52 protein-coding genes, 2 tRNA genes and 1 pseudogene (1 of these 55 only partly in view) are annotated in these 55,893 nt (G+C 59.6%); 20 read left to right on the top strand and 35 right to left on the bottom strand.

From position 1 onward, the window contains the following. Window positions 1–62: 62 nt before the first annotated feature. From BKD70_RS14245 to BKD70_RS14235, 3 genes are all read right to left on the bottom strand, one after another. The gene (locus tag BKD70_RS14245) at window positions 63–2,411 is read right to left on the bottom strand and encodes an FdhF/YdeP family oxidoreductase (protein ID WP_047272849.1); all 2,349 of its coding nucleotides are present in this window, start codon (window positions 2,409–2,411) and stop codon (window positions 63–65) included. After that, a complete protein-coding gene (fdhD, locus tag BKD70_RS14240; protein WP_047272850.1) occupies window positions 2,408–3,247 on the bottom strand; it encodes a formate dehydrogenase accessory sulfurtransferase FdhD in 840 nt (279 codons plus the stop codon). Before fdhD ends, BKD70_RS14245 begins: the two co-directional genes overlap by 4 nt. 94 nt (window positions 3,248–3,341) lie before the next feature. Next, window positions 3,342–4,229, bottom strand: a complete 888-nt coding sequence (locus BKD70_RS14235; RefSeq protein ID WP_047272851.1) for a LysR family transcriptional regulator — start codon at window positions 4,227–4,229, stop codon at window positions 3,342–3,344. Between the two features lie 114 nt (window positions 4,230–4,343). On the opposite strand from BKD70_RS14235, the gene lysM reads away from it, so the two are divergent. Beyond that, window positions 4,344–4,784: a peptidoglycan-binding protein LysM gene (lysM, locus tag BKD70_RS14230; protein ID WP_047272852.1), complete on the top strand. Its 441-nt coding sequence runs from the start codon at window positions 4,344–4,346 to the stop codon at window positions 4,782–4,784. A 98-nt stretch (window positions 4,785–4,882) separates the two neighbouring features. Here lysM and yrfG read toward each other — a convergent pair whose 3' ends face one another. Further along, on the bottom strand, window positions 4,883–5,545 hold the full coding sequence (yrfG, locus tag BKD70_RS14225; RefSeq protein WP_047272853.1) for a GMP/IMP nucleotidase: 663 nt from the start codon (window positions 5,543–5,545) through the stop codon (window positions 4,883–4,885). Between the two features lie 88 nt (window positions 5,546–5,633). Here yrfG and nudE point away from each other — a divergent pair, with 88 nt between their 5' ends. Continuing rightward, complete coding sequence (gene nudE, locus BKD70_RS14220; RefSeq protein ID WP_047272854.1) at window positions 5,634–6,200, top strand: ADP compounds hydrolase NudE; 567 nt, start codon at window positions 5,634–5,636, stop codon at window positions 6,198–6,200. After that, window positions 6,197–7,024, top strand: a complete 828-nt coding sequence (gene cysQ, locus BKD70_RS14215) for a 3'(2'),5'-bisphosphate nucleotidase CysQ (protein ID WP_047272855.1) — start codon at window positions 6,197–6,199, stop codon at window positions 7,022–7,024. The genes nudE and cysQ overlap by 4 nt, the downstream gene beginning before the upstream one ends. A gap of 23 nt (window positions 7,025–7,047) precedes the next feature. Here cysQ and BKD70_RS14210 read toward each other — a convergent pair whose 3' ends face one another. From BKD70_RS14210 to rfbB, 5 genes are all read right to left on the bottom strand, one after another. Next, on the bottom strand, window positions 7,048–7,503 hold the full coding sequence (locus tag BKD70_RS14210; protein ID WP_047272856.1) for a thioesterase domain-containing protein: 456 nt from the start codon (window positions 7,501–7,503) through the stop codon (window positions 7,048–7,050). A 19-nt stretch (window positions 7,504–7,522) separates the two neighbouring features. Beyond that, window positions 7,523–8,917: a sigma-54 dependent transcriptional regulator gene (locus BKD70_RS14205; protein ID WP_047272857.1), complete on the bottom strand. Its 1,395-nt coding sequence runs from the start codon at window positions 8,915–8,917 to the stop codon at window positions 7,523–7,525. Beyond that, window positions 8,914–10,728, bottom strand: a complete 1,815-nt coding sequence (locus BKD70_RS14200) for a cache domain-containing protein (protein ID WP_047272858.1) — start codon at window positions 10,726–10,728, stop codon at window positions 8,914–8,916. Before BKD70_RS14200 ends, BKD70_RS14205 begins: the two co-directional genes overlap by 4 nt. A gap of 66 nt (window positions 10,729–10,794) precedes the next feature. Next, on the bottom strand, window positions 10,795–11,679 hold the full coding sequence (gene rfbD / locus BKD70_RS14195) for a dTDP-4-dehydrorhamnose reductase (protein WP_047272950.1): 885 nt from the start codon (window positions 11,677–11,679) through the stop codon (window positions 10,795–10,797). Between the two features lie 2 nt (window positions 11,680–11,681). Beyond that, a complete protein-coding gene (gene rfbB, locus BKD70_RS14190; protein ID WP_047272859.1) occupies window positions 11,682–12,764 on the bottom strand; it encodes a dTDP-glucose 4,6-dehydratase in 1,083 nt (360 codons plus the stop codon). A gap of 324 nt (window positions 12,765–13,088) precedes the next feature. On the opposite strand from rfbB, the gene aguA reads away from it, so the two are divergent. Next, a complete protein-coding gene (gene aguA, locus BKD70_RS14185) occupies window positions 13,089–14,198 on the top strand; it encodes an agmatine deiminase (RefSeq protein ID WP_047272860.1) in 1,110 nt (369 codons plus the stop codon). 233 nt (window positions 14,199–14,431) lie between these two features. Further along, window positions 14,432–14,632 carry a hypothetical protein gene (locus BKD70_RS14180; protein ID WP_047272861.1) on the top strand — a complete coding sequence of 67 codons (201 nt, stop codon included), beginning with the start codon at window positions 14,432–14,434 and terminating at the stop codon, window positions 14,630–14,632. A 92-nt stretch (window positions 14,633–14,724) separates the two neighbouring features. Here BKD70_RS14180 and BKD70_RS14175 read toward each other — a convergent pair whose 3' ends face one another. Beyond that, entirely contained in the window at window positions 14,725–16,797 is a 2,073-nt protein-coding gene (locus BKD70_RS14175) for a TonB-dependent siderophore receptor (RefSeq protein WP_047272862.1), read from the bottom strand. A 320-nt stretch (window positions 16,798–17,117) separates the two neighbouring features. Here BKD70_RS14175 and BKD70_RS14170 point away from each other — a divergent pair, with 320 nt between their 5' ends. Both BKD70_RS14170 and BKD70_RS14165 read left to right on the top strand, forming a co-directional pair. Beyond that, the gene (locus BKD70_RS14170; RefSeq protein ID WP_047272863.1) at window positions 17,118–17,819 is read left to right on the top strand and encodes a DsbA family protein; all 702 of its coding nucleotides are present in this window, start codon (window positions 17,118–17,120) and stop codon (window positions 17,817–17,819) included. Window positions 17,820–18,062: 243 nt separating this feature from the next. Next, window positions 18,063–19,346: an OprD family porin gene (locus BKD70_RS14165; protein ID WP_047272864.1), complete on the top strand. Its 1,284-nt coding sequence runs from the start codon at window positions 18,063–18,065 to the stop codon at window positions 19,344–19,346. 80 nt (window positions 19,347–19,426) lie between these two features. On the opposite strand, the gene BKD70_RS14160 is transcribed toward BKD70_RS14165, so the two are convergent. Continuing rightward, window positions 19,427–20,278, bottom strand: coding sequence for an alpha/beta hydrolase (locus BKD70_RS14160; protein WP_070415370.1), 852 nt, complete (start codon window positions 20,276–20,278; stop codon window positions 19,427–19,429). Next, complete coding sequence (locus tag BKD70_RS14155) at window positions 20,278–22,878, bottom strand: autotransporter outer membrane beta-barrel domain-containing protein (RefSeq protein WP_052892130.1); 2,601 nt, start codon at window positions 22,876–22,878, stop codon at window positions 20,278–20,280. The genes BKD70_RS14160 and BKD70_RS14155 overlap by 1 nt, the downstream gene beginning before the upstream one ends. 669 nt (window positions 22,879–23,547) lie before the next feature. Between BKD70_RS14155 and BKD70_RS14150 the strand changes: the two genes are divergently transcribed. Then, window positions 23,548–24,861, top strand: coding sequence for a hypothetical protein (locus BKD70_RS14150; RefSeq protein WP_047272866.1), 1,314 nt, complete (start codon window positions 23,548–23,550; stop codon window positions 24,859–24,861). Window positions 24,862–24,985: 124 nt separating this feature from the next. Here BKD70_RS14150 and BKD70_RS14145 read toward each other — a convergent pair whose 3' ends face one another. From BKD70_RS14145 to BKD70_RS14095, 10 genes and pseudogenes are all read right to left on the bottom strand, one after another. After that, window positions 24,986–26,602, bottom strand: coding sequence for a hypothetical protein (locus BKD70_RS14145; RefSeq protein WP_047272867.1), 1,617 nt, complete (start codon window positions 26,600–26,602; stop codon window positions 24,986–24,988). A 666-nt stretch (window positions 26,603–27,268) separates the two neighbouring features. Further along, complete coding sequence (locus BKD70_RS14140; protein WP_047272868.1) at window positions 27,269–27,553, bottom strand: hypothetical protein; 285 nt, start codon at window positions 27,551–27,553, stop codon at window positions 27,269–27,271. Further along, window positions 27,550–28,530, bottom strand: a complete 981-nt coding sequence (locus BKD70_RS14135) for an integrase domain-containing protein (RefSeq protein ID WP_047272869.1) — start codon at window positions 28,528–28,530, stop codon at window positions 27,550–27,552. Before BKD70_RS14135 ends, BKD70_RS14140 begins: the two co-directional genes overlap by 4 nt. A gap of 929 nt (window positions 28,531–29,459) precedes the next feature. Then, window positions 29,460–29,916 (bottom strand): annotated as a pseudogene (locus BKD70_RS14125) (tyrosine-type recombinase/integrase); the annotation flags it as partial. Between the two features lie 182 nt (window positions 29,917–30,098). Beyond that, window positions 30,099–30,782: a hypothetical protein gene (locus BKD70_RS14120; protein ID WP_047272871.1), complete on the bottom strand. Its 684-nt coding sequence runs from the start codon at window positions 30,780–30,782 to the stop codon at window positions 30,099–30,101. Next, the gene (locus BKD70_RS14115; protein WP_047272872.1) at window positions 30,779–31,762 is read right to left on the bottom strand and encodes a hypothetical protein; all 984 of its coding nucleotides are present in this window, start codon (window positions 31,760–31,762) and stop codon (window positions 30,779–30,781) included. The genes BKD70_RS14120 and BKD70_RS14115 overlap by 4 nt, the downstream gene beginning before the upstream one ends. A 779-nt stretch (window positions 31,763–32,541) precedes the next feature. Continuing rightward, a complete protein-coding gene (locus BKD70_RS14110) occupies window positions 32,542–33,861 on the bottom strand; it encodes an integrase arm-type DNA-binding domain-containing protein (RefSeq protein ID WP_047272873.1) in 1,320 nt (439 codons plus the stop codon). 161 nt (window positions 33,862–34,022) lie between these two features. Then, a tRNA-Thr gene (locus BKD70_RS14105) sits at window positions 34,023–34,098 on the bottom strand. A 151-nt stretch (window positions 34,099–34,249) separates the two neighbouring features. Further along, complete coding sequence (locus BKD70_RS14100; protein ID WP_047272874.1) at window positions 34,250–35,617, bottom strand: heavy metal sensor histidine kinase; 1,368 nt, start codon at window positions 35,615–35,617, stop codon at window positions 34,250–34,252. Beyond that, entirely contained in the window at window positions 35,610–36,284 is a 675-nt protein-coding gene (locus BKD70_RS14095; RefSeq protein WP_047272875.1) for a heavy metal response regulator transcription factor, read from the bottom strand. The genes BKD70_RS14100 and BKD70_RS14095 overlap by 8 nt, the downstream gene beginning before the upstream one ends. A 241-nt stretch (window positions 36,285–36,525) precedes the next feature. Between BKD70_RS14095 and BKD70_RS14090 the strand changes: the two genes are divergently transcribed. Next, window positions 36,526–37,005: a heme-binding protein gene (locus BKD70_RS14090; RefSeq protein ID WP_047272876.1), complete on the top strand. Its 480-nt coding sequence runs from the start codon at window positions 36,526–36,528 to the stop codon at window positions 37,003–37,005. 24 nt (window positions 37,006–37,029) lie between these two features. Then, a complete protein-coding gene (gene uraH, locus BKD70_RS14085) occupies window positions 37,030–37,440 on the top strand; it encodes a hydroxyisourate hydrolase (protein WP_047272877.1) in 411 nt (136 codons plus the stop codon). Between the two features lie 30 nt (window positions 37,441–37,470). Here the strand turns inward: uraH and BKD70_RS14080 are convergent, their stop codons facing one another. From BKD70_RS14080 to BKD70_RS14060, 5 genes are read right to left on the bottom strand one after another with little or no spacing between them, the layout of a single operon-like run. Continuing rightward, window positions 37,471–38,703, bottom strand: a complete 1,233-nt coding sequence (locus BKD70_RS14080; protein ID WP_047272878.1) for a methyltransferase — start codon at window positions 38,701–38,703, stop codon at window positions 37,471–37,473. Continuing rightward, complete coding sequence (locus BKD70_RS14075) at window positions 38,684–39,373, bottom strand: ABC transporter permease (RefSeq protein WP_047272879.1); 690 nt, start codon at window positions 39,371–39,373, stop codon at window positions 38,684–38,686. The genes BKD70_RS14080 and BKD70_RS14075 overlap by 20 nt, the downstream gene beginning before the upstream one ends. Next, complete coding sequence (locus BKD70_RS14070) at window positions 39,373–40,065, bottom strand: ABC transporter permease (protein WP_047272880.1); 693 nt, start codon at window positions 40,063–40,065, stop codon at window positions 39,373–39,375. Before BKD70_RS14070 ends, BKD70_RS14075 begins: the two co-directional genes overlap by 1 nt. 57 nt (window positions 40,066–40,122) lie before the next feature. Continuing rightward, entirely contained in the window at window positions 40,123–40,872 is a 750-nt protein-coding gene (locus tag BKD70_RS14065; RefSeq protein ID WP_047272881.1) for a transporter substrate-binding domain-containing protein, read from the bottom strand. A gap of 13 nt (window positions 40,873–40,885) precedes the next feature. After that, window positions 40,886–41,659, bottom strand: coding sequence for an ABC transporter ATP-binding protein (locus tag BKD70_RS14060; RefSeq protein WP_047272882.1), 774 nt, complete (start codon window positions 41,657–41,659; stop codon window positions 40,886–40,888). Window positions 41,660–42,204: 545 nt separating this feature from the next. On the opposite strand from BKD70_RS14060, the gene gabP reads away from it, so the two are divergent. The 4 genes from gabP (at window position 42,205) to gltS (ending at window position 46,740) form a co-directional block, all read left to right on the top strand. Beyond that, a complete protein-coding gene (gene gabP / locus BKD70_RS14055) occupies window positions 42,205–43,596 on the top strand; it encodes a GABA permease (RefSeq protein ID WP_047272883.1) in 1,392 nt (463 codons plus the stop codon). 194 nt (window positions 43,597–43,790) lie between these two features. Next, window positions 43,791–44,516 carry an IclR family transcriptional regulator gene (locus BKD70_RS14050; protein ID WP_047272884.1) on the top strand — a complete coding sequence of 242 codons (726 nt, stop codon included), beginning with the start codon at window positions 43,791–43,793 and terminating at the stop codon, window positions 44,514–44,516. Window positions 44,517–44,535: 19 nt separating this feature from the next. Then, window positions 44,536–45,474 (top strand): formimidoylglutamase, encoded by a 939-nt coding sequence (gene hutG / locus BKD70_RS14045; RefSeq protein WP_047272885.1) that lies wholly within the window; start codon window positions 44,536–44,538, stop codon window positions 45,472–45,474. 57 nt (window positions 45,475–45,531) lie between these two features. Beyond that, complete coding sequence (gene gltS / locus BKD70_RS14040; RefSeq protein ID WP_047272886.1) at window positions 45,532–46,740, top strand: sodium/glutamate symporter; 1,209 nt, start codon at window positions 45,532–45,534, stop codon at window positions 46,738–46,740. 67 nt (window positions 46,741–46,807) lie between these two features. Here gltS and BKD70_RS14035 read toward each other — a convergent pair whose 3' ends face one another. After that, window positions 46,808–49,045, bottom strand: a complete 2,238-nt coding sequence (locus BKD70_RS14035; RefSeq protein WP_047272887.1) for an ATP-binding protein — start codon at window positions 49,043–49,045, stop codon at window positions 46,808–46,810. After that, window positions 49,042–49,647: a biliverdin-producing heme oxygenase gene (locus tag BKD70_RS14030; protein WP_047272952.1), complete on the bottom strand. Its 606-nt coding sequence runs from the start codon at window positions 49,645–49,647 to the stop codon at window positions 49,042–49,044. The genes BKD70_RS14035 and BKD70_RS14030 overlap by 4 nt, the downstream gene beginning before the upstream one ends. A 210-nt stretch (window positions 49,648–49,857) precedes the next feature. Here BKD70_RS14030 and BKD70_RS14025 point away from each other — a divergent pair, with 210 nt between their 5' ends. From BKD70_RS14025 to BKD70_RS14015, 3 genes are all read left to right on the top strand, one after another. Beyond that, on the top strand, window positions 49,858–50,106 hold the full coding sequence (locus BKD70_RS14025) for a DUF1272 domain-containing protein (RefSeq protein ID WP_047272888.1): 249 nt from the start codon (window positions 49,858–49,860) through the stop codon (window positions 50,104–50,106). 64 nt (window positions 50,107–50,170) lie between these two features. Continuing rightward, window positions 50,171–50,524: a metalloregulator ArsR/SmtB family transcription factor gene (locus tag BKD70_RS14020; protein ID WP_047272889.1), complete on the top strand. Its 354-nt coding sequence runs from the start codon at window positions 50,171–50,173 to the stop codon at window positions 50,522–50,524. Between the two features lie 17 nt (window positions 50,525–50,541). Continuing rightward, the gene (locus BKD70_RS14015; RefSeq protein ID WP_047272890.1) at window positions 50,542–51,825 is read left to right on the top strand and encodes an arsenic transporter; all 1,284 of its coding nucleotides are present in this window, start codon (window positions 50,542–50,544) and stop codon (window positions 51,823–51,825) included. Window positions 51,826–51,831: 6 nt separating this feature from the next. Here the strand turns inward: BKD70_RS14015 and BKD70_RS14010 are convergent, their stop codons facing one another. Together BKD70_RS14010 and BKD70_RS14005 are read right to left on the bottom strand one after the other, a co-directional pair. Continuing rightward, entirely contained in the window at window positions 51,832–52,128 is a 297-nt protein-coding gene (locus BKD70_RS14010; protein ID WP_230683743.1) for a DUF3077 domain-containing protein, read from the bottom strand. 274 nt (window positions 52,129–52,402) lie between these two features. Beyond that, on the bottom strand, window positions 52,403–52,873 hold the full coding sequence (locus BKD70_RS14005) for a hypothetical protein (RefSeq protein ID WP_047272892.1): 471 nt from the start codon (window positions 52,871–52,873) through the stop codon (window positions 52,403–52,405). A gap of 324 nt (window positions 52,874–53,197) precedes the next feature. Here BKD70_RS14005 and BKD70_RS25675 point away from each other — a divergent pair, with 324 nt between their 5' ends. From BKD70_RS25675 to BKD70_RS24765, 3 genes are read left to right on the top strand one after another with little or no spacing between them, the layout of a single operon-like run. Continuing rightward, window positions 53,198–53,410 carry an HNH endonuclease signature motif containing protein gene (locus tag BKD70_RS25675; RefSeq protein WP_367834140.1) on the top strand — a complete coding sequence of 71 codons (213 nt, stop codon included), beginning with the start codon at window positions 53,198–53,200 and terminating at the stop codon, window positions 53,408–53,410. Beyond that, window positions 53,407–53,664, top strand: coding sequence for a bacteriocin immunity protein (locus BKD70_RS14000; protein ID WP_047272893.1), 258 nt, complete (start codon window positions 53,407–53,409; stop codon window positions 53,662–53,664). The genes BKD70_RS25675 and BKD70_RS14000 overlap by 4 nt, the downstream gene beginning before the upstream one ends. Next, window positions 53,579–53,866: a bacteriocin immunity protein gene (locus tag BKD70_RS24765; protein WP_139047482.1), complete on the top strand. Its 288-nt coding sequence runs from the start codon at window positions 53,579–53,581 to the stop codon at window positions 53,864–53,866. Before BKD70_RS14000 ends, BKD70_RS24765 begins: the two co-directional genes overlap by 86 nt. Window positions 53,867–54,165: 299 nt before the next feature. Here the strand turns inward: BKD70_RS24765 and BKD70_RS13995 are convergent. From BKD70_RS13995 to BKD70_RS13980, 4 genes are all read right to left on the bottom strand, one after another. Beyond that, window positions 54,166–54,241, bottom strand: a tRNA-Phe gene (locus BKD70_RS13995). A 104-nt stretch (window positions 54,242–54,345) separates the two neighbouring features. After that, complete coding sequence (locus tag BKD70_RS13990) at window positions 54,346–54,618, bottom strand: oxidative damage protection protein (RefSeq protein WP_047272894.1); 273 nt, start codon at window positions 54,616–54,618, stop codon at window positions 54,346–54,348. Next, window positions 54,615–55,682 (bottom strand): A/G-specific adenine glycosylase, encoded by a 1,068-nt coding sequence (gene mutY, locus BKD70_RS13985; RefSeq protein ID WP_047272895.1) that lies wholly within the window; start codon window positions 55,680–55,682, stop codon window positions 54,615–54,617. Before mutY ends, BKD70_RS13990 begins: the two co-directional genes overlap by 4 nt. Then, a protein-coding gene (locus tag BKD70_RS13980) for an AsmA family protein (RefSeq protein ID WP_047272896.1) crosses the window boundary here: on the bottom strand, window positions 55,679–55,893 show its 3' end. Its footprint extends 2,005 nt past the window's final position; the window shows 215 of its 2,220 coding nt (coding positions 2,006–2,220); its start codon lies beyond the right edge, outside the window; the stop codon is at window positions 55,679–55,681. The genes mutY and BKD70_RS13980 overlap by 4 nt, the downstream gene beginning before the upstream one ends.

Below are 55,893 nucleotides of genomic sequence, written 5' to 3'. Positions count from 1 at the left end.
ACTTGGCGGGTTTTGATCGCATTGGGTGACGCGGTGGATTCAGAGATTGCAGACGTTCTGCCTCAGCTCGCCTTGGCCATGATCAGTGTCGACGGTGTGGCTGCCTCAAGGCGAATCGCCACGAACTTGGACGTCGGCGTATGGCTGCCATCCCCGGTGCTTTCCAGCGGCACCAATGGGTTGACTTCCGGGTAGTACGCCGCTGCTTGTCCGGCCGGAATATCAAACGCCAGCAAGGTGAAATTTTTAACCCGACGCTCGTGCTCGTCATCCCAGATAGACACGATGTCCACCCTTTGGCCCGGCTTGAAGCCCAGGCGAATAATGTCGGCTTCGTTCACAAACAGCACGTTGCGTTGGCCCTTGACCCCGCGGTAACGGTCGTCCAGCCCATAAATGGTGGTGTTGTACTGATCGTGGGAACGCATCGATTGCAGGATCAGGTCCGGCAGGCGGCCTGTCGCACGTGTGCGTTCGTCGACCAGATCCCGTGGCAGCACGTTGGGTTTGAAGGTGGCGCGGCCCGCAGGTGTATTCCACTGGCGGGCACCTGCGGCGTTACCCAAATAGAACCCGCCGGGGTGCTGTACGCGGGTGTTGAAGTCTTTGAAGCCGGGGATGGTGTCAGCGATCAGCTCGCGAATGCGGCTGTAATCTTCGACGACCCCGTTCCAGTCAATCGGGTGCGTTCCCAAGGTTGCCGCTGCGATGCCGGCAACGATGGCCGGTTCCGAACGCATCTGATTCGACAAGGGCTGCAACTGGCCATTGGAGGCGTGAACCATGCTGAACGAATCCTCCACCGTGACCGCTTGCGGGCCTTGCACCTGGATATCGATGTCGGTTCGGCCAAGGCAAGGCAGGATCAGCGCTTCCTTGCCGTGCATCAAATGGCTGCGGTTGAGCTTGGTGCTGATTTGTACGGTCAGGTCGCAATTGCGCAGGGCCTGGGCCGTGCGCGGACTGTCGGGCGTGGCCTGGGCAAAGTTGCCGCCCAGTCCGATAAAGACCTTGGCGCGCCCTTCGAGCATGGCGTGGATGGCTTCCACCACGTTGTGCCCGTTTTCACGCGGCACATTGAATTTGAAACGACGCTCCAGTGCATCAAGGAATGCCACGGGCGGGCGCTCGTTAATGCCCATGGTGCGGTCGCCTTGCACGTTACTGTGGCCGCGCACCGGGCACAGACCCGCACCGGGACGGCCAATGTTGCCGCGCAACAGCATCAGGTTGGCGATTTCCTGAATGGTCTGTACCGAGTGGCGATGCTGGGTGATGCCCATGGCCCAGCACATGATGACGTTTTTGCCTTTCAGGTACATGCGCGCGGCACGTTCGATGTCCGCCAGCGTCAAGCCCGATTGCTCGACCAGAGGGTCCCACGGGGTGTCATCCAGGCTGGCGATGTAATCCAGCACGCCGGCGGTGTGTTCATTCAAGAACGCATGGTCGAAGACTGCCGGCTCCCCAGCCGCCTGGGCATCGCGTTCCCATTGCAGCAGGAACTTGGCCATGCCCCGCAACAGCGCCATATCGCCGCCCAAAGCAGGGCGCAGGTAAGCAGTGTTGGTCGGGCGGTCACCGTTGGTGAGCATTTCCAGGGGGTGTTGCGGGTGCTGGAAGCGTTCCAGACCGCGCTCTTTGAGCGGGTTGACACACACCACTTGGGCGCCGCGCTTCACGGCTTCGCGCAGCGGTTCAAGCATGCGCGGGTGGTTAGTGCCGGGGTTTTGCCCAAGCACGAAGATTGCGTCGGCATGTTCGAAGTCATCGAACGTGACCGTGCCCTTGCCGACCCCCACGCTTTGCGCAAGGGCAACGCCGCTGGCTTCGTGGCACATGTTCGAGCAATCGGGGAAGTTATTGGTGCCGAAGGCGCGCACGAACAATTGGTACAAATACGCCGCTTCGTTGCTGGCGCGGCCCGAGGTGTAGAACTCCGCCTGATGGGGGCTCGTCAGGTTCAGCAGGTGCTTGGCAACCAGCGCGAAAGCGCCATCCCACGTGATGGGCACATAGCGGTCGGTGGACGCGTCGTAACGCATGGGCTCGGTCAGGCGGCCCTGATATTCGAGCCAGTAATCGCTTTGCTCCAGCAGCGCGCTGACGCTGTGTTTGGCGAAGAACGTGGCATCGACCCGGCGCTTGGTGGCTTCCCAGTTAACCGCCTTGGCGCCGTTCTCGCAGAATTTGACCAGCCCGCTTTCCGGCGAGTCGCCCCAGGCACAACCGGGGCAGTCGAAACCGCCGTTCTGGTTGGTCTTGAGCATCATGCGCAGGTTTTTCAGGGCGTTGTCGCTGGTCAACCAGGCTTGCGCCACACTGATCAGCGCGCCCCAGCCACCTGCCGGGCCTTTATAGGGCTTGTAGCGAGGGGTTGGGGTTTGGTCGGCTTGATGATGAGTGCTCACGCGGGATTCTCCTGCACCGGGCTGTATACACGCGGTGCGCTTTTTTGCGGCAGATGAATAAGGTTGAGGTTGTGGCGGCGGGCCCATTGCAGCGCCAGGCCCGTAGGCGAGGACAGGCTGATCAGGGTCTGGATGCCTGCGCGCAACACTTTTTGAATCAGCTCAAGGCTGCAACGGCTGGTGACAATCGCCGCGCCGCCGTTCAGGTCGATGCGTTGGCGCACCAATGCACCGATCAACTTGTCGAGCGCGTTATGCCGGCCAATGTCTTCGCGACCCATCAGCAGGTGGCCGTTGGCGTCCATGTAAACGGCCGCATGCACCGCGCCGCAGTGCTGGCCCAGCGGTTGAAACGCGCTGATGCGCTGGCGCAGGCCGTCAAGCCACTGTGCGGGCGGCAAGGGCGCACCGGGCAGGACGTTCAGCTCGGGCAACGCTTGCTCGACGGCTTCGACGCCGCACAGGCCGCAACCGCTGGTGCCTGCCAGTTGGCGACGTTGCTGTTTGAGGTTCCAGAACGCACGGCTGGCGATTTCGACGTGGGCATACTGCGCCGAGCCCGCGCCACTGAGCTTGAGGTCATAAATATCGCTGGGGTCTTGAATGATGCCGCTGCCCAGGCTGAAACCGACGATGAAATCCTCAAGGTCAGTGGGCGTCACCAGCATCACCGCTTGGTTGATGCCATTGAAGGCAATCGCCAGGGCGACTTCTTCGGCGAGGGCAGTTTCAGCGCCGCTGCTGTGGTCCAGCGTGACGTAGTGATAGTTCTGGCTGGCAGCGGGCGCGGGCGAATCCTGGGCGGGCGCCGCGCACGTGGGGCGCTGGGCGTTCATAAGGCTGTACCGACGGAATATTCAGCAGTAAGGGTAGGCGCGACACTGTGTCGCGTCTAATCGCTAGTGCTGATCTATTGATAGATGCCGTCGATCAACAAGCAGTTGATGATTTTTGAAACAGCGCGAAGCAGGCTTCAGCCAGTGCCGACCGTGGCGCTTCGCGGCGCATGATCAAACCCAGCGTGGCGAGGGTTTGCGCATCGGCAATCGGGTGCAGGCGCAGGTCGTCAGTCAGGGCTTCAAGGCCGCCTTCGAGCGGCATGACCGCGCAACACAACCCGCCATGCACGGCTTGCAACAGTTGATGAACCGCATCGGTTTGCAGCATGGGCTGCGGGGTCAGCCCGCGACTGTGGAAGTTGTGATCGATGGACTGGCGAAAATGCATGCCGCCACTGAGCAGCGCCAACGGCAATTCGATCAGCGCTTCCCAGCTCAACGGTTGCTCACCGAAGGCGAAGTGCCGTTGGTCGTATAAAAGCCCCATGCGGGTGTCGCCCAGGGTGAGCGAGTCGAAACGCTCATGGTCTAGCCGGTCGAGGTAGGAGACGCCCACATCCAGCTGATTGCGGGCCAATTGCTCCAGGATCTGTTCGGAACTCAGTGCGGACAACTCAAAGCGCAGTTCGGGGTGCGCCTTGTGCATTTGTTGCAATAACGGCAGCGGGTCAAAACTCGACAACGGCACCACGCCCAAACGCAACGTACCGATCAGGTTGCCGCGGCACGCAGCCGCTTCGGCCTGCAAACCGTCGTAGGCGGACAACACGGTTCTGGCCCATGCCAGCACGCGCTCGCCGGGGGCGGTAAAGCTTTCAAAGCGCTGGCCGCGATTGACCAGCTGCAACCCCAGCTCCTGCTCAAGGCTGCGCAGGCGCATGGAGAGCGTGGGTTGGGTGATATGGCAGCGGGCCGCCGCCTGACCGAAATGACGGGTTTCATCGAGGGCGATCAGGAATTTCAGTTGTTTGATGTCCATGCTCGCTCCACGTGCAAATCGTCGGGGGATTCTAACGTGCCCGCCCCGGAACCTGCCTGTCCAATGTTGGTCTACGCTGTGTGTCTGGATATTCCAACCCTAGGAGCGTGAACGATGAGTATTTTTAGCTTTATCAAGGAAGCGGGCGAAAAAGTAATCGACTTGCTGACACCGGGCAAAGCCAACGCCTCGGAAGAACTCAAGAAGCACGTAGAAAAAGTAGGTTTGGGCAATCCGAACATCACCGCCACCGTTGAGGGCGACAAGGTGATCGTGACCGGCGAGGTCGCGAGTCAGGAAGAGAAAGAAAAAATCATTCTGGCGGCGGGCAATATCGAAGGTGTTGCCAGTGTTGACGACCAAATCACGGTGACCGGACCGGTGGTTGCCGCTTCGCGTTTTGTGGTGGTGAAAAAGGGCGACACCCTCAGCGCCATCTCACTCACGGTATACGGCGACGCGAACAAGTATCAAAAAATCTTTGAAGCCAACAAACCGATGCTCAAAGACCCGAACAAAATCTACCCGGGCCAGACACTGCGTATCCCTGAGTAAACCCGCGCGGTTTTCGGCAGCGACAGCAGGTGTGCATGCACGTGTGTCGCTGCCCAGGTATGCGGTGGTGATCCCTCACGCACTTCAGTGGGCCTGACTCAAAGCCCTTCCAGCAAGTCGCGGTAATCCCCCAACGCCGCAAATTCCTCAGTGTCTTTCGGGCCTTTTTTGCTGTCGGGCTGTTTTACGGCCAGCAAATGCCTCACGCCATAATCCCGTGCACTGCGCAGAATCGGCAGGGTGTCGTCGATAAACAGGCTGCGTGCCGGATCAAACCCGGTATCAGCGTGCAAGGCATCCCAGAACTGTGGGCTTTCCTTCGGGAAACCGTAGTCGTGCGAGCTGATCAGCCTTTCGAAGTAAGGCGCAAGTTCGATGCGTTCCAATTTCAAAGACAGCGAATCGCGGTGTGCGTTGGTGATCAAAATCACCCGCTTGCCGGCGTTTTTGATGGCGGCTAAAAATGTATCGGCATCAGGACGCAGGGCAATCAGGTCCGCGGTTTCGAGTTTCAACTCGCGCACCGGGATCTTCAGCTCGGCGCTCCAGAAATCCAGGCAATACCATTTCAATTGGCCGGCATTGCGTTCAAACAGCGGCATTAGCTCCAGTTCAGCCATGGCCCGGCTGATACCGTGCAGTTCGGCGTAGCGTTGGGGCAAATGTTCAAGCCAAAAGTGGTTGTCGTAATGCAGGTCGAGCAGCGTGCCGTCCATGTCCAGCAGAACGGTATCAATGTCGCGCCAAGGTAACGCTGTCATGCAAAACTTCTCCCGCAGTTGAAAAACATCCGACCAAGACAATCGGAAAAGCCGGGGTATAGTAACCCGTTCATATTGAGGAGCCGCTATGCGCCAAAAACCCACCGTACTCGCCCGTGAAATTGTTGCCAGTAGCCGATTGTTTCGTGTTGAAGAAGTGCAGTTGCGCTTTTCCAACGGCGTTGAGCGCACGTATGAACGGCTGGTGGGGCGCGGCAATGGTTATGGCGCGGTGATGATCGTGGCGATGATCGATGCCGAGCATGCCCTGTTAGTTGAAGAATATTGTGGCGGCACCGACGAATACGAAGTGTCGCTGCCCAAAGGGCTGATCGAGCCGGGCGAAGACGTACTGGCAGCGGCCGAGCGCGAGTTGAAAGAAGAAGCGGGCTATGGCGCCCGTCAGTTGGTGCACCTGACCGAGCTGTCACTGTCGCCGGGTTACATGAGTCAGAAAATCCAAGTGGTGCTGGCCACCGACCTGTATGAGTCGCGTCTGGAAGGCGATGAGCCGGAGCCCATGCGGGTCGAGACAGTGAACTTGCGCGAGCTATCGACGCTGGTACAAAACCCGCAATTCACCGAGGGCCGTGCCTTGGCGGCGCTGTATCTGGCGCGGGATCTGCTGACCCAGCGCGGGGAATTTACGCTGTGAGCCTGCCTGTCCCTCAACTGCTTCAGGGTGTGATTCAACTGGTGCATCAGGCGGGTGACGCCATCTTGCCGTTCTGGCGCGCTGATGTGGCGGTCACCGCCAAGTCCGATGATTCGCCGGTGACAGCGGCTGATCTGGCGGCCCATCACGTGCTGCTCGACGGCCTGACTGCACTCGATCCTGACATCCCTGTCTTGTCCGAAGAAGACGCCAACATCGCCCAAGACGTGCGTGCCGAATGGTCCCGCTGGTGGCTGGTCGACCCGTTGGACGGCACCAAGGAATTCATTGCCGGCACTGAAGAGTTCACTGTGAATGTCGCCTTGATCGAGCACGGCCGTGTGGTGTTTGGCGTGGTGTCGATGCCTACCAGCGGCCGCTGTTATTACGGCGGCGCAGAATTGGGGGCGTGGCGCGCAGATGGCGACACGATCGAACCCATCACTGTGCGCACCACCCCGCCTGTGGGCGAGCCGCTGACAGTGGTCGCCAGCCGTCGTCACTCCAGCCCGGAGCAAGAGAAACTGTTGGCCGGGTTGAGTGAACATTTGGGTGAATTGACCCTGACCAGCGTCGGCAGCTCGCTCAAGTTTTGTTTGCTGGCCGAGGGCGCGGCCGATTGCTACCCGCGTTTGGCCCCGACCTCACAGTGGGACACCGCCGCCGCCCAGGGCGTGCTCGAAGGCGCGGGCGGTGTGGTGCTGCACCTGGACGGCCAGCCGTTCACTTACCCGGCGCGGGCATCGCTGCTCAATGATTCGTTTTTGGCGTTACCGGCAAAAGCGCCTTGGCGCGAGACGCTGCTCAAGCTCGCCCGCGCATAACCGGGATCGACCCTCGCGCCGCCTTAACGGTGCAACACATACTGGCCGCTGAAACGGACGGCGTCTTCTTCGCCGTCCGCATTGATGACCCGGGTTTCCAGGGTCAGGCGCGCCCGGCCATGGCGTGTGTACATGCTCACAAACTTGGTCCAGGCCGCCTCGGCCGGTGCATCGCACAACACGATCGCGTCCTGCGTGACCGGCAGCGGGTAGCTGATGTGGCCTTCCTGAATCACGATGTGCCCGTCTTCGATGCCCGCTTCACGTAGCCTCAAGTGCAACCAGCCCCAGCCCGCCAGCACCGCGCCGCAGTACAAGCTGCCACCGAACATGGTGCTCTTGTGGTTGATGTTGGCCGTCAGCGGCAACTGCAGGCGCAGTTGCCGGTCATGCCAGCCGAGGACTTTGAGGCCCATTTCGCGGGTCAGCGGGATGTCGTGGTGGAGGATGGATTCCAGGTAACGACTGTCGCGGTTCATGCAGGCCTCTTTGGTCAAATCACTCAAGTTCATCGGGGTGGGCGTGGCTGCCGCTTTCGAAATGCAAGCCGTACTTGCGCAGCTTGTCGTGCAAGGTTTTGCGCGGCACGCCCAAGGCTTCGGCCAGGCTGCGCATGGAGCTGTGAGAGCGTTCGAGTTCGGCCATGATCAGGCTTTTTTCGAAGTGCTCAACCTGTTCGCTCAGCTTGCCCGAACCCTCAAGGCTAGACGATGGCGGCGCCTCGGCCGTTTCATTGTCCAGGGCCAGCTCAAGGCCCAGCGCAAAGCGTTCCGCGACGTTTTGCAGTTCACGCACGTTGCCCGGCCAAGTGTGACGCAGCAGCAAACTGCGCTGGGCCGGTTGCAGCACGTTGTGGGTCAGGCCGTGGCGGGCGCTGGCTTCGTCGGCAAAGTACTTGAACAGCATCAGCACGTCTTCGCCGCGCTCGCGCAACGGGGCAATGCGCAGCGGGGCAACGTTGAGCCGGTAATACAAGTCGGCACGAAAACGGCCCTGATCGGCGGCCTGACGCAAGTCTTCCTTGGTGGCTGCGATGACGCGGATGTCCAGCGGGATCAATTGATTGCCGCCCAGACGCTCAACGACACGCTCTTGCAGCAGGCGCAACAACTTGACCTGCACATCGAGGCTCATGCTTTCGATTTCGTCGAGAAACAGCGTGCCGCCGTTGGCAAATTCGAATTTACCGATGCGGCGCTTTTGCGCGCCGGTGAACGCGCCGGGCTCGTGGCCGAAGAGTTCGCTTTCGACCACAGACTCGGCCAGCGCCCCGGCATTGATTGCCACGAACGGGCCGTCGCGGCGGCTCGACAAGTCGTGCAATGCCCTTGCGACCACTTCTTTGCCGGAGCCGGTCTCACCCAGAATCAGCACATCGGCCTTGGTGGCGGCCAGTGCGCCGATCTGTTCGCGCAGTCTGAGCATCGGGGGCGAGAGGCCGACCAGCCGCGTGCTCAGTTGCTGGCGGTCGCTCAGGGCCATGCGCAGGCTGCGGTTGTCCAGCACCAGCGCGCGCAAGGCCAGGGCGCGACGCACGCCTTCCAGCAGCGCGTCGCTGGCAAAGGGTTTTTCCAGAAAATCGTAGGCCCCGGCGCGCATGGCCTGGACTGCGAGGGGCACGTCACCATGACCGGTAATCAGCAGCACCGGCAGTTCCGGGTCCTGGGCGTGAAGTTCGGCCAACAGCTCAAGGCCGTCCATGCCGGGCATGCGGATGTCGCTGACCACCACGCCGGGCCAGTTGCGCTCGATGCGCGCGGCAATGCCGGTGGCCTCCGCCAGCGGCAGGACGTGAAGGCCAGCGAGGTCCAGGGTTTGATACAGCGCCTGGCGCAGATGCGGGTCATCGTCGATCAGGATGACCTGTACGTTTGAGTCGATGAATGAGCTCATGACCTGGAATCCTCTGAAGCTTGCAGGCTGACGCCCGGTGCGCCAGCGCGCAGTCGAAGGGTGATTAAGGCGCCGCCTTCCTTGTGGTTGGCAAACAGCAGTTCGCCGCCAAATGCACGAATCAGGGTGTCGCAAATGGCCAGGCCCAGGCCCAGCCCCTGCGTGCGGGTCTTGGTCGTGTAAAACGGTTCGCCCGCGCGGCCCAGCGCCTCCATGCAGAACCCCGGCCCGTTGTCGCGGATGCACACCGTGACGCCTTCCGGGGTGGACTCGGCACTCAGCCACAAACGCCTCGGCGGGCCTTTTTCGGTCAGCGCGTCGAGGGCATTGGCCAACAGGTTGCCCAGCACTTGGCGCAGGCGCGTTTCACCGGCTTCAACCCAGAGCGTGGCGGCAGGCAAGTCGCGAATCAACTCGACTTCCATGCTGCGCCGACGTTTGGCCAGCAAAGCCAGGGCGTCATCCAGCGCAGGTTGCAGGGCGACGCTTTCCGGCGCGTGCCGATCGCGCCGCGCAAACGCGCGCAGGTGAGCGATGATCGAGGCCATGCGCCCGGTCAGCTCATTGATCAGCTTGAGGTTGCCGCGCGCGTCGTCGATGCGCTGATGGTCCAGCAAGACTTCGGCATTTTCGGCATAACTGCGGATGGCGGCCAGAGGCTGATTCAATTCATGGCTGATGCTCGCTGACATGGTGCCCAGCGCAGACAGCTTGCCGGCCTGCACCAGGTCGTCCTGCGCGCGCACCAGTTCTTGTTGCGCATGCTCGCGCTCCAGCACTTCTTCACGCAGGCGCCGGTTCAATCCTTCCAGGTCGCTGGTGCGCTCTGCCACGCGCATTTCCAGCTCGCGGCGGGCCTTGGCTTCAAAGGCGATACGCTCCAGATAATGTCGGCGCCGTTGCATCATCAAACCGATCAGCAGCATGACCACCAGCAGCGTGGCGCCCCCAATGGCCAGCACGGTGCGTACGGGGCGGTCGATCAAGGTGCGCGGCGCGAGGATGTTGACGCTCCAGCCGGTTTCGTCGATGGCCTGGGTTTGTACCAGCCAGTTGCTGAGGTTCAGGTTCAGCGGCTTCGGGTCGCGGGTCGGGTAGGGCAGGATGGCAAAGATCGACTGCTGTTCCTGCTGTGACAGTTCGCGGGTGGCCCTGAACCGCCATTCCGGGCGCGAGGTGAGAATGACCACGCCATTGGGGTCGGTGACCATCAATTGTTCCGGGGTCTGGCCCCACAGGCGCTCGGTGTGATCGAGGTCGACCTTGACCACCAGCACGCCGATTTTCTTGTCACCGTCGAGCACGGGTGCGGCAAAGAAATACCCGCGTTTGCCCGAGGTGGTGCCCAGCCCGAAGAAGCGCCCCAGCTTGCCGTCCATCGCTTCGCTGAAATACGGGCGAAAGGCGAAGTTGCGGCCGATAAAGCTGTCCTGTTTGTCCCAGTTGGAGGCGGCGAGGGTGTCGCCGTGGGCATCCATCAGGTACATCACCTCGGCGCCCGTCTGGGTGCTGATGTCATTGAGCAACTGGTTGGCGTGGCTGAGGATTTGCGGGTTTTCCGGGTCTGCCAGCAACGCGCGCAGGGCTGGCAGTTCGCCGAGGATCTGCGGCAGCACTTCATAGCGATGCAGTGTGCCCAGCAGGTTGGCGACGTAGAGATCCAGGGTCTGGCGATTTTGCCCGGCCAGCTCGCTGCGGTAATAGCGCTCGGCCAGATGCTGCAACGGCCACAACAAGGGCGCCAGGCACAAGGCCAGCAAGGCGAGGCTGCGCCAGCGGGGTCTGCGAGGCACGGGAGGGGTTTTGATCATGTTGAAACTACGCCGCAAAAGTACGGCGCAGTATACCTGCGGATTTTAGCCATCCGCGCCAGATGTTTAGCCTTGCTCGGCCATGCATTCGCGCAGCGCCGTGTGCCAGTCGGGCTGAGTGACGCCCCAGTCGGCCGCTAGCCGACTGCAATCCAGTCGTGAATTAAGCGGGCGTTTGGCGGGGGTTGGGTAGTCGCTCGAAGGGATGGCTTCGAGTACGGCGCACGGTTTGCCCAAGGCAATCAGCTGTTCGCCGATGGCCTGGGCAAACCCGAACCATGAGGTTTGGCCATGGGCCGTGAGGTGATAAACGCCCCAAGGGCCGGGATGGCCTGCTTGCCAGCGCTCAATCAACGCGCGCGTGCTCTGGGCAATGGTGCCCGCCCACGTGGGCGCGCCGATCTGGTCGGCCACGATGCGCAGTTCCGGCTTTTCTTGCAGCAAGCGCTGCATGGTCAGCAGGAAGTTTTTACCGTGGGAGGAATACACCCAACTGGTGCGCAGTATCAGGTGCTGGCAGCCCGTCGCCGCGATGGCTTTTTCGCCCAACTCTTTACTGTGGCCGTAGACGCTCAGCGGGTGGGTGATGTCGTCTTCGGTGTAGGGCGTTTCTTTACTGCCATCGAACACGTAGTCGGTGGAGTAATGAATCAGCGGGATGCCCAGTGCCTTGGCTTCTTCAGCGAAGATGCCGGGCGCAGTGGCGTTGATCGCATTGGCGGCATCGACGTCGCTTTCGGCCTGATCCACGGCCGTGTAGGCGGCCGCGTTGATGATCAGGTCGGGCGCGTGGGCCCGCACCTGCGCACGTATTTGCTCGGGCTGGCTCAGGTCCAGCTCATCGCGGCCCAGCACAACCAGCTCGCCCATATCAGCCAGACGTTTTTGCAGTTCCATGGCCACTTGGCCGGTTTTACCGCTAATCAGTATTTTCAATTCAGGCGAGCCCATGGTCATGCAATCAGGTCTTTGGGTTCTGTAGAGCCTAGACGCTCGCCCTGATAACTGCCGTCCTGAACGCGCTGGCACCACTCAAGGTTGTCCAGGTACCACTGCACGGTTTTGCGCAGGCCGGTCTCGAAGGTTTCTTCCGGCACCCAGCCCAGCTCGCGTTCGATCTTGCTGGCGTCGATGGCGTAGCGCTGGTCGTGGCCCGGGCGGTCTTTGACAAACGTAATCAGGTCTGCGAATTGCGCCACGCCCGCCGGGCGCTGTGGCGCCAGTTCTTCAAGCAGGGCGCAGATGCCGCGCACCACGTCGATGTTCTTTTGCTCGTTGTGGCCGCCGATGTTGTAGGTCTCGCCCACCACGCCTTCGGTCACGACTTTAAGCAGGGCGCGGGCATGGTCTTCCACGAACAGCCAGTCACGCACTTGCAGGCCATTGCCGTAGACCGGCAGCGGTTTGCCCGCCAGGGCATTGAGGATCACCAGCGGGATCAGTTTTTCCGGGAAGTGGAACGGGCCGTAGTTGTTCGAGCAGTTGGTCAGCAGCACCGGCAAGCCGTAAGTGCGGTTCCAGGCGCGGACCAGGTGGTCCGAAGCGGCCTTGCTGGCCGAGTACGGCGAGCTGGGGGCGTACGGGGTGGTTTCAGTGAACAGGTCATCGACGCCATGCAGGTCGCCATACACTTCGTCAGTGGAAATGTGGTGGAAACGGAACGCGCTCTTCGCCGGTTCTGCCAGCGTGAGCCAATAGGCGCGGGTGGCTTCCAGCAGGCTGTAGGTGCCGACGATGTTGGTCTGGATGAAGTCCGACGGGCCGTCGATGGAGCGGTCAACGTGGGACTCGGCCGCCAGGTGCATGATCGCGTCTGGCTGGAAGCGCTCGATCACGGCGCTGACGGTGGCCTGGTCGACGATGTCGGCCTGTACGAACTCGTAGCGGGTGTTGGTGGCGATGCTTTGCAGCGATTCAAGGTTACCGGCGTAGGTCAGTTTGTCGAGGTTAAGCACCTCGTGCCCGGTGTTCTGGATCAGGTGACGGATCAGAGCTGAACCAATAAACCCGGCGCCGCCGGTGACTAAAATGCGCATGTGGATATCCCTTATTCCCTGACGGTGTACAAACAATTGGCGCATAGCTTGTGGGGATGTGCAGGGCGGTGCAAGTGCTACGGTGCGGCCACATGGGCGCAGGTGACAGGCGGGGCAAGCTTTTCAGGGGTATTTATCGATATATATCGGTTAAACAACCAAAAAAATCCTGCCGATCCTCTGAAAGCGTTTTAAAAATGGATATTTGTCGGCTATAAGTGGGCGGCGTGTTGACGTGCCCCTGAGCGGCGTCCACTGTTCTTTGATGGCGGGCCGTGCGCTGGCTCAATCCAACCTCGACGGATTTTCGGAGTCCTGATTTCAATGACCACTCTTTTGCACAGTTCGCCCCGCGCAGACGGTTTCTACATGCCGGCCGAATGGGCGCCGCACACCCAAACCTGGATGATCTGGCCCGAGCGCCCGGATAACTGGCGTTTGGGTGGCAAGCCAGCGCAGGCCGCGCACGCGGCGGTGGCCAAGGCCATCGCGCGCTTCGAGCCGGTGACGGTCTGCGTGTCTGCCGGCCAGTACGAAAATGCCCGTGCCCGCCTGAATGTGCCGAATATTCGTGTGGTCGAGATGTCCAGCGATGACGCGTGGGTGCGTGACAGCGGCCCGACGTTCGTCATTAACGACCACGGTGAAGTCCGCGGTGTGAACTGGGATTTCAACGCATGGGGCGGTTTTGAAGGCGGCCTGTATGCGCCGTGGAACCGCGACCAGCAGGTGGGCAGCAAGGTGCTGGAAATCGAGCGGTGCCCGCGTTACTACACCGAACGTTTCGTGCTCGAAGGGGGCTCGATCCATGTGGATGGCGAGGGCACGCTGATTACCACGGCCGAGTGCTTGCTCAATCGCAACCGCAACCCGCATTTGTCCCGCGAAGAAATCGAAGACGTGCTGCGTTCCAACCTGGCGGTGAGCAAGATCATCTGGCTGCCGGACGGTCTGTTCAACGACGAAACCGACGGCCATGTGGATAACTTCTGCTGCTACGTGCGCCCCGGCGAAGTGCTGCTGGCCTGGACCGACGACGAGCGCGACCCGAACTACGTGCGCTGTCACGCGGCCATGAAGGTCTTGTTGACCAGCACCGACGCCAAAGGCCGCCCGTTTGTCGTGCATAAAATGCCGATTCCGGGGCCGCTGCACGCCACCCAGGAAGAGTGCGATGGCGTCGACAAAGTGGTGGGCAGCCAGGACCGCAATCCTTCGGAGCGGCTGGCCGGTTCTTACGTGAACTTCCTGATCGTCAACGGCGGCATCATCGCCCCAAGCTTTGATGACCCGATGGATGCGCAAGCCAAGGCCATCCTGCAAGACCTCTTCCCGCAGCACGAAGTGGTGATGGTGCCGGGCCGCGAACTGTTGCTGGGCGGTGGCAACATCCACTGCCTGACGCAACAACAGCCAGCCCCCCACAAGGCTTGATCCAGACGCTTCGTCGCCTTGTTGGAAGCATAAATAACCCGCCGCTCGCCAGAACGGCGGGTTTTTTGTTTCAGGTCAAAAGGTGCGTCCGTAATGACGCGTATAAAAGGGTGAAAAGAGTTTGTTAAAAATCTTGAAAGGGAGCCATGTCTGGGCATGTCGCGCTGCTCGCGGCGATGTTCTGTCACACACCTTGAGTACATTTGCCGCTCAAGTACCTGGAGAGCGCTGTCATGAACGTATTGTGCGAGCGAGGTTCGCGACCACAACCTGTGAGTCACGAGTCGCTGATCGTTCTGGCCAATTGGTTTAAACGCAAAGGACCTTGCAATACGCCAGGCCAGTCTGCCTATCAACTTCTTCGCGAACGCTACCCGGCCGGGTTGTTCAGCGAGGCAGAACTGGAGGCCCTGTCGGGAGTATTGATGAGTTGAACGGTTGACGGTCACCGTTGGCGAGGCACGAGGCCGTGAAGACGGTGCCCCAGGCAACCCCGCGTTGCTCGCCACGGTGACAGGTTCAACGGTTAGAAGCTGTATTTGCCGGTTACTACCAGGCTACGAGGTTCGCCGGGCATGATTTGCGAGCCGCTGGTGGCGGACGCGTAATAGTCGCGGTCAGTGAGATTGGTCAGCGCGCCGCTGACTTCCCAGTCTTTTTCCCGATACCCCGCCAATGCATCCCAACGGCCATAACCCGGTAACACCACCGTGTTCTGGTTATCAGCAAAGCGTTGCCCCACCAACGTCAGACCCGTTTCGGCGTACCAGCCCATTTCCGGTTTCCAGGTCAGGAACAAGCTGCCGTTGTGCTTGGCCACACCATTGATGCGCTTGCCTTCAAAGCCGTTGTTGTCCTTGACCACGGTGGCGTCCTGCACGCCGACGCCCCCGCGCATGTACCAGTTGCCGCCCAATTTGCCGCTGGCCGTCAGCTCGATGCCGCGCGAACGCTGCAAGCCCGACAGCAATGTGATTTCCGGGTTTTCCGGGTCTTTGGTGCGCCGGTTGTAAAGCTCCAGTTCATAGACCGCCAGCGTGGTGCTCAGGCGCTCGTTCAGCCAGTCGCTTTTCACGCCGATTTCTTTTTGCTTGGTCAGCTCGGGGCTCAGGTCGTTGGCGTTGCCCGCGGCGCCCGGCGTAATGCCGATCAAACCGCCGCCCACCGGGGAGAAGGTTTTGGTCCACGAGGCATAAAACGAGTGGTTTTCCAGCGGCGTCCAGACCACCCCCAGACGCGGGCTGGTGCCGTGACTGTTGCGGGTTTCCGAGAGGTTTTTCAGGTTGCTGGTGGTGTCGACTTCAAACCGGTCATGGCGCAAACCGGCCAGCACCTGCCATTGATCGTTGAGGCGGATCTGGTCTTGGACATACAGGCCCTGACTGTCGACTTCGGTGTGGTTGTCGCTGGACAGCACCAACGGGCCGGTTGGGCGAAGGCGGCGATCCGGGTTGTACAGGTCAACGCCCGGCACGCCCTTGGCGCTGTACAGTTTGGGGTCACGGCGTTGGCTGCCCAGCTCCAGGCCGGTCAGCACGCGGTGTTCCAGCCCGAACGTATCAAACACGCCTTCGATTTCGAGGTTGTTGAAGACATTGCGGGTGGTCATGTCCTGCTGCCAGCTCTGGCGGTTCACCTTGCGGGTCTTGGCGTCGTAGCCGGTCAGGTAGGTGTTTTCGAACTGGCTGTCGAGTTTGAAAATGCCCAGGGTGTGGCGCAGTTGCCAGTTCTCGTTCACGTCATAGCTGAGCCGTGAACGCAGATTTTGGGTCTTATCGTCGATGAAATCGTTTTGCCCGCCATACGTGGTGCCACGGCTGACATCGGCAGGCCGTCCGCCAACGCTCGGGATGCCACGGTCCGGGGTGCGGTTGTAGCGGCTGTATTCGTACTGCACCAACCAATTGAGGTCCGGGGTGATTTGCCAGCTCATCGACGGCGCAAACAGTTGGCGGTTGCCGCTGACGTGATCGCGGAAGCTGTTTTTGTCTTCGTTGCCCATGTTCAGGCGCAGGCTGAGGGTGTCACTCGGGTCGGCGCTGAGGTCGGCGTACAGGCTGCGCAAATCGTCCGTGCCCCCTTGCGCCTGAATGCTGGACGGGCGCCCGTATTGAGGGGTTTTACTGACGCGGTTGATGATCCCGCCCTGACTGCCGCGGCCATACAGCACGGCGGCCGGGCCTTTGAGCACTTCGATGCGTTCAATGTTGTGCAGGTCGCGCACGTACTGGCTGTCGTCGCGAATGCCGTCGAGGTAGAAATCGTTGCTGGCGTCGAAGCCGCGAATGCGCAGGCTGTCGAAGCGTGTGTCCGCCGTGCTGCTGACGTTGGGAATGCCGCTCAAGGCCTGGCCCAGCGTGTTGATGCCGTACACCATCACGTGACTGGTTTTGACCGAATCAATGGCCTGCGGCACATAGCGCGCAGGCGTCGCGGTACGGGTCGCGGTCGTGACTTCTTTGACCCGCGGGTCATCGAGTTCGGCTTCGGCGGCATTGACCGAGGTTTCGGGAAGGGTGGTGGCAGCGGAACTGAATCCGACGTACAGGCATGCACACAGCCCCCATGTGAAGGGCGTAAAGCAGCAGAGGGAACGCATGGTTGAGAAACTTCCGTGAAGGTTAAAGCGGGTTCTATTTTTTAGGGTGCGAATGGTAATGGTTCTTGTTGGTAGCTGTTTATCATTACCAGTCGCTTCAACGGAAAGTTTGTTTCTGAATGTTGCTGTAACGATTAACCCGTAGTAAACAAACGATCTGAACGATTCACGAAACACACTAAACACCCATTCAGCGTTTTTCGGGGCAGGTCTCGGCGCTAGGATCTGTTCCCGTTTCAAGGCAAGCCGCGTCGCGGCTGCCATAAAACGCAGACAGCCCCAGGCTTGCCGCCTGATTTTCACTTCGCTTGAGACCGTTCATGACCGCTGCTACAACCTTGCATTACATCTACGACCCCCTGTGCGGATGGTGCTACGGCGCCAAGCCGTTGATTGACGCTGCCCGCGAGATTGTGCCGGTGGTCGCCCACAGCGGCGGCATGATGGCTGGCAGTCATCGCCGCCCGGTGTCCGCACAGTTGCGTGACTATGTAATGCCCCATGACAAACGCATTGCCGAGTACACCGGGCAGGCGTTTGGCGACGCGTATTTCGAAGGTTTGTTGCGTGACACCCGCGCGGTCTTCGACTCGGCGCCGCCGACCACTGCGATTTTGGCCGCCGAGCAATTGGCCGGGCGCGGCCTTGAACTGCTGGGGCGTTTGCAGACGGCCCACTATGTAGAAGGGCGCCGGATTGCAGACGAAGACGTACTGATGGCCGTGGCGGCGGAAATGGGCCTGGAAGTGGACGCGTTTCTAACGGCCTATGACGCGTGCAATGGCGAAGTGACGCACGCGCACTTCAAGGCCAGTCGCCGGTTATTGGCCGATGTCGGCGGGCAGGGTTTCCCGACCCTGGTGCTAGAGCGGGCGGGGCAGTATCACGTCGTGGATGTGAGCCCCTGGCTGGGCAAGCCGCAGGCCTTTGCCCACTGGCTGCGACAACAAGACGCTACAGGCGCCAAAGACCCCTCCAACCCTGCGCCAGCCTGCGGCCTGAACGGGTGTGCAGAGCCCTGAACGCGTTGAGCCCCATTGATCGCGCGACATTCGAAGGCCGTAGAAGTTTCATCAAATTGACACCCGGATGTAACGACGGCTAGGATTCCTGCCAACGCCTGTGGCTATAAGCCATACACCAACTCTTCGAAAGGCCTGCATTGCGTCTTCGTGCGGGCCTTTTTGTTTTTGTGAAGCAACCACCACTCAATGTTTCAGCTTGAAACCCACAGCGCGCCTTTATCCAGCAATAAGGAAAATAATATGTTGAACAAACGGATAGGTCTTCTCGCGTTGGGCGTACTCAGTGCTACCCAGGCCATGGCTAACGATCAAGCTGACGCAAAAGGTTTTGTAGAAGACAGCCATCTGAATGTGCTGGCGCGTAACGCCTACATCAGCCGTGACTACAAAAACGGTGTAGACCGCAAAGCCGAGTGGGGCCAAGGCTTCCTGGGCACGTTCACCTCCGGCTTCACCCAGGGCACCGTGGGTGTGGGTGTGGACGCTTTCGGCATTTACGCCCTTCGTCTGGGCAGCGAGGGTAACCTCAGCGGCGCGGGCGGTATCGACTTCTTCAAGGTGGGCGATAGCGGCAAAGCGGCCAAAGACATCGCCAAAGCGGGCGCTGCGGTGAAATTCCGTGTGTCCAACACCGTGCTCAAGTACGGCGACCAAATGCCTGCTCTGCCGGTGCTGATGTACGACAACTCGCGACTGATGCCAGAAAGCTTCACCGGCACCTTGCTGACGTCCAAAGAAATCGACGGTCTGGAAATCAACGTCGGTCGCTTCACTGCCGAGTCGCGTAAAAGCGCTGATGCCCGTGACAGCGGCGACCTGAAAAGCATCAACGTGTTCGGTGGCAGCTACAAGTTCACCGACAACTTCTCCGCCTCGTTGTACGCCTCCGACATGGAAGACGTGCTGCGCAAGCAATACCTGGGCATGACGTACGTGCTGCCGCTGCAAGACAAACAGTCGCTGACATTTGACTTCAACGGCTACCGCACGCACGTCAACTCCGATTACGCGCGCGATGTGCTGGAAGTCGACGGTCAGGACAACAAAATCTGGAGCCTGGCGACCACCTACGCATTTGGCGCTCACTCGTTGATCCTGGCGTACCAGCAAAGCACCGGTGAAATCGGCTACCCGTACGGCGGCTACCGCAATGCGGGCGGCGTGGGCGACGGCGGCAACACCATCTTGCTGGCCAACTCCTACTGGTCCGACTTCAACGCCAAGGACGAACGTTCGTGGCAAGCGGGTTATGGCTTCGACTTCGGCGCCGTGGGCATACCGGGTCTGACCTACAACATCGCTTACGTTCGCGGCAGCAACATCGATGACGGTTCCGACCGTGGCCGTGGCACCGAGCGCGAAATTTACAACCAGGCCAAGTACGTTGTACAAAGCGGCCCGGTCAAAGACCTGAGCGTGCGTGTACGCGGTTCGTGGTTGCGCGTGTCGAACAACGCCGACAAGTACAACAAAGAAGGTAACGAGCTGCGCGTCTTCGTTGATTACCCGATCAACGTGTTCTGATGCCGTCGGCCTGACCAACAGGCGCAACAGCTGAACGAAAAACGCCCCGAGCCGGATCACCGGTCGGGGCGTTTTGCTGTTCAGGGCTGGCAGGTAATCGGTTGATCGCGCCACCGGCGCCAGGCCTGTTCCAGGCCACTGCCGTGGCGGGCGCCAGGTACGACAACCGCTTGCAGGCAGCGCGCAGTGCCCAAGGCGTCACGGTAACGGGCGAGCAATTGCGGCGGCACGATGCGGTCATCGCTGCCCACAAAATGCCGCTGCACGATCTGCGTCAAGCGCTGGCGCCTGTCCAGGGGGTCCAGCGATCCGGTCAGCGGGCTGAGCTGTTGCAGCGCCACCCACTGACGCGGGCTGAGATTGCCGGCCAGGGTCTGCACTTGCGCAACATCCTCGCGCTGGCTGGCCAGCAGCAATGCCAGCGCGGCGCCGCCTGAATAGCCCACCAACTCAAACGCCTGATTGCCCAGCCGTGCCTTGATCTGATCCAGCGCCTGATCGAGGCTCGACAGCACCTCGGGGCTGAAACGGCGGTCCGTCCACATCACCGGCGTGCAGGCGCGGGCGCTGACAAACTGACACGGCCGGGCCAGATACACACTCGGCACGGGATCGCTGAACGCAAGGCGAGCCATCATCAGGTCGTGAGGGCTGGGGTCCAGGCTGGGCTGACGTGACGTTGCCCAGGCATGGCCGTCACCTTCCAGGTACACGCGAATGCGCGACGAAACGGGGGCTGACGAAGGCAAGGCCACCATCAGCGGGAAATGTGGGGTGTGGATAACTTCAAGCCGTTGCTGATGGCGTGAAGCCTGTTCCTGCAACGTCTGAAGTGGCGTCTGACAACCGCCGAGCAGGGCGCTGATACACAGCGCCATGCCCCACGGCCAGACACCGACCCGCGAGCGCGGGTTGGGGCCTGAAGGCTTCATCAGAAGTCGTAACGCACTTTGGCCGAGAACGTATCGGCGTCGAAACCTGATTTGCCGACATAGTCGTAATTCAGGCCCAGCGTCACGGCACCCAGACGGTAATCGGCACCGATACCGGCTTCGTAGCTGTTACGCACAGCGCCAGCGCCGCTGGTGACGAACGGCGTGTTGCCGAGGGTGAAGGTCGACGTGCTGCTGGCTTCGTCAGCGGCAAAATCGTGGAACGCCATCAACTTGGCCTGTGGCGTGAGGGTGCCCTGACCCAGCGGATAGCTGGCCGCGACCCGGAACCCTGCGCCCAGCTCGGCCACTTCGTAGCGCTGATCCTTGACCTTCAAGGCAGCCGACGAACCTTTTTCGCGGTAGCCATCGATGTCCACCAGGCTGTAGCGCGCAGCGATGCGTGGCTCGATCAGCAGGTCGGGCGTGATGTGGTAGGTGTAACCGCCCACCAGGTTCACGCCGAACAGGTTGCTGTCGTAGTCGGCCTTGGCTTTGGTGTTACCGATGTTGCGCTGGCTGTCGTTGTCGTTCATGCCGTACGTCAGCGCAGCGTCAACGAAGTAATTGCCTTGCTCAAAACCGCCGTACAGCGTGAAAGCGTGGCTGTCGACTTCAGTCTTGCTGCCTGCCTTGCCATTCACATCGGTGTTCAGGTAGCTGTACGCCAGACCCAGCGTCAGTTGATCGTTGAGCTTGCCGTCCGCACCGACCGCGATCCCGCGGCTGTACGCATTAAACCCGGCCACGCCATCGCGCATGTCCTGGTTGGCATCGCTGTACAGGGTTTGCACCCAAACGCCGGTTTCCTTGAGCGTGTCACCTGAAGACAGGCCGCGTCCGCCGCCGGTACGGTTGCCCGTCACGTTGCTGATCAGGGTCTGGCTGGTGGTCGCCGCTTGGGTTGCGCCGCCGTTCACGTCAGGCGCCAGTTGTTCCGCCAGTTTTTTCAGCGCTTCAGGGTTATTGGACGCGTTGACATAGTGCTGGAACAGCGGGTCTTGCGGGCTCAGCATGGCCAATTGGCGAGTGACTTCGGTGAACGCGGCGCCCGCTTGTTGCGCATTGTGCGAGCCGCCGATGTCAGCGATGACATTGCCCACTTCCGCCGCGCCTTTGGCAGTGACCTTGCTCACAATCTGGTTGTTCTCGACCACGTAGCTGTCGACATTCAGCAGCGACGAACTGCTGGTGACGGTCAACCCGTTGTCTTGCAGGTCATTGGCTTGCACCAGCGTGTAGGTGGTGCCATCGGTGCGGAAATCATTGCCTTTGGCGGCCAGCTGGATCTGCGAACCTTTGCCGAATTCAGCCGTACCACTGACCGCCAGTACTGGGCGGCGGGCATCGGTGGCAGCGCTCAGGTTCAGCCCCAGCGACGAATTGCCAGCAACGTACAGGTTGCCGTCCAGCGTGGTGTGAGGCAGGCCGAGGTCCAGGTGCGCGGGCGACGACGCGCTGCCGACATCCACCCAGCCATTATTTTTCATGCGGATGTTGGCGCCGTCAGCCGTGGTGTCGGTGCCCGTGAACGCAGCGTTGCCGGTCACTTCGATCATGCTCAGATCGATCAGGTTGCCGGTGGTCTTGCTGCCGTCAGCCAGTGTCAGGTACACGCGGCCATCGCTTTCCGACGCATCTACCGCTTCGTCCTGGGACAAGAGGGTGCCGTTGTTGACAACCTTCAGCGCGCCGCCCTGATTGATGCCATCGATATCAAAACCGCCGATCACAATGGCGGCGTCTTGGGTCTGAATCAGGCCGTTGTTAACGATGTGCGCTTGCTCGCTGGCGAAGCTGACGCCGTCGGCGCGAATGCCTTCGGCATCTTCGCCCATGGCAATGATGGTGCCGTTGTTCTCGATCCCGCGTACATCGGCGCGGTCGTTGACATTACTCACGCCGTTCCAGCGCTCGGAGCTGGTCACATCAACGGCGGTGCTGCCGACACCGGTCACTTGAATCAGGCCGTTGTTGATGAATCGGCCGTCCAGCTGGCCGCCTTCCATCTGAAAGGCTTTGGCATCGGTGCCTTCAGCAATGATCTTGCCCGAGGCGGTGTTTTTGAAATCACCGTTGATATGCGTCGAGCCAGAAATATACGCAGCCCGTGAGACGTCACGGTCGTCCTCGCCCACATCCGGTTCGCCTTTAGCGCTCAACAACCCTTCGTTGATGACATCACCGCCCACCACGGCCGGATCAATCAACCACGCGGTTGCGCCATTGCCTTGGGAGCTGACACTGCCTTTATTGATCAGGTTGCCGCCAACCGTGTTGTTAGCCCACATCACGTCGCCGTTCGACGGGTTGGGGTTGTACCAACTGTCCATGTCGATACCGCCACCCGAGCTATTGCTTGAAGTAATCGTGGCGTTGAAAACCAGGTCTTTGGCGAAGTCCGAACCCAGGATATGAAGCGCGTCCACACCCTCTTGGGCGTGATTCATCGACCCGGTGATTTCGACGTTTTCGCTGAACTGCTGGCGTTCGAGGGTCAGGCCGGCATCGGTCAGTTGCAGCGTTTGCGCATGAACAGGCAGGGCACAGGTCGTGATGGCGAGAGCAAGTAGGCTTTTACGGAATAGAACAGGGGACACAAATTCTTCCTTAAACATCGGCTGATAATCCAGGCGCTTCCATGCATGTGCTTTTTAAAGCGAATGATGGCCAAGCGCCACACACAAAAGCGCGGCGATCTTAAAGGAGATGATGGCTAATTAACACTGTTGAATGATGGCAATCATTCACTACGGGACATGACGGGCAGGGCGCTGCGAATCCGCAAGCGGGCTGATTGCAGGCAACAGGGAATGCCTCGGGTCGCTAGGCAGGGAAGGCCGTACGATGGGGTTTTTTCAGCACACACAAAAAAGGCCCACCTTGCAGTGAGCCTCTTTCGGTGTTTCGTATGGTGGCACCAGGAGTCAAAAAGTATTATAAGTATATGATTTATAATGACTTATTTTAAAATTAGTTTTCGCCTATCTCTAAAACTATCCTTTGGCGCTCGCCCGACCTTTAGCAGACCCTAGAAAAGTCCAATTCAGACCGATTACCACGATGCATGGTAGCGCCCCGTGCTTGCATAATAGAACGGCAAGCTTCTAAAACTATGGAAAGCGATAGCAGATGACCCAAGCTGCGCTAAGCATAGGACGGCTTTCGACTGTGCAGACGCTGCCTCACCACCTCGGGTTGGCGGTTCTGACCAACTTGGATAGACGGGCACCGTGACGCATCATTCATATAGCTCGAAGGACAGAAAAATGGCACTAGATGAGTGGGTGGTTGCGGAAGGCGGCAAGCGTGCGGGGGGGCAGGGCTATGTACAAAAGGTGCAGCACGTCCTAACCGGTCGTGTCGGTGCGATGAAGCGCCTGCACGGCGATTCCGCCCGACAGACCGAACGCCGCTATCGCTTTCTTACTGAGGTCGGTGGACTTCGAGCCATGGCGGGACCCGGTGTCCCTCAGGTCTTCGAGTCGAACGAAGGCGTTTGGGAAGACAAAAATGCTGAGCTCTATGTCGTTATGGAGTTCATCGACGGCCCGACGATGTCCGATTTTGTCCAAGCAGCGCCACCGACGCTCGACGAAGCACTGGCATGCGCTATCCGCATCTTGTCGATCCTGGCGTCGGCTCACAAGCTCTCACTGAACCACCGAGACCTCAAGCCGGACAACGTAATGTTGCGAAACAGCCAATGGGAAGACCCAGTCCTAGTGGACCTCGGGATTGCCTGGAACGGATCAGCCGCAGAAAGCGGATTCAGTACCCCCATAGACCGAGAGTTGGGGAACCGCTTCCTCCGCCTTCCAGAGTTTGCCCCGGGTGGTGAGCATAAAGATCCTCGCTCTGACCTCGCCATGGCAGGCGGCCTTTTGTTTTTCATGCTGTTCGGTCGCGCTCCACGCGTTTTGCAGGACTATGAGGGGCGGCATCCACACGAGAGGAACCTGCCCCCAATTCGCCCCAGGGTGTCAGAAGATAGGCGCTGGCCTCGACTGACCCACTTGCTTCGAATCGCGTTCCAGCACCGCCTAGATCACCGATTTAGAGATGCCCATGAATTCGCCGCTCGGCTCGCAGAATTAAATGAGGAAAGTCCGATGGAGCCTGACGACCTAGAAAACGAGATTGCCCGTTTTAGAGAGCTGACCGAATCATCGCTTGCTCGCGAGCGAGCTGAGGTCGCGCCTGGCATGGCAAAGGCAAACATGGAGTTGTGTCAAACGCTCGATCAAACTTGGCGATCCGTAGGCCTGCAGTGGGGAGGCCAGAATCCGGTATTCACGAACGCCGGCGCTGCGAATGAATTTTATTGTCTGATCTCTCAACAGAATCATTCGGAACCATACGTCTTGTTCCGACATAGAATTAAGTTCCGGGACGGCCGAATCTTGGCCAGTTGGGATATTGACCATGGAACTCCGGTGGTGTCGTTCGAGGGGCCGGCAGCAGACTGCGATGCTATGCGTGAGGCGCTGATGCTGAAGGCACGTAACATTGGCGGCCTCGTAATACGCGAACTCAATGCCAAGCTAACACCTGCCGCTGATTTGAGTCCGTTCTTGCAATAGCGGTCTCCCATCGGGAACGCGGTCAAGCCTAGGAGTGACGCTCCTCGGCCGCCGCTGACAGGAGAGCTAACGCTACCTGTCGTTTTGCGTAACCATCAAGAGGTATTACGTGAGGACTCCATCCTCAGTCCGTCCCTTGTCTCTGGGAGTCCAAATTGAGGTGCAGCAGATTAAGTGCTGCACGGCGGAGCTCGAATAATTCCTGCACTTTTCCACCCCAAAGTTTGGCGTTCGCGTCCAAAGATGTTTGGAAAAAATCCAACCACTCTTCGGCTTTGGTCATTATCAAAGGATGCCCTTTAAGCTTCGTACCTAATTTCTCTTCAATTAAGTGACTCATGGTGAATCGCTTTCCTGCCGGCGTTTTCATCGCTTCGACGCAGTCAGCCAATACTTCAGTTAAATTTATTTCCTTCCTTGAAGAGGCGTCGATCAGCCCCTCGACTATGTCGATGGTAATAAACAATATGTTTTCAAACGGCATAGGAATTGCACCAAACTTTTTTCGTGTGCGGGCTTCTAACTCGGGATCTACATATTCGACAATATCTGCCGCTGAGGCAAACCAAAAATCCTCATGAGTTATTACAACAGCAAAAAATTCGGCTTCCTTAAAATCTTTTATCTTGCGGAGTCTATGAACACTTTCCTGACACTGCTCGACACCCTTGATAAAACTACCCTTCAAATGGTCGCGAAGAAGTTCAGGATTGAACACTGAGGAAACTATGTCTCCCGGTTCAATTGCCTTCGATTCAAAGAGCACATTTACTTCACCAGGGATCAGATAGTCAGCCATCTTGCCGGCCGCTATCGACTCCGCTCTACACAGGCTGTTTAATTGATCCTCATTGAGGAACTCAACTTTAGAATAATTCAGAAGGTCACGAATATAGTGTTCCATTTCGAAACCAAAGTAATTCTTGAATCCACTCCGTTCCGGACCCCAGTCTTTGATCGCCTTCAGCAAATCGGGTATCAGCATGGATACAGATCGGGAGAACAATTTAGGATGGAGTATGTATAATTCCTCGCCATTCAATAAAAGTGGCTTCTTTCTTAGCGGAGTTGTTTGAAAATACTCACTCTGCTGGTAGAGTTCTCCTGGCACAGTATGCCCGATGAAGAACGTGGGCAAACCTTCTGGCCGGACAGTCAAAAGCGAAAGATATTTAACAATTGCCGGAGCCGGTATTGACGGCCCAATTTTCGCGATCATGTCAAAAAAATTAATGCCAACAACACCCTTGGCATTCGACGCCACTCCAATAATTAGATATAGACTAAGTAGGTAAAACTGCTCTAGAGTGAAATCATACACTTCTTGGAATTTAGTATTGTAAATTGAGCCTGGCTTTACATACCACAACATCTGCCTTGTTAGCGCTTTAACATCGAAAATAACGGAGCCTTGATACCAGGCTTGCTGAAGCACCATCGGTCGCATCATTAGTTGAATCGCACCAGCTTCTAATGGGCAAGCTAGATGCTGAAGTCGATATATTGAGTTAGCAACGCGGCCGAAATCCCTGCTGCTCATTTCCTTATTACCTTTTGCACTTTCCTGCATCGACATTTTTAGCATGAAAAGGACAATCCATGGCATGCCCATTGCCGAGATTTTTTGGTTCTTGCTGTTATGTAAATGTTCGATTACCCGCGCTATAACACTACCAGGCCTATAAGCAGACAGGCGCTTACGGATTTCACCAATTCGATCGTGATACTCGACTTCGTACATTTTTTTCCTTCCCTGCTTCGTTGACTGCTCGTTGTCCTACCTGTCGGCATCTGGTGATGCAAAGCGGACTCTAGCCCAAACAACCCCATTTTCCATCCCTAATCTACAACCGAGGAAGACGTCCCCATGAACCGTGTTTAGTAATTACCCCTGTGCCATGATTACGTGCGCCACTGGGGACTGCTGGAAGCTGTCCGCGAGATGATTCAGAACGCACTGGCAGCAAGTCCCCGATCAAGTGGTCCATTGCTGGACACATCCTGACCGTGACTAGCCGTAGCACCGTGCTGCCGTCCAGTACCCGGGTGCTGGACAAGGCCGATGACAAGCCCAGCTTCGGCGAAGCCTTCAAGCTGACTCTGCTCGTATTAGCGAGCCTCGGCTAAGAAACCAAACTGTACAATGGTGGTTTACACACCGAAGTGACCACTCTGACCATTATCAGCTGATTTCAGACTGTGAGCATAAAATGTGAGCCAAGCCCATCAACTAAAAATATAATGAACACCTTGCATGCGGTATATGCGTCAGCTTGATTCATTTGCTCTTTAATGGTGTTGTATGCCTGCGCTGGCCATCCAAGTCCGACCATTTCGGCAATTTTGTGCCGACCGCGATCAGCTATTGCTCTAGCCTCTTCTAAATACGCAGTCACTGTATATGTCATTAGAAAACTACGCGATTGAAAGTCCACGTTTTTTCTAACCGTTGGGCGAGCAGCCGGACTGTCAGCACGTAGTAATACCGCGTAGCCTCACTGCGTTCGCTCAAGCGATGTTCGAGAAACCACGCCACATGCTTCCTTTGCCAAGTCCACGGGTTTTCTCGCTGCCAGCGCTCTGCGATTTCAACCTGAATGATTTTCGCCTGGCGCAAATGACGTTGCCGCGTTGCGTGCGAACCGATCAGCACGCCATCCAAGAACAGTTCCATATCGAATGACTGACTCATGTTCGTCCCCCAATGTAGGCAGCGACCACATCGATCCGACCGTGCCCCAGCTCATAGCCGATTTGCCTCCGGGCCTCACGATCAAGGCGCTGATTTAGCTGGCCACATTCACCGCCGTTGATAGGTGCGCGATGTTGGGTGATTTGCTCGTAGCGCTCACATGCGTACGCCGCTCGTAGTTCGTGGAAGCCGTTGAGATTGTGCGCATGAATGGTGTCGCGCGCAGGACGGACGATTTCCTGGAGAACGCTCAAGTAGCTTTCGTTCGGAGCAATCAGGTTGCGGCTACCAGCAGGCGACACTAGCCTCGCAAATTCAAGCGCGCCACGAATATGGTCGTCCACCGCAATCCAACGAGGTGCTGATGCACCGGCGCGGCCGCCTTTGGTGCCGTCCTGAATGTTGATCCTGGCTAAGTCTTTGGCTTCAAGGCTTAGCCGTGGCAGGTCAGCCAAGATGGCCTCACGCAAGCGCATGCCGGTGGACCGCGCCAACAGAATGATCGCTGCTGACCGTAGCTGATGATGCTTGCAAAGTTCATCGACAATCGGCTTAACCTGTTCGCGGTCTTGGCCCTGCGGAACCGAGTGGCGAACTCCGCTGCGTTGCATACCCAACGCCTTGCTCGGACTTGGCAATTTCACATACTGATCACCGCGAAGCGCTGCCATGGTCCTGTTAACGCTGGATAGCCGGTTTTGTGCAGTGCTGATGGCTAGGTCGCCGTGCTCAACCAGCCCGCGAAGGTATGCGGCATAGTCCGAAAGCACCTCACTATCAATCTGCCGCGCATCGTTAACCCTTGGCCCCGCTTCAGACCGACACCACTTTACGAATGCTAACCACCGATCACTGTGCGCCTTAACCGTACCGTAGTGACCGCCGCCGAACATATCTTTCAGCGCCTGCGGCCCTGCGTAGCTCAATTGCCTACCGTAACCAAAATTGCGCCCATCGCGCCTACCCACTAATGCCATGCCGGTTACCTCATCTGCTATTCGCGTTCCGCGCCCCACGTCATCCCGCCAAGAATGTTGAGTGTTATCAGGGATCAAGGCCCCTGCGGCCTGTGGGGATGTCCACTAACGCGGGACTTACGGCTCCTTACGACCGGGAGCATGGGCATCTCATGATCTGGCCTCCTGAGCACCGATACCGGTGGGCGGGTGGAGGCTGCATTGGCTGACGAAACCAGCGCCGCGAGATCCTGAGTCGGGTGAAGGCAGCGTTGCGATGACAGGGGCATGCCTGGCTGTCAGCCAGGTGCAGTCCAATCCATGGTCTGCGGCACCATCATCTACATCGCTGTTGCTGGTGACTTCGGTGTTTGTCACGCCGATTGTCACGAGGAGGATTGCGGCAAAGCCACGTTCTATATGGGCTGCAGCAGTAGTTTGAGCGCCCGTCTCTTTCCGGAGAAAGAGACGGGCAAAGGGTTGGCGCACACGAAATGGCCAAGCGGGTAGGTTGCTGCGGGGCAGAAGGGTAGGGTGGTTGCCGCAGTGGCAACGATGTTGAGTAGGCATCCATCACATGGGTAGTGACCGTAAGAGCTACCGGACGCGAATCGTACTTGGGATGAACCGCCTCACGAAGGGCGTGACCTTTCAGGTTTTCTGGTCACATTTTGCTGCCTCGGCAGCACTTGCAAATTCTGGTTTACGCCTGTGGACAAAAGTCGTCAAGCGGCCTGATTTCAGATAATTAGCGCCTGTGGATAAAACTATCCACCGGTGGACAATGTTGGTTTTCCACAGACGCTCAGCTGTGCCAGCCGTTTTTCTCTAAGGTTCGGTCCTTTTAAACGGGGCGGCTTTGCAGCCCCGTTTAAAAGGACCCGCGCGGAGGAGCTTCATGCGTTGCGGCGAGTAACTTCAAAGCGAATTTGTAGCGGTGGGGCGGCGGGCTACTCGGCCCACCTGGCACTGCGAATGCGCGTGACGTTCTCACCCGCCTGCTTGGCAAACTCATACGGCGTCACATAGTGCTCGCGGTTCGCCTCCAGAAAACCGGCCCCACCAAGTCATGATCATTCGGCGCTCCTCAAGGAATTCGGCCTTGTGGATATACGCGGCGCGCAGATTGTTGCGCTCCTTGTGGCTCATCTGCCGCTCAATGGCCGTCTCTGACCACAACCCGAACTCGATCAGCGCGCTACACGCCATGGCACGAAAGCCGTGGCCGCAGATGTCCACCTTGGAGTCGTAGCCCATCGTCCTCAAAGCAGCGTTCACCGTGTTCTCGGACATTGGTTTCCACGGCTTGGGGTCTTCGGCAAACACCAGGTCGAATTTGCCGGTGATTGAGTGGACCTGTTCCAGCAAGGCCACCGCTTGCGGCGATAAGGGTACAAGGTGAAGGTCAAGCTTCGCGCATGATGCTTCTCACGTAGTTCTTGATCCTGAACGCCACATCTATGCGCCGCGCCTTGTCATAGCTCCCAGTGGCATGGCGGTATAGCACCCATAGCCCTGCATACGCTCTAGGGCTGAGGCCGTTGGCATGGAATTCAGGCAAAAAAAAGCCCTCATTAAGAGGGCCTTTTTCAGAGAGCTGCTAGCTCTTGGACCAGCTTGGGCATGAATCCTACGCGTACAGGTTGATCCGCTAGGCCAAGAAGGGGATAGATCTCTCCGCCAATACCAGGTTTCACTTCGCCCGATTCGGTACGCTCGGCATCTGTAGCGAAAACCACAAACTCGAACTTGTCCGCGATGAAGCGTGGGAATTCTTTTCTCAACGACTCTTCGGACTTGCTGTGCATGACCGGGGAAACGATAAAGATCTTTTGAGGCTGGATATCTTCAATCAGCTCCAAAAGATTTGTCCGTACTACACAGCTGCCAGAAATGATCGACTTAGCAATGATGAGCACCTGAGTGCTCTCGTAGCCAGGTTCCAAGAACTTGTGTACGACCGGAGCGATGCTGCTACCACCTGGAATTTGATAGTGATTGTTCCAGAAAACAGCGGCTTTGGTTTTGTGTTCCCGCTTGAGGGAGTCATAAATGCCTCGGCCCAAGAAATCTGCATCTTCCGCAGTAGCCGCAACTAGGCAGCTTTCGGACAGAGAAATCTTGTCACTCAGCAATTTCCCCAAGAGGGAGCCGAGCTTAAACATCTCGCCAGAGTAGCTCTCCGGGTTGTTCACAAACGACAGCAGGTTTCTGAGGCCTGCTTTGGCCTCTTCCGCAGCAAAGGCACTGTAGCTTCTAGTAACAATGCTCATTGTTGGTCTCCCCCTGTGGGCTGTCGATCAGCAAGCATTCCCGCTTCCACTGTCATCAGCAGCATGAGGACCTCCCCAGGGCTGCGCAGTTCGGAGAGCTTCGATGGCTCTGGAGCGGCTGCGTTGACTGCGACCTTCACTTCCATGCCATTGTAGCTGATTTTAAAAGCGGTGCATTCTACCGCTACCGATCCCATTTGGAAACGGTCAAGTAGCTCAGTGAGCCATTTCGGTGGCGTGTTCGGAGCATCATTCGCTGCCACCATCTGGTCTACCTCTGGTGGGTGGAACCCGCCGAAAATATCGGGTCGAGATGACGCTTTAGCCTTCGTTAGGACATCTAGAACGGTGCGGCCGTTCCGATTGTCCGCATGCCATTGGCCGAGAACGAGACGATAGGCCTCATCCATCCGAGACAACCTTGCAGACGCGCACAGTGCTGTGAGTGCATCCCGAAGCGGGCCGTGCTCCATCACGAGCTCAGTGGAGCTGTGCTCATACGGGAAATACTCAGAGTGGCAAAAACGGCGCATTCCAACAGGAATTTTTGCATCATTGGCCGCTGCTTTGGCTTCTGAGCTGACCACCAAGATCTGCTCATGGCTAGCCGCTTTGTGGTGGTCAGCATCGATGATTGCCTGCATATCGAATCGGTTCTGCATTTCTGCATCCCAGTTCGCAGCTGTCCCATCGGAATTCTTGGCTTGATAGTTCACCTTATGGCCGGTCGTCACTTCCCGAACACATAGGTCATCCACGAATGCGGCTTCCTGGCAACTGATGCGATAGTGCGCACACTCAGCTGGGGTCTTGGTTGCCCCGATACGGCAGACTGTGTGGACCGCATAAGCGCCTTCGAAATCAGCGCCTTTCTTATTGTTCTCACCGCCTTGGCCGATGTGCCCCAACGTTTTGGCTTTCTTCTGACCGAAGCGGGACTCTACAAAGGCTTCTACGTCCGTGTTAGACATCATGTTCATCAGCGGGCTCACAAGGCGGCAAGTGTGACTGTCTGGCCAGAGCATACATCACTTCGGAGAAATAACAGAGGGTAGCGCCAGATGGGGATTACGCATCTGGCGCTGGGCCTGTGAACCCCGGCGCTCCCTCAAATTCAGGCGAATGTGTGGCCATGTGCTACCGTTTGTGGTCTCTATCCATGTTGCTTACAGGGGGTCACATGTTCACTGATATCAAGCCGGGTCCGAAGCCAAAGCGCGAAGATGGAAAAGACGACCGCAGACGGCATGTAAACCCGCCTAACGACAAGAAGCACCCGACTCTGCCGATTCACAAGCACCAGCCTGGCGATTGATTGTTGTAGGTTGTTCAGCCCTCATTCATCAAGCATGCCGGAGGGCTTCTGTTAAAAGTGCGAACGAGCCAAAAAACAGATAGCGGAACACTCACGCCGCAGCATTCTCACGGGTCTTCAAGAGCCTCAGCAGCGTGCTCCGAGAGGCGCCAGTGGCCGCACAGGCCTCCGACCAGCTGCCACCTCTATCCCAAATCGCCAGAATTGCGGTGTTGCGCTCATGGTTCGCTGCGCGGCCTTTGTAGGTCCTCTCAACCCGGAACCTGAGCCTGTCACGCTCCTTGGCCTCGGCGATGCCCTGAGTGTCCTGCAGCGTCTGTTCTCATAGTCCTTGCGGGCGATGGCGTCCATAATCGAATTCAGGACGTCCATCATCCGCATGGTCATTTCAAATGCAGTGCTGTGGGTGACTTCATAGCGGTTTTGGGATGATGGGGCGGCGGGCTACTCGGCCCACCTGGCACTGCGAATGCGCGTGACGTTTTCACCCGCCTGCTTGGCAAACTCATGCGGTGTCACATGGTCCTCACGGTTCGCCTCCAGAAACCGGCTCCACCAAGTCATGATCATCCGGCGCTCCTCAAGGAACTCGGCCTTGTGGATATACGCGGCGCGCACATTGTTGCGCTCCTTGTGGCTCATCTGCCGCTCGATGGCCGTCTCTGACCACAACCCGGACTCGATCAGCGCGCTACACGCCATGGCGCGAAAGCCGTGGCCGCAGATGTCCACCTTGGTGTCGTAGCCCATCGTCCTTAAAGCAGCGTTCACCGTGTTCTCGGACATCGGTTTCCACGGCTTGGCATCTCCGGCAAACACCAGGTCGAATTTGCCGGTGATCGTGTGGATCTGTTCCAGCAAGGCCACCGCTTGCGGGGATAAGGGCACAAGGTGAATGTCTCCGGCCATTTTTGTACCCCGTGTGGAAAAAGGTACGCCGTCCAGCGCCGGACGAGTGTCAGGGATCTCCCAGATCCCGCGCTTGAGGTCGAATTCGCCCCATCGTGCGAAGCGCAGTTCGCTGGAGCGCACGAACACGTGCAGCGACAGCATCACCGTCAGGCGGGTGAGGGCTCGGCCTTTATAGGTGTCGATACGCGCCTGTAGTTCTGGTAGCCGCGATAAGGGTAGTGCGGGACGGTGTGTCACCCTTGGCGCTTGGACTGCGCCATCCAAGTCGTGAGCTGGGTTCACCGTGATCAGCCGAAGGCGCTTGGCCTCGCGCATGATGCTTTGCAGGTAGTTCTTGATCCTGAGTGCAACGTCGATGGTGCCACGCTTCGTCACCGCCTCAAGTGGCTGCATGAGATCGTGGGTATCGAGCTCGACGATTGCCCTAGCGCCGATGATAGGGAGTACGTGGGTCTTCAACCTGCTGAGTACGGTCTTGGCGTGGCCCGGCGCCCACTTGGGCACCATGGCGGCATACCAGTCGAGCGCGACGCTTTCGAAGGTGCGCCCGTTGATCACGGCTTGGGCCTTGGCCTGCTGCTTGGACTGGATGGGGTCGATGCCGTTGGCAAGCTGCTGTTTGAGTTCGAGCCGCTTACGGCGTGCGTCGGCCAATCCCACCACCGGGTAACTCCCGAGGGCGGTGAGGCCTTCGCGGCCATCGGGTTTCACGTACCTGAGCCGCCAGCCTTTGCGGCCGTTGGGTTGTACGAGCAGGTAGAGGCCATTACCGTCGAAGAGCTTGTACTCGCGCTCTCGGGGCTTTGCTGTGCGGCAGGTGGTGTCTGTGAGCGGGGCGGTAGTGCGGGCCATAAGGGTACTCCCCAATATCGAACTGGAGCTATCCTTAAAACTACCCTTATTAGCTGTGGCTGCCACCGGAATCCGACGGAACGCCAAAACGAAAAAACCCGCCAGAAGGCGGGTTTTTCGAGGGTTCCAGAGATTTTTAAAGCCTTCTCTGGAACCTTGTATGGTGCCGGCACCAAGAGTCGAACTCGGGACCTACTGATTACAAGTCAGTTGCTCTACCAACTGAGCTATACCGGCGTTATGGGCGACGAGTATACCGGGATGTTTTGGCTTGTAAACCCCTGATATCAGACTATTTTCACAGTCTCTGCCGCAACGCTGGCGCCATCGGGGTTGTGGAGGTTTTCCAGGCTGTCGAATGACTCGCAAAGATCAGCCAATTTGGGCATTACGCGCGGGCAAACCCCAGTTCAAACAATGTTCCGCTGTCGTCGCTGCTGACGCGGACTTGGCCGTCGTGCAGGTGCATGATCGAGCGCACGATCGCCAACCCCAGGCCGCCCGAGTCCCCCGGTTCTGCCCGCGACGGGTCGATCCGGTAGAAGCGGTCGAACAATTTGTTCAAGTGCTGCGGATCAATCGTCGGCCCGGTGTTGTGGACGCCGATCCAGCAGTACCCCGGTTCATCTCGTCGCAGCAACCTGACCGTCGACCCCGGCTCGGCATGGCGCACGGCATTGGCCAGCAAGTTGCTCAGGGCCCGTTGCAGCAAGTGCAGATCCGCCGTCAGCGTCCCGTGGAGCTGGTTGTCCAGGCGCAGTTGACGGTCTTCGGCCAGGGCGTCGAAGTAATCACACAGCTCTTGGCCCACGTCCTGCAGGTTCACGAGGTGCAGGTGCAGCGGGCGCTGGCCGTGTTCGGCGCGGGCGAGGAACATCAGGTTTTCAGCCATGCGGTTCAGGCGTTCGTATTCTTCGATGTTCGAGGCCAGCACGTCCTGATATTCGGCCGGGCTGCGCGACTGGTTCAGCGCCAGGCTGTTGCTGCCCAGCAGGTTGTGCAGCGGGGTGCGGATCTCATGGGCCAGATCGGCCGAAAACTGGGACAGCCGCTCAAAGCTGTCTTCAAGCCGCGCCAGCATGGCATTGAGTGCTTGCACAGGTTCTTTGAGTTCGCTGGGCACGTTATCCACAGGCATGCGCTGGTCGAGGCTGCGCGGGTTGATGCCGCGCATGGCTTGCGCCAGCGTGTGCAAAGGTTTCAGGCCGCGACGCAACAGCAGGCCGCCCAGGGCGAAGGCCAGCAGCGTGCCCAGTCCGATGGCGACGTACAGGTTCAGGCGATAGCGGGCGAGGATGTGCTCGCGCTCTTCGAGACGTTTACCGACCATCACGCTCAAGGTCTCGCCCGCTGGCCCCTGCGCCATGCCCGCCAGCAGCACGGTCGCATCGCGGGTCTGGATGTCGGCCCGTTGCGGCGCGCGATCTTTGGCGATGGGTGGCAGCGTGGGCAGGGCTTGTTGATGCGGGTTGATGGCGATGACCTGCCCGCCATCCTGACGGTTGACCAGCAGCACGCTGTCCTGATTGCCCAGCATGTTCTGGTACAGGCGCGGGCGGGCTTGCAGGGCTTCGAGGCTGTCACTGTCGTGGAGCAAGGCGCGCATCTGTTCCAGTCGCCCGAGCAGCGCCTGATCGTCCCGCAGGGCCAGCTCCGATGCCAACGAGCGATACAGAAACACCCCAATCACGCTCAGCACCAGCGCGCAGGTCAGGGCAATCGCCAGCGCCAGGCGCCAGGCGATGGATTTACTCATCGGGCGCTTCCAGTTGATAACCGACGCCGCGCACCGTGTGGATAAGTTTGGGCATGTAGGGGTCGTCGACCTTGGAACGCAGGCGGCGCACGGCGACTTCGACCATGTTGGTGTCGCTGTCGAAGTTGAGGTTCCAGACCTGCGAGGCGATCAGGGTGCGTGACAGCACTTCGCCCTGTCGGCTGGCCAGTAAATGCAACAGTGCGAATTCTTTGTTGGTCAGGCTGATGCGCTGGCCGCCCCGGCTGACGCGACGGCGCAGCACGTCGATTTCAAGGTCCGCGATGGTGTAGGACTCAGCCTCGCGCATCGGGCCACGGCGCAACAGGGTGCGCACCCGCGCCAGCAGTTCAGCGAAGGCGAAGGGCTTGAGCAGGTAGTCGTCGGCGCCCAGCTCCAGGCCACGCACGCGGTCTTCTATGGCGTCTTTTGCCGTCAGGAACAACACCGGTGTGGCGCCTCGCTGGCGAATCAATTGCAGCAACTGCCAGCCGTTGAGCCCCGGCAGCATCACATCCAGGATGACCAGGTCGTAGGCCTGCTGCTCGATAAAGTAACGCCCGTCCAGGCCGTTCAACGCCACATCCACGGCAAAGCCGGATTCTTTCAGGCCTTTGGCCAGAAACTCCGCGGTCTTGGCTTCGTCTTCCACCACTAACAAACGCATCGCACACCTCGATCAATCGTCTGCACAGGCTAGGGGCTGTTCGCGTTTTATTGCAAGCCGCGTCGCGGGTTACAGGTGAAACGCGGCCCGAAGGGACGAAAGCCCACGTGGCTGCTGTGAAACGGGAACAGATCCTAGGCGCCTTCGCGGGTGTTTCCTATTACAAACTTGTAATCCAACTGACGGGGTTCTGACGAACAGCGCCGGGTAAGGTGGCGTCATTCATTCAGGAGCAAGCCCAATGATGCTGAAAACCCTGCTGTCAGGCGCGGCCATGGTCGTTGCCATCAACGCTCAGGCCGCCCCTGCATTGCCGCGGCATGCGGAGCTGGATCTGACCACGGCGCGGCAACTGGCCGATGCCACCCTCGCGCACTGTACCGGTGCTTTTAGCGTGCTGGACCGGGGTGGCAACGCACTGGTGACCATGCGACCTGAAAGCGTCGGGCCGCACAATGCCGTGGCCAGCCAGCGTAAAGCCTACACCGCGCTCTCCACCAAAACCCCGACCCGGCTGTTTGCCGAGCGGGCACGCAACAATCCCGAAGCATCCAACCTCAATTCGATCCCGGAATTGCTGCTGTTGGGCGGCGGCGTCCCGCTGTTTGCCGGGAGTGAACTGGTAGGGGCGCTGGGCGTGGCCGGTGCCGGTGGGGCTGAGCAGGATGAAGCCTGTGCAATCAGCGCCGCGCAAGCCGTCGGCCTGACGATTACGCGTTAATTGTTATTAACTGGAGGATGACCGATGAAAACTTTACGTATGACGATGGCCGCTTTGAGCCTCAGCGCGGTGTCCAGCCTGGCATTGGCCGCAGGCAACCCATTGAGCGTGCATGTGTTGAACCTCGAAAACGGCTTGCCGTCGCCGGGTGTCAACGTGACGCTGGAGCAACACGTTGGTGAGAGCTGGCAGCCGCTGGCGCAGGGCGTGACCAACGAACAAGGGCGCATCAGCGAGCTGTTCCCGGCCAAAAAGGCCCTGGAAACCGGCGAATACCGCGTGGTGTTCAAAACCGGGGACTACTTCAAGAAGGCCGGGCGCGACACGTTCTTCCCGGAAATTCCGGTGATTTTCGACGTGAAAAACGTCGATCAGCACTACCACATCCCGCTGCTGCTGAGCCCATACGGCTTCTCGACCTATCGCGGTTCCTAGTACAAAAGGCAGGCCCACTGCTGGCGTCAGTTATCCACAGCGCTGCGCCAGCAGCATCAGGTTACGCGGGGTCAGGTGACGGTCGCAGAATGCGCCCAGTTGCACGTCGTAGCCGTTTTCACTCAGGTACAGCGCGCGATCCAGCACCAGCCACAGCTCCAGCGGACGCCGGAATAAGCCGCGCACCAGTTCCAGGTTGCGCACCTGCGCCAGCCGCTGCCACCCCGCCGCTTCCAGCACCGCCCAATCTTCGGTGCCGGTTGTGGATAAGTGCTTCAGCGCCGCCAAGTCTTCGCAATAGTCCGCAAACGGCTTGTTCAGCCACGTGCTCGGTAACGACGGTGTGGATAAGTAGTCGCCACACTGCCGCGCCTGCCGCTGCCACACATCAAACCCCAACCGCCGCGCCATCGATTCATCGCGCTGGCGGCGTACGCGGCTGCCTGCGGTGACGGTCTCGCTCATGGGCAGGCTCAAGTCTTCCCGGCTCAGCGACAGGCCCGAGGCACGGGCGGCTGTGGATAACGGCTGATAGGTCGGGGTGCTGATGCGGTTGTAACAACACGGCGAGAGTGCCAGTTGTCCACAGCCGGCGGCGCTCGCCAATTGCAGCAGCCGGACGTGCAGATCGCCACAGGCATGCAGCGCGACCGGGGTCATGTCGGCCGTCAACTGCCCGGCGGCCTCGGCCGTGAGCACGTCTTGTTGCACGTGCCGGGCGTCGAGGCGGTGACGCTGGCTGAGCAATTGACCGGAATCAATCAGCGCCGGGTCGTATTCCAGGCACGTCAATCGCTGCCCTGAGCTGAGCAGGCGGCGCCCCAAATGGCCTTTGCCCGCGCACCAGTCCAGCCAATGAGTGGGCGGGGTCTGAAACGTCAGGCACTGAGCGAAGGCGTCGATCTGCTGCCATTTACGCCCCGGCACGTCGACCTGCAAGCGCGGCAGCGCTGGCATGAACCCTTGCGTCGGCAAGGCCGACACGGCGCTCAAGGCACGCGACATCGCCGCCAGCGCCGGAAACGGTGCAGGGGCGGGCAGGTGATGCGGTTGGTTGTGGTTGTCTTCGGCGTCCTGTAACGAACGCTGGCGCAACCACTGCGCCAGTTCGGGGTGTTGCGCTTCCCACGGCATAGTCAACTGCGTGAATGGCCGCGGGCGCCACAGGTGTTGATGCTGGCTGAGCCAGCGGTCCAGCGCCTGGAAGCGGGTGAGCAATGACGCTCCCCGCAACACGTCGGCCTTATCGGCCCTGGCAGGCATCGACGCGCAACCAGCGCTCCAGCAGCTTGAAGCCCTGAATCAGCACAAACGACATGACCAGATAGATCACACCGGCAATCAGGAACATGTCCACCGTCTGGTACGTGCGGGCAATGATGGTGCGGGTCATGCCGGTCAGTTCCAGCAAGGTCACGGTACTCGCCAGCGAACTGGCCTTGAGCATCAGGATCACTTCATTGCTGTACGCGGGCAGGCCGATGCGTGCAGCACGCGGCAGCACAATGTGGATCAGGGTCTTGAAGCGCGACATGCCCAGCGCCCGCGCGGCTTCGATTTCACCCGGCGGGATGGCCTGAATGGCGCCCCGCAGGATCTCAGCAATGTACGCCGCCGTGTGCAGGGTCATGGTGATGACCGCGCACCAGAACGGGCTGCGCAGGTACGGCCACAACACGCTGTCGCGCACCGCTTCAAACTGCCCGAGGCCGTAATACACCAGAAACAACTGGATCAGCAGTGGCGTGCCGCGGAAGAAGAAAATGTACGCATACGGCAGCGAGCGCACGTACCACAGCCGGGACGAACGGGCGATGCCCAGCGGGATGGCGACGATCAGGCCGGCGATCACCGACAGCGCGGTCAGTTCGAGGGTCAGGGTTGCGCCCTGAATCAGCTTGGGCAGCCACTTGATGAAGAGTTCCCAGACCATTACGTTCTCCTCACAAAGCCGCGCGCTGCGCGTTTTTCAAGCACATGCATGGTGCCCATGGCCAGCACGGTCAGGCCCAGGTACATCACGGCGGCCACCATGTAGAAGGTGAACGGGTGTTTAGCGAAGGTCACAGCGTTTTGTGCCTGACGCATGATTTCTTCCAGACCGATCACCGACACCAGCGCGGTGTCTTTCATCAGGATCATGAACAGGTTGCCCAGACCGGGCAGGGCGATCCGCCACATTTGCGGCAATACCAGCCGGGTGAAAATCCGTGGCTTGGTCAGGCCCAGCGCCAGGCCCGCTTCGCGATGGCCTTTGGGGATGGCCAGAATGGCGCCGCGAAACACTTCAGTGGCGTACGCGCCAAAGCACAAGCCCAGCGCGATGACACCCGCCGCGAACGCGCTGAGGGTCAGGTCGGGCATGCCGAGGAACTCGCCCAGCGCGCGCACGGCATTCACGCTGCCGAAATAAATCAGCAACACCCACAACAGCTCTGGCACACCGCGTACCAGCGTCGAATAAGTGCCGCCCAGCCAGCGAACCGGCTTGTAGGGCGAGGTTTTGGCCAGTGCGCCGAGCAAGCCCAGCACCAGGCCCAGACACAGCGCCGTGAGTGCCAGTTTGACGGTCATCAGCGCGCCAGCGGCAAGCGCCGGGCCGAATCCGTATAAGTCGATAGTCATAAATAGGCAGGCTTTGCTAGGGACCGGCGCCACCTTGCGGCGCGCCGGTCAGGCAGGTCATTCAATGCTGAATGGGAAATACTTGTCGTTGATCTTCTTGTAGGTGCCGTCTTCTTTGATTTCTTTGAGGGCAAGGTTCAACTTGGTGCGCAGATCGGATTCGCCTTTGCGCAGCGCAATGCCGACTTTGTCGTCTTCGTTGATCGGATCCTTTTTGAACTCGAACGCCTCACCGGGCTTGCTCTTCAACCAGTCGTAGATGGCGTACTTGTCGGCCAGTAACGCATCGACGCGGCCCGAAGCCAGGTCGAGGTAAGCGTTTTCCTGAGTGTCATACAGCTTGATGTCACCACCGACGTTGTCTTCCAGCCAAGTGGCGGCCTGGGTCGCACGTTGGGTGCCGAGTTGTTTGCTTTTGAGCGAGTCGATGTCAGTTTCGAACTCGACCTTCTTAGAAGCCACGAACTGCTGTTTGTTGGAGTAGTACGGGTCGGTGAAATCAACGGCCTGTTTGCGTTCGTCAGTGATCGACAGCGACGACACGATGAAGTCGAACTTCTTGGCATTCAGTGCAGGGATGATGCCGTCCCAGTCCGAGGTCACCACCTCGCACTCGGCCTTCATCTTGGCGCACAGGGCCATGGCGATGTCGTAGTCGAAACCGACGACCTGGCCACTTGCGTTTTTGTTATTGAACGGAGGGTAAGCCCCCTCAATGCCGACTTTGTACTTATCCACAGCCAAAGCGTTCGCACTGAACACCAGCGTGGCGGCAGCGGCCAGAAGAAACTTTTTATAGTTCTGCATGCGTGTTGCTCCGTTAGCGGTTGCTGGACATGAATTGTTTGCAGCGCGCTGAAACCGGGTTATCGAAAACCTGTTCAGGCGACCCTTGCTCTTCGATCAGACCCTGGTGCAAAAACACGACTTCGGTGGACACCTGACGGGCAAAGCCCATCTCGTGGGTGACCAGCAACATCGTGCGGCCTTCTTCGGCGAGTGCGCGGATCACACTTAGTACTTCCTGGACCATTTCCGGGTCAAGCGCCGATGTCGGTTCATCGAACAGAATCACCTTGGGCTGCATGGCCAGCGTGCGCGCAATCGCGGCACGTTGTTGCTGGCCGCCGGACAGCTCGGAGGGGTAGGCGTGGCGTTTGTCAGCGATGCCGACCTTGGCCAGCAGCGCTTCTGCCACGTCAATGGCCTCGGCTTTGCTCTGCCCCAGCACTCGGCGTGGCGCCTCGATGATGTTGTCGAGGATGCTCATGTGCGGCCACAGGTTAAAGTTTTGAAACACAAAACCCAGTTCGCTGCGCATGCGGTTGATTTGCTTGCCATCGGCCGCAATCAGTTCGCCATTCTTGGCCTTTTTGAGCGCCAGCTCTTCCCCGGCCACGATGATCTGGCCTTCGTGGGGGTTTTCTAACAGGTTGATGCAGCGCAAGAGCGTCGATTTGCCGGAACCGGAAGAACCCAGGATCGAGATCACGTCACCGTCGCGTGCGGTCAGCGAGATACCTTTGAGTACCTCAAGCTCGCCGTAGCGTTTGTGCAAATTGCGGATTTCAAGCGCGGGCGTGGCCAGAGCCATGTGCGGTCCTCATTGTGTTCGGGTGCGATCCTGCTATTGGGCGGCCGTCCTGGCGAAGGCCAAGCTAGCATAGGGCTGCAAAGGCCACCAACCGTCTCAGGGGTACAAAAAAGGCTGGGGGCAGTCGTGGGTCGCATTGCGACAGCAGACTGTCGCGTAGACAACAACCGAGCCGGTGTTTTGCCCTCGGGCCAGACAGGTATCGCGTAAAAAAGGTCGCGATGGTGCCAGTTTTGGCCCTTCGTTGGAAGCACGAACCTACTAAAGGTCAAAGATGCGCACAGGTTTGGGGCCTGTGTGGCGCAAATGGGTAATCTGGGTGCGTTTTCGGTAGGTGTAACTGAGTGTTACGGTAACGAATTCATCGAAAGCCTTGCGCTAAAGCGCCCGTGTTTTTTTCTGCGCACCTTTGCAGCCCGCGGAAAACGGCACTTTGTCACATTTTGGCTCACTTATTGCGTCAAGGATTCGAAACGCCTGTGTTGGTTACTTTTTACGAATGTCAACGCAGGTGCTCGGAATGGCTTCAATTAAAGGTAGTCGCAATGAGCAATACGCAATCCTCTAACCATCTGGAACAAGGGCTCAAGCCACGGCATGTGACCATGCTGTCGATTGCCGGTGTCATCGGCGCCGGCCTGTTTGTGGGCTCCGGTCACGCCATTGCGCAGGCGGGCCCCGCCGTGCTGCTGGCCTACGCCGCCGCCGGTACGCTGGTGGTGCTGGTGATGCGCATGCTGGCCGAGATGGCCGTGGCCTCACCCGATACCGGCTCGTTCTCCACCTATGCCGACCGTGCCATTGGCCATTGGGCCGGTTTCACCATCGGCTGGCTGTACTGGTGGTTCTGGGTCCTGGTGATTCCGCTGGAGGCCAACGCCGCCGCTACCATCTTGCACGCGTGGTTCCCGGACACCGCCATCTGGGTCTTTACCCTGGTCATCACCTTATTGCTGACCGCCACCAACCTGTTCAGCGTCAAGAACTACGGCGAGTTCGAGTTCTGGTTCGCCCTGGTCAAAGTGCTGGCGATCATCGGCTTCATCATTTTGGGCGTACTGGCGGTCTTCGGCTTGTTACCCAACAGCCAGGTCAGCGGTGTTTCCCATCTGGTCGACACCGTCGGCTTCATGCCCAACGGCATGGGCGCGGTACTGGCCGCCATGCTGACCACCATGTTCTCGTTCATGGGCACTGAAATCGTCACCATCGCGGCGGCCGAATCCAAAGACCCGAGCAAGCAAATCACTAAGGCCACCAACTCGGTCATCTGGCGGATCGGCTTGTTCTACCTCGTGTCGATCTTCCTGGTCGTGGCGCTGGTGCCGTGGAACGACGCGGGCCTGGCGCAGGTCGGTTCGTACCAGACCGTACTGGATCGCATGGGCATCCCGAACGCCAAGCTGATCGTGGACATCGTGGTGCTGATCGCTGTGACCAGTTGCTTGAACTCGGCGCTCTACACCTCGTCGCGCATGCTGTTCTCGTTGAGCAACCGTGGCGACGCCCCGGCGGTGGCCAAACGCACCAACGCCAGCGGCACGCCTTACTGGGCGGTGATGATGTCCACCGGTGCGGCGTTTCTCGCGGTATTCGCCAACTACGTCGCCCCGTCGCAAGTGTTTGAATTTCTGCTCGCCAGTTCCGGCGCCATCGCTCTGTTGGTGTATCTGGTGATCGCCGTGTCGCAACTGCGCATGCGCCAAAAGCGCACCGCCGAAGGCGAAAAAATCGCGTTCAAAATGTGGCTGTTCCCGGGCCTGACCTGGGCGGTGATTGTGTTCATCGTGGCGATTTTGACCGTCATGCTGTTTCAGGAAGCGCATCAGGTCGAGATCATTGCCACCGGCCTGCTGAGCATCTTTGTGGTCACGGCGGGCCTGCTGGTCGCCCGTCGTCGACGCATTGAAAAAATGGGGGCACCGGTACTCAACTGACGCCAGGACGGCACAACCGGCTGAGTACCACCCAGACCGCCATCGACACTGATGGCGGTCTTTTTTTGGGTTGAACAAAGCCCACCGGGATGACCGTTGATCACTATCTGCGGGGGATTTCTCACTCTGTGGGAATGCAATTTCAGCTAATGGGAAACTCCGTGCACCATGCGAGCAAGAGCATGGGGCCGACAATGAACAACAACACGCCAACAGATCGCTTACTGCACATCCTCGTCATGCTGGGGCAATCCGGCGAGGCCATCTCCGCCCGCGAGCTGTCCGTACAACTGGGCCAGCCGCTGAGCAGCACTTACCGCCACCTCAAAACCCTGCTGCGTTGGGGGCTGGCCGAAGAAAACGGACAGGGCCGCTACCTGCCCGGCCCGGCCTGTTTGCAACTGGCCAAAAAATTCGACCGCGAGGCGGTTCTGGTCACGCTGGCCAAGCCCGAACTCAAACGGCTGGCCGACCTGAGCCAGGAAAGCGTGGCGCTGATGGTGCCCAGTAATGGCCAGGCGATCTGCATCGAACTGGTCGACAGCCCGCAGCCGCTGCGCTGCTGTTACCAGAAAGGGCTGGCCCAGCCGCTGTTGGTCGGCGCCTCGGCGCGGGTGCTGCTGGCGCACATGGACCCGGCTCACAGCCTCGCCCTGTTGCACAGCCAGGGCGTCGACGCGCCCGCGTGCGCCGACTACCAGCGCAGTTTTGAGCAGATCCGCGCTCAGGGTTACGCCGTCAGCCTCAGTGAAATCGACGACGGCATCTGGGGCGTCAGCGCCCCCTTGATCGACAGCCGCGAGCGCCTGCAAGGCGCCATCAGCCTTATGGCCCCCGCTTTTCGCGCCCAGCAACGCAGCGAACGCCTGATCCGTTGGACGCAGGACGTCGCGCTGCGCCTGAGCGCTCGCCTGGATTGAATGTAATGGGAGTTTTCGCATGACCGTTGTACCTGACATGACCCTGTGGACAGGCCGCATTGACGCCGCCGAAGGGCAGGGCGCCCTGCGCTGGCATCAATGGATCAAACCGCTGGCGCCGGGTATGCCGGCGGGCGCGGCGCTCATTGGTCTGGCCAGTGATGAAGGCGTCAAACGCAATCAGGGCCGCACGGGCGCGCGTCTGGGGCCACCGGCCTTGCGCTCGGCGCTGGCCAATCTGGCCTGGCACGGCAGCGCGCCGTTGTATGACGCCGGGGACGTGGCCTGTGTGGGCAGCGACCTCGAAGGCGCACAACACGCTTACGCCGCGCAGGTCACTGAGCTGCTGACCCAAGGGCATTTGCCATTGGGGCTGGGGGGCGGGCATGAAATCGCCTTCGCCAGTTTCAGCGGGCTGGCCGATTACCTGCGCGGGCAAACCCCCGCACCGCGCATCGGCATTCTCAATTTTGATGCGCACTTTGACCTGCGCCACGCCGAGCAAAGCAGTTCCGGCACGCCCTTCCGGCAAATCGCCGAGTACTGCCAGCGCGCCGACATGCCGTTTGCGTATTGCTGCCTGGGCGTCAGCCAGTTGAACAACACCCAGGCCCTGTTCGAACAGGCCGAGCGGCTGAACGTGCGTTACCGCCTCGACCGGCACATGAACAGCTGGGACATGCCCGCGCTGGAGGCCGCGCTGGATGAGTTTTTGAGTGGCGTTGACCACCTCTACCTCACGCTTTGTCTGGACGTGCTGCCTGCTAGTCAGGCGCCGGGCGTGAGTGCGCCGTCCGCACACGGGGTCGATCTGAACATCGTTGAGCACCTGGTACGGCGCGCCAAGGCCAGCGGCAAGGTGCGCATGGCCGATATTGCCGAACTCAACCCTGGCCTGGACCTGGACCACCGAACCGCCCGCATTGGTGCGCGGCTGCTGGCCAGCCTGATTGATTAAGTTATTCGCTCGTCCCTGAACCCGCTTGTTGAATCATAAAAAAAAGAGAAATTCGCCATGCTGACATTCCAACTGGATGCGCTGAGCACCCTGGCTCTCGCGCTGCTCCTGCTGGGCCTGGGTGCCCAACTGAAAAAACGCAGTTATTGGCTGCGCCAACTCTGCGTCCCCGCGCCGGTGATCGGGGGCTTCGGTTTTGCCTTGCTGATCTGGTTGCTGCGCGATCGGCAACTGCTCGACCTGACCCTCGACACGAGCCTGCAAACCCCGTTGATGGTGGCGTTCTTTACCACCGTCGGGTTGGGCGGCAGCCTGGGGCTGTTACGCAAGGGCGGCAAGTTGCTGTTTATCTACCTCGGGGCATGCTGGGGGCTGGCGCTGGTGCAAAACGTGGTCGGCGTGAGCGTGGCCAAGGCGCTGGGCATCGACCCGCTGCTGGGGATCATGGCGGGGGCGGTCTCGCTGGAAGGCGGGTTCGGCGCAGCGGCGGCGTTCGGCCCGATTGCCGAAAACCTGGGGGCCGTGGGGGCGACCACCGCTGCACTGGCGGCGGCCACCTTCGGCATGGTGGCGGGCGGCTTGCTCGGCAGCCCGTTGGCGCGCTGGTTGATCGAACGCAACGCGCTGAGCGTCAAGGCAGAAGACGCCGGGGACCTCAAAGCCTTTGAAGGGGTCGTGCACACGCCGCCTGCGGCACTGGACGCGGCGACCCTGCTGCGCCTGCTGACCTGCATCGTGGTGATCATGGTGGTGGGTTTCTGGCTGGGCGCCAGCCTGCAACAGCACCTGGGCATCGTGTTGCCCAGTTACGTGGGCGCCATGTTCGTGGCGATCGTGCTACGCAACCTCAACGACCGCACCCAGGCGGTAGAGCTGCCCGACCATGCGGTCAGCACCTTGGGCGATGTCAGCCTCGGCATGTTCCTGACCATGGCCATGATGAGTCTCAAATTCTGGGAACTGGAAAAGCTCGGCATGCCGTTGCTGGTGATTCTGGTGGTGCAGGTGGTGATCATGCTGTTGCTGTGCATCTTCGTGCTGTTCCGCCTGTTTGGCGGCAACTACGACGCGGCGGTGCTGTGCGCAGGCTTCATGGGGCACGGGCTGGGCGCCACGCCCAATGCCGTGGCCAACATGGGCGCGATCTGCGATCACTACAAAGTGTTTTCGTACAAAGCCTTCATCATCGTGCCGTTGTGTGGCGCGGTGTTGATCGACATTGTGGCGATCCCGATGATCACCTGGTTCATCAACGCCTTCGCCTGATCTGTCCACAGGCCGCTGGCCTTGGCGCGTCACCGGTTAAGGGTGACGCGCCAGGGCCGGAGGGCCGTCAGGCAACCCTGGGCACGGTAAAGCGGAACTCGCTGCCTTCTCCCGGCTTGCTTTCGGCCCGCAACTGGCCGCCGTGGGCCTTGATGATGCCCTGCGAGATGTAGAGCCCCAGCCCTGTGCCGGCCGCATTGCCCTCCTTGGCCGTCCAGTAGCGTTCGAAGATGTGCGGCAACTGCTCAGGCGCAATGCCTTTGCCCGAATCGCGCACGCTGAACACGATTTCATCGCCATTGGACATGGCCGCCACGCCGATCTTGCCATCGGCCGGGGTGAACTTGATGGCATTGCCGATCAGGTTCGACAGCACCTGAAACAGACGCTCCGGGTCGGCGTGGATCTTCAGGTCGGGCTCAGCGTTGAAGGTCAGTTCCACCGACTTGTCCAGCGCCAGAGGCGCCAGTAGCGAGAACGCTTCTTCGAAGATCTGCGCCACGTCCAGCGGCTGCGGGTTGATGGTGTAACGCCCGGCTTCGATCTTGGAGGTGTCGAGCAAGTCTTCCAGCAACACGTTCATGCGGCTGCTGGCTTGCTGCATGGTGTCGATGGCCGAGGTGATACGGCGCGAGGTGTGCGGGCCGTCGCTGCTGAAGGCTTTTTGCATCATGCCGCAGAGCATCGAAATGATGGTCATGGGGCTGCGCAAGTCGTGGGAGACCACGGCCACCAGTTCGTCGCGGGCACGCACGGCCTGTTGCTCGCGCAGCACCTGACGGGCGAGGTCGTTTTCCAGTGCCGAACGGCGCAAGTCATTGGCGGCGAACAGGTCGCCATGGCTCCACTTGCTGGAAATACCGTCCATTTCGACCTTCCACAGCTCAAACGACGTGCGCGGGCTCAGGCGCAGCCCCGTGGCGCTGGGCTCCAGATTGAGCGGCTTTTTCGGGTCGCCGCTCCACGGGATGCTTTCCTTCACCTCTTTGCGAAACCACAGCACCGCGTTGTCCACCGGCTTGGGCAGGGTCATGGCCAGCAGGCCGCTGGCGATGTCCTTGTACCCGGCGGCGGGCGCATAGACCGTTGACAGGTGATGGCTCGACAGCACCGACTCGCCCGACGCCTTGAACCACTGGTACAAGGCACGGATTTCATCGGGTGGCGGGCACTCGCCGTAACGGTGCAGCACCTTATCTTCCAGGATCGCCACGCCGCTGGCGCCGGTCAGCGACATCAGCCGCTCAGGCTCGGCGGCCAGGCCGTCAAACACGTGTTCCTGGCTGTGGACCATGGCCGTGTTGAGCTGCACCAGCGCCTCCATTTTGGCTTCGCGCTGGCGGCTGATTTCCAGGGTTTGCAGGGCACTGATTTGCAGCGACAGCACCTGCCCGATGGTCTGGCAGGCCATGCGCAGCTCATGGGGGACGTGCAGCGGCTGACGATGCCCGCAACTGATCAGGCCCCACAACCGCTCCCCGTCCATCAGCGAAATGCTCATGGACGACAGCACGCCCATGTTGCGCATGTACTGGCAGTGGATCGGTGACACGCTGCGTAACACCGCGCCGCTCAAGTCCAGCGCTTGGCCCGTGTCAGGGCGCAGCCGCGGCACCAATTCGACCGGCTGGTAATCGGCGTTGGGGATGATGCGCAGCCAGTGTGTGCGATACAGCTCGCGGGCCTGTTCGGGGATGTCGGAGGCCGGGAAGAACATCCCGTTGAACAGCTCCATCGACGGCGCCGAGGCTTCAGCGATCACCTGGCCGTGGCCTTCTTCCTGAAACCGGTAGATCAACACACGGTCGTAGCCGGTGAGGGCCTGGATTTCCTCGACGCAGATGTCGTACAGGGCAGGCAAGGTTTTGGCCGCTTGCAGGCGTTGCAGCATGCGGCTCAGGTTGCGCACTTTGTCCATCGTGCTTTTGATTTGTAGCGCGTCGGGCTTGAGTTCCAGCTCAAGCACCAGCACGCCGCTTTCGCGGTGCAACAGGCCTTCGTACGCAACCCCTTGCATGTCCAGCTCCAGCGGCGGCGCGTCCACGTGCGCGGCGAACCCGGCGGCCTGCGCAATGGCGGCCGCGGCGGTCGGGCCGGTGAGCATGCTCAGCGGTTGGCCCAGCAGCGCGTGTGGGTTCAGGCCGAACAGGTCCTGCACGTTGTGGCTGATTTGCTCGATGCACAGCGCGGGCTCGGACAAGGTCACCAGCACGCCGTGGGGCTGGATGGCGCCGGGGTAGCGGATCGGTTCGTCGGCGCAATTGACCAGCAGGGCTTCAAACGCCTCAGTGTCGAGTGAATTCATAGCAAAACCTCCTGGCGATCGAGCCATTGCTCGAAGCAGCTAAACGTTGAACAGGCAGCCTGTGCGGCTTCGCTTCGCCCTGTGGCATCGAGCGGCACACTGCCCAGAAATTCAATAAATGCCTTCCAGTGCTGGCCAGTGTCCTCGCCATACACAAACAGGAACGCACCGCCGTTATCGGCATCAAGGCCCAAATGCTCGGCCACCCGTTTGCGCAGCACATTGCCGCCTAGCGTGGCGCCTTCGAGCACATACAAAACACCCAGTGCCTGGGCTTCGCTGCGCACGGTGGGCAGGTGCTGGCAGCGGGGCAGCGCGTGCGGGTCTACGCCCAGCGCCCGCAAGTCCTGGACCAACGCAGGCGTCTTGAGTCGCGCCGCCAGGTCAAACCCTGACGGGATGAACGCGCTGTGCGTCAGCCGGTCTTCCAATGCCTGATAAAACCCGAAATAGGCACTCAGCAAGCGGGTGTAAAACCCAAGGTCGAGCGTGTCTGAAAAAAACGGTAGCCGTTGCTCTAACGCAACATGCAGGGTGTGTGTACCGGCGCGCAGATCGTTCAGGACGCTGGGCGCGGCGGGGGGAGATTGGACTGGTGGCATGCCGTGTAACAGGGCTCTCTGCGTGCGCAAAAAATAGGCGCTCATGACTTTCTGAAGCCATGGCATGAAAAAAGTGCAATAAATCTGACAGGTCTTAGCGGAAAATTCTGGCAGATTGACAGCACCTTGTGCGACCCCAATGACCCCGCACAGGATCGACGGTACACCTGAACACGTATTGATATGGCCCCGTGACTGCGAGGAATCACCATGCTTGAACTGCGCCCCAACTGTGAATGCTGTGATTGCGATTTGCCGCCGGACGCCTCCCAGGCGCGTATCTGTTCGTTCGAATGCACCTTCTGCGCGACGTGTTCGGAACAGAAGCTGGGCGGCCTGTGCCCCAACTGCGGCGGCGAACTGCTGCCTCGCCCGCGTCGTCCGGCCAGCAAGCTGGCCCGGCATCCGGCGTCCACGGTGCGGGTCAATAAACCGCAGGGGTGCGCACCCGGCGCCTGAGGCGGGCTTGCCGTTACATATGGAAGTCCATATATTCGGGCGTCCCTCTGTAAGGTCCTGTGTCATGACTCAAACCGTTTCCCCGCCGTCGGTGTTCAAAGCCCTGGCGGACCCCACCCGTGCGCGGCTGGCGCTGCTGCTCGCGCAGGAAGGCGAGCTGTGCGTGTGCGAGCTGATGTGTGCGCTGGATGACAGCCAGCCCAAAATCTCCCGGCACCTGGCGCACTTGCGCCGCTGCGGGCTGTTACTGGATCGCCGTCAGGGCCAGTGGGTGTATTACCGCCTCAACCCGGCCTTGCCCTTGTGGGTCTCGGCAGTGCTGGACATCACCCTCAACGCCAACCGGGCCTGGCTGCACAGCGATGTGCAACGGCTGGGCGCCATGGGCGACCGCCCGCTACGCAACCCGTGCTGCTGAGCGGCGAGGACAGTTCGATGTGGGTAGCCAGTGCTATTTTTGTGTTCACGATTGTGTTGGTCATTTGGCAGCCGCGCGGCTTGGGCGTGGGGTGGAGCGCCTCGATGGGGGCTGTGCTGGCGCTGGCCTTTGGCGTGGTGCAGTTGAGCGACATTCCCTTGGTGTGGTCGATTATCTGGAACGCCACCGGCACCTTTGTGGCGCTGATTATCATCAGCCTGTTGCTGGATGAGGCGGGGTTTTTCGCGTGGGCGGCGTTGCATGTGGCGCGCTGGGGGCGGGGCCGTGGCAAGCGGCTGTTCGCCTTTATGGTGCTGCTCGGCGCGCTGGTCTCGGCGCTGTTTGCCAATGATGGCGCGGCGCTGATCCTGACCCCGATTGTGGTCGCCATGTTGCTGGCGCTGCGCTTCTCGCCTGCGGCGACCCTGGCGTTTGTGATGGGCGCGGGGTTCATCGCAGACACCGCCAGTTTGCCCCTGGTGGTGTCGAACCTGGTGAACATCGTGTCGGCCGACTTCTTCAAGATCGGCTTCAACCAATACGCAGCGGTCATGGTGCCGGTCAACCTGGTGAGCGTGGCGGCGACGCTGGGCATGCTGCTGTGGTTCTTTCGCCGCGATATTCCGGCGCGCTACGACCCGGCCGAGCTGGATGCGCCCGCCAGCGCCATTCACGACCGCGCCACGTTCATGGCCGGTTGGTGGGTGCTGGGGATTCTGCTGGCAGGGTGTTTTGCGCTGGAGCCGCTGGGCATCCCGATCAGCGCCATCTCGGCGTTATGCGCCGCCTTGCTGCTGTTGATCGCGGCACGCGGGCACCGGATTTCAACCCGCAAGGTGCTCAAGGAAGCGCCCTGGCAGATCGTGATTTTCTCCCTCGGCATGTATTTGGTGGTCTACGGCCTGCGCAATGCCGGGCTGACCCAGGCGCTGGCCGGTTGGCTCGACGCATTTGCCGTGCATGGCGTGTGGGGCGCCACCTTTGGCACGGGGCTGCTGACGGCGCTGTTGTCGTCGGTCATGAACAACTTGCCGACGGTGCTGATCGGCGCGCTGTCGATCGACGCCAGCAGCGCCACGGGCGTGGTGAAGGAGGCGATGGTGTACGCCAACGTGATCGGCAGCGACCTGGGCCCGAAAATCACGCCGATTGGCAGCCTGGCCACGTTGTTGTGGCTGCACGTGCTGGCGCGCAAGGGGATCCGCATCACTTGGGGGTATTACTTCAAGGTCGGCATTGTGCTGACCGTGCCCGTGTTGCTGATCACCCTGGCGGCGCTGGCCGTTCGGTTGGGTGGCTGAGGGCGGTCAGTCGGCGGGCGCCTGCCCGAGGGCGTCCACGGTGGCTTTGACCGCGCGCAAGGCGTGGCTCAGCAGGAACGCCTGATGGGCGTCGATACACAGCGTGCCGGTGGCGGCTGCGTCCAGCGTGTGGGTGGCGGCGGACAGCAGTTCGCTGGCGCTGTGCAAGGCGTGAACGGCGGGGATGTCGGGTGTCACGCTGAACAGCAGGTGGTTGTGATGGGCCGGGCCGGTTTCGTGGAAGGCGAGCGGGGTGGTGAGGTGCGGCATGAAGGTCTCCAACTTTTCAGTAAGAGCTGCCACGTTCCTTCCTACGGGATTGGGTGGCAGCCATGTGCGGGGTAGGAATACCGGGAAAGTTGGCACCCGGCCAGACCGAAGTCTGCCCGCACACAGCTGCCATAGAGCGTTATTCCGGACATAAAAAAACGCCGGAAAGACAGTCTTGGGCGCTACGCGCCAACTTTGAATCGGGTTCCTACACCCGGCCACGGGATTGACCGTGACGCTGCGGACTTTATCCCTCGCACACTGACTTGGCAAATCGGGCGCTGCGCACCGGAGCGCCGCCTGACTGTCAGAGCGTGTTGCGGGCGCTGCGCTCGGCCAGCAGGCGCGAGGCTTCAACGTAAGCGGTCTGGAAGGCCGGGGTTTCGACCCATGCCAGCGCGGCGTCTTCGTCGTCACCGTGCACGGTCATGCGGAAAGCAATCAGCAAGCCCATCAGAAAATCGGTGGCGTCTTCTTCCTCTTCTTCCGAAATCACCAGCTCCAGCACCGGGTATTGCAGGAACACACTGCACATCGCTTGCAGGCCGCGGGTTTCGGCGGCTTTCATGGCCTGGAACAGGTCGTCGAAATCCTCAGGCTCAAAGCCGTTTTCCTTGATGTCCTGGAAGTCGAAAGTGCTGAGGTCGATTTTAACGTCATCGAACGGATGATCGATCAGGGCCGAGGCCGAGGCTTTCGCTGGCTTGCCCATGCGATTCTGTTTGGCTTTGGACTTGGCCCGCTGCGCGTGCTTGTGCTGTTTCTTTGGCGTTGCCATGAACGTGTGTCCTGTGGAGGCTGAGGAGAGGATTGAACTCCATCTCTTCGCAATCGCCAAGCGAAGTGGCTGGTTATCCTTGTTCTATCTCCCCTTCACCCCTGTAAACCCGGGCCACAACCGGTAGGCCAGATAGACGACTTTTTATAAATCTTGAGAATCCTCCTACCGACAAGCCAAACACCTGTGAAGTAGCGTCCTGTTGCACTTAGGCGGTGAATACGGATCGTCAAATTGCAGAGGGGGTGTTATGGCGGTTAAGCACATCTTCCCCAATACCCTGGGATGTAATGGGATGGATGCGTCTTTGCCAAGCGTTGCACGCTGCCAGAAAGGACCATTAACTACATCAAAAACAAACTACGAAATGGCAAAGCCCCCTTCGCTCAAAGACCAGAGCACAACGGTGAAAACGCTCGCTACGAGATCCATCATATTGAAAACGTTCGGCATGGCGGCGCGGTGTACGACGTAGACAACCTCGCAATAATGACGCCAAAACGACACGTAGCGATTCACAAGGAAGACAGACAATGATTTTGAAAAACAGTGTTTCCGACTACACCGAACAGGAATTCATAGAGCTGCTTCAACGCATTATCGGGAACGACGCAAGCGAAGAGGAAGAGAGCAGGCTCGTGCATCACTTCAACACGATCTGTGAACATCCAGCAGGCTCGGACTTGATATTTTTCCCCGAGGACGATGCTGACGACTCAGCCGAAGGCATCACGCGCACACTCAAAAAATGGCGGGCAGCTCAAGGCTTGCCGGGATTCAAAGACGAGTGACCGATGGGCAATAGGGAAGTCCACCGAAGCCGGCTGTATCAAGCTGCTGGAGGAGGTCTCCAAGGAAGACGACCATGGTCGTGCTGACGTGCTCTCGCTGCACGTCGAGAAGGTAAGCGAGCACCCGGCAGGGCCAGGCTTAATCAACTCCCCGGAGCCGGGGCGGATAACGGCCTATGGTTTCGCATCACGCACCGCGTGACGTGTTGAAAGGCGATCGGGAGGGTTCAGAGGCCCTGTGGCGTGTCAGGGGGGACGAAAGGGCTGCGCGGGCGGACAAAGTGTGGCTGACGTGTCAGCGTGTCTGAGGGAGGCTCTTAAGCTGAAAACTGGATTCAGATTAAAACTATTCAGTGCTGGGGCTGGCACCGAAAGTCAGTTGGACTGCTTTCAATCCCACGCCTAAAGCGCCTTGGTCCAGAAATGGTCCAGCAACCATAAAATCGCAGGCAATAAAAAACCCCCAAGGACACATGGTTCCTTGGGGGTTTCTCGGTATTTTGGTGCCCAGAGACGGAATCGAACCGCCGACACGGGGATTTTCAATCCCCTGCTCTACCGACTGAGCTATCTGGGCAACGGGGCGCATTAGAAGCCTTTTTCGATAATCCGTCAAACACTTTTTTGAAAAATATTTAATTATTACCGTCGCTTACAGACCAAACCCTTTAAAACCGGGGTTTATTCGCTTGGCGGAACGTAGCCTTCTGCTTTTGCGTATTCCTCGCCGCTGAAGAACTTGTCCATCTCGCCTTGCAGGTATTTGCGGTCTTCGGCGTTCATCATGTTCAAACGCTTTTCGTTGATCAGCAGGGTTTGGTGTTTTTGCCAGTCGGCCCAGGCCTTGGCCGAGACGTGGTCGAATATGTCCTGACCTTTGGCGCCCGGAAAGGGCGCGCGTTCCAGCGCGGGCAATTCTTCTTTGTACTTGCGGCACATGATGGTGCGGGTCATGACGACTCTCCTGCGTTCAATAGGTCGGCTGCGTGCTTGAGCAGTTTTTTCACCGGGGCCGCCAGGCCCAGGCGCGGCGGGGTGGCGAGGTTATACCAGAGCCAGTCAGCCTCGGCCACGTGATGGCCGGACTCCTTGACGTGGATCAGCCAGGGTTCGATGGCCAGCTGGAAGTGGCTGAACGTGTGGGTCAGGCCGGGCATGGGCTGTTGCGTGCCCACGGTGAGCGCGTGTTGCAGCGCCAGGTGTTCGATGTCCTTGAGGTCGTCGAGTTCTGGCAGGCTCCACAAACCGCCCCACAGCCCCGTCGACGGGCGGCGATAGAGCAAGATCGCGCCCTCGCCATTGGCCAGCATCGGCATCAAGGTGCGTTTGAGCGGCACGGCTTTGCGCGGTTTGGGGATCGGGTAGCGGGTCTCAAGGCCCAGCATGTGCGCCTGGCAGCCGGTTTCAAGGGGGCACAGCAGGCAGCTCGGCTTGGTGCGCGTGCAGAGTGTCGCGCCCATGTCCATCATCGCCTGGGTGTAGGCGTTGACGCGGTCGTGGGGGGTGAAGCGTTCGGCGGTGGCCCACAGCTGTTTGGCCACTTTGGGCTCGCCCGGATACCCCTCTTGCGCGGTGTAGCGGGCCAGCACGCGTTTGACGTTGCCGTCCAGGATCGGGGCGCGCAGGCCCATGCTGATGCTGGCAATCGCCCCTGCGGTGGACAGCCCGATGCCGGGCAGCTCCACCAGTTTTTCGACGTCCCGGGGGAATTCGCCGCCGTATTGCTCGACGACGATCTTGGCGGTTTTTTGCAGGTTGCGGGCCCGGGTGTAGTAACCCAGCCCCGTCCACAGGTGCAGCACTTCGTCTTCGGGGGCGGCGGCCAGCGCCTGGACCGTCGGCAATGACGCCATGAACCGGTCGAAGTAGTTCAGCACGGTGCTGACCTGGGTTTGCTGCAACATGATTTCCGAGACCCACACCCGGTAAGGGGTGATGCCCTGTTGCCAGGGCAGGTCGTGGCGGCCGTGGCGATCGAACCACTCAAGCACCACGGTTGCGAACTGCTCGTCTCTCATCGCTTGAACAGCCCCTTGAGGGCCTCTTTGAGTTCCGGGCTGACTTTGTCACCGAGTTTCTCTTCAAGCTTCTCGCTGATTTTGTTGCCCGCCACTTTCGCCGCGACTTTACCCAGGCCTTCCTTGTCCAGACGGCAGGCCTTGGCGCCCAGCTCCAGCGGGCCACGGCAGCGCAAGGGCAGCTCGACCCCGACGAAGTTTTTACCGACCT

It is taken from the genome of Pseudomonas sp. BS-2016 (assembly GCF_001806145.1).
Taxonomy (GTDB): domain Bacteria; phylum Pseudomonadota; class Gammaproteobacteria; order Pseudomonadales; family Pseudomonadaceae; genus Aquipseudomonas; species Aquipseudomonas lundensis.
This window is presented reverse-complemented; position numbering and strand designations above follow the sequence as displayed.

Coding starts and splice junctions, on each gene's coding strand:
- fdhD (WP_047272850.1), bottom strand. CDS start 3,247: ATGAACGCCCAGCGCCCCACGTGCGCGGCGCCCGCCCAGGATTCGCCC.
- BKD70_RS14235 (WP_047272851.1), bottom strand. CDS start 4,229: ATGGACATCAAACAACTGAAATTCCTGATCGCCCTCGATGAAACCCGT.
- lysM (WP_047272852.1), top strand. CDS start 4,344: ATGAGTATTTTTAGCTTTATCAAGGAAGCGGGCGAAAAAGTAATCGAC.
- yrfG (WP_047272853.1), bottom strand. CDS start 5,545: ATGACAGCGTTACCTTGGCGCGACATTGATACCGTTCTGCTGGACATG.
- nudE (WP_047272854.1), top strand. CDS start 5,634: ATGCGCCAAAAACCCACCGTACTCGCCCGTGAAATTGTTGCCAGTAGC.
- BKD70_RS14210 (WP_047272856.1), bottom strand. CDS start 7,503: ATGAACCGCGACAGTCGTTACCTGGAATCCATCCTCCACCACGACATC.
- BKD70_RS14205 (WP_047272857.1), bottom strand. CDS start 8,917: ATGAGCTCATTCATCGACTCAAACGTACAGGTCATCCTGATCGACGAT.
- BKD70_RS14200 (WP_047272858.1), bottom strand. CDS start 10,728: ATGATCAAAACCCCTCCCGTGCCTCGCAGACCCCGCTGGCGCAGCCTC.
- rfbD (WP_047272950.1), bottom strand. CDS start 11,679: ATGGGCTCGCCTGAATTGAAAATACTGATTAGCGGTAAAACCGGCCAA.
- rfbB (WP_047272859.1), bottom strand. CDS start 12,764: ATGCGCATTTTAGTCACCGGCGGCGCCGGGTTTATTGGTTCAGCTCTG.
- aguA (WP_047272860.1), top strand. CDS start 13,089: ATGACCACTCTTTTGCACAGTTCGCCCCGCGCAGACGGTTTCTACATG.
- BKD70_RS14180 (WP_047272861.1), top strand. CDS start 14,432: ATGAACGTATTGTGCGAGCGAGGTTCGCGACCACAACCTGTGAGTCAC.
- BKD70_RS14175 (WP_047272862.1), bottom strand. CDS start 16,797: ATGCGTTCCCTCTGCTGCTTTACGCCCTTCACATGGGGGCTGTGTGCA.
- BKD70_RS14170 (WP_047272863.1), top strand. CDS start 17,118: ATGACCGCTGCTACAACCTTGCATTACATCTACGACCCCCTGTGCGGA.
- BKD70_RS14165 (WP_047272864.1), top strand. CDS start 18,063: ATGTTGAACAAACGGATAGGTCTTCTCGCGTTGGGCGTACTCAGTGCT.
- BKD70_RS14160 (WP_070415370.1), bottom strand. CDS start 20,278: ATGAAGCCTTCAGGCCCCAACCCGCGCTCGCGGGTCGGTGTCTGGCCG.
- BKD70_RS14150 (WP_047272866.1), top strand. CDS start 23,548: ATGGCACTAGATGAGTGGGTGGTTGCGGAAGGCGGCAAGCGTGCGGGG.
- BKD70_RS14145 (WP_047272867.1), bottom strand. CDS start 26,602: ATGTACGAAGTCGAGTATCACGATCGAATTGGTGAAATCCGTAAGCGC.
- BKD70_RS14140 (WP_047272868.1), bottom strand. CDS start 27,553: ATGAGTCAGTCATTCGATATGGAACTGTTCTTGGATGGCGTGCTGATC.
- BKD70_RS14135 (WP_047272869.1), bottom strand. CDS start 28,530: ATGGCATTAGTGGGTAGGCGCGATGGGCGCAATTTTGGTTACGGTAGG.
- BKD70_RS14120 (WP_047272871.1), bottom strand. CDS start 30,782: ATGAGCATTGTTACTAGAAGCTACAGTGCCTTTGCTGCGGAAGAGGCC.
- BKD70_RS14115 (WP_047272872.1), bottom strand. CDS start 31,762: ATGAACATGATGTCTAACACGGACGTAGAAGCCTTTGTAGAGTCCCGC.
- BKD70_RS14110 (WP_047272873.1), bottom strand. CDS start 33,861: ATGGCCCGCACTACCGCCCCGCTCACAGACACCACCTGCCGCACAGCA.
- BKD70_RS14100 (WP_047272874.1), bottom strand. CDS start 35,617: ATGAGTAAATCCATCGCCTGGCGCCTGGCGCTGGCGATTGCCCTGACC.
- BKD70_RS14095 (WP_047272875.1), bottom strand. CDS start 36,284: ATGCGTTTGTTAGTGGTGGAAGACGAAGCCAAGACCGCGGAGTTTCTG.
- BKD70_RS14090 (WP_047272876.1), top strand. CDS start 36,526: ATGATGCTGAAAACCCTGCTGTCAGGCGCGGCCATGGTCGTTGCCATC.
- uraH (WP_047272877.1), top strand. CDS start 37,030: ATGAAAACTTTACGTATGACGATGGCCGCTTTGAGCCTCAGCGCGGTG.
- BKD70_RS14080 (WP_047272878.1), bottom strand. CDS start 38,703: ATGCCTGCCAGGGCCGATAAGGCCGACGTGTTGCGGGGAGCGTCATTG.
- BKD70_RS14075 (WP_047272879.1), bottom strand. CDS start 39,373: ATGGTCTGGGAACTCTTCATCAAGTGGCTGCCCAAGCTGATTCAGGGC.
- BKD70_RS14070 (WP_047272880.1), bottom strand. CDS start 40,065: ATGACTATCGACTTATACGGATTCGGCCCGGCGCTTGCCGCTGGCGCG.
- BKD70_RS14065 (WP_047272881.1), bottom strand. CDS start 40,872: ATGCAGAACTATAAAAAGTTTCTTCTGGCCGCTGCCGCCACGCTGGTG.
- BKD70_RS14060 (WP_047272882.1), bottom strand. CDS start 41,659: ATGGCTCTGGCCACGCCCGCGCTTGAAATCCGCAATTTGCACAAACGC.
- gabP (WP_047272883.1), top strand. CDS start 42,205: ATGAGCAATACGCAATCCTCTAACCATCTGGAACAAGGGCTCAAGCCA.
- BKD70_RS14050 (WP_047272884.1), top strand. CDS start 43,791: ATGAACAACAACACGCCAACAGATCGCTTACTGCACATCCTCGTCATG.
- hutG (WP_047272885.1), top strand. CDS start 44,536: ATGACCGTTGTACCTGACATGACCCTGTGGACAGGCCGCATTGACGCC.
- gltS (WP_047272886.1), top strand. CDS start 45,532: ATGCTGACATTCCAACTGGATGCGCTGAGCACCCTGGCTCTCGCGCTG.
- BKD70_RS14035 (WP_047272887.1), bottom strand. CDS start 49,045: ATGAATTCACTCGACACTGAGGCGTTTGAAGCCCTGCTGGTCAATTGC.
- BKD70_RS14030 (WP_047272952.1), bottom strand. CDS start 49,647: ATGCCACCAGTCCAATCTCCCCCCGCCGCGCCCAGCGTCCTGAACGAT.
- BKD70_RS14025 (WP_047272888.1), top strand. CDS start 49,858: ATGCTTGAACTGCGCCCCAACTGTGAATGCTGTGATTGCGATTTGCCG.
- BKD70_RS14020 (WP_047272889.1), top strand. CDS start 50,171: ATGACTCAAACCGTTTCCCCGCCGTCGGTGTTCAAAGCCCTGGCGGAC.
- BKD70_RS14015 (WP_047272890.1), top strand. CDS start 50,542: ATGTGGGTAGCCAGTGCTATTTTTGTGTTCACGATTGTGTTGGTCATT.
- BKD70_RS14005 (WP_047272892.1), bottom strand. CDS start 52,873: ATGGCAACGCCAAAGAAACAGCACAAGCACGCGCAGCGGGCCAAGTCC.
- BKD70_RS14000 (WP_047272893.1), top strand. CDS start 53,407: ATGATTTTGAAAAACAGTGTTTCCGACTACACCGAACAGGAATTCATA.
- BKD70_RS24765 (WP_139047482.1), top strand. CDS start 53,579: ATGCTGACGACTCAGCCGAAGGCATCACGCGCACACTCAAAAAATGGC.
- BKD70_RS13990 (WP_047272894.1), bottom strand. CDS start 54,618: ATGACCCGCACCATCATGTGCCGCAAGTACAAAGAAGAATTGCCCGCG.
- mutY (WP_047272895.1), bottom strand. CDS start 55,682: ATGAGAGACGAGCAGTTCGCAACCGTGGTGCTTGAGTGGTTCGATCGC.